General features: G+C 73.9%; 57 protein-coding genes (2 of these 57 running past the window's edge). 20 read left to right on the top strand and 37 right to left on the bottom strand.

Annotated elements, in window-relative coordinates; genetic code table 11:
* Positions 1-400: the 3' portion of a lipoyl(octanoyl) transferase LipB gene (gene lipB, locus DCS98_RS16300; RefSeq protein WP_206340303.1), read on the top strand. The gene continues 245 nt to the left of window position 1, outside the view; only the last 400 of its 645 coding nucleotides appear in the window; its start codon lies beyond the left edge, outside the window; its stop codon occupies positions 398-400.
* Entirely contained in the window at positions 397-780 is a 384-nt protein-coding gene (locus DCS98_RS16295; protein WP_116452430.1) for a PPOX class F420-dependent oxidoreductase, read from the top strand. The genes lipB and DCS98_RS16295 overlap by 4 nt, the downstream gene beginning before the upstream one ends.
* Positions 781-783: 3 nt before the next feature.
* Here the strand turns inward: DCS98_RS16295 and leuS are convergent, their stop codons facing one another.
* The gene (gene leuS / locus DCS98_RS16290) at positions 784-3681 is read right to left on the bottom strand and encodes a leucine--tRNA ligase (RefSeq protein WP_116452429.1); all 2898 of its coding nucleotides are present in this window, start codon (positions 3679-3681) and stop codon (positions 784-786) included.
* Between the two features lie 260 nt (positions 3682-3941).
* Here leuS and DCS98_RS16285 point away from each other — a divergent pair, with 260 nt between their 5' ends.
* Positions 3942-6233: a putative bifunctional diguanylate cyclase/phosphodiesterase gene (locus DCS98_RS16285; RefSeq protein WP_116452428.1), complete on the top strand. Its 2292-nt coding sequence runs from the start codon at positions 3942-3944 to the stop codon at positions 6231-6233.
* Positions 6234-6237: 4 nt separating this feature from the next.
* Here DCS98_RS16285 and DCS98_RS16280 read toward each other — a convergent pair whose 3' ends face one another.
* Positions 6238-7206 (bottom strand): helix-turn-helix transcriptional regulator, encoded by a 969-nt coding sequence (locus DCS98_RS16280; protein ID WP_164704610.1) that lies wholly within the window; start codon positions 7204-7206, stop codon positions 6238-6240.
* 62 nt (positions 7207-7268) lie between these two features.
* Between DCS98_RS16280 and DCS98_RS16275 the strand changes: the two genes are divergently transcribed.
* Complete coding sequence (locus DCS98_RS16275; RefSeq protein ID WP_116452523.1) at positions 7269-7895, top strand: TIGR03086 family metal-binding protein; 627 nt, start codon at positions 7269-7271, stop codon at positions 7893-7895.
* 18 nt (positions 7896-7913) lie between these two features.
* Here DCS98_RS16275 and DCS98_RS16270 read toward each other — a convergent pair whose 3' ends face one another.
* Positions 7914-8843 (bottom strand): LLM class F420-dependent oxidoreductase, encoded by a 930-nt coding sequence (locus DCS98_RS16270; protein WP_116452426.1) that lies wholly within the window; start codon positions 8841-8843, stop codon positions 7914-7916.
* Between the two features lie 53 nt (positions 8844-8896).
* On the opposite strand from DCS98_RS16270, the gene DCS98_RS16265 reads away from it, so the two are divergent.
* From DCS98_RS16265 to DCS98_RS16250, 4 genes are all read left to right on the top strand, one after another.
* Entirely contained in the window at positions 8897-10066 is a 1170-nt protein-coding gene (locus tag DCS98_RS16265) for a hypothetical protein (protein ID WP_116452425.1), read from the top strand.
* 75 nt (positions 10067-10141) lie between these two features.
* On the top strand, positions 10142-11116 hold the full coding sequence (gene lipA / locus DCS98_RS16260; protein WP_116452522.1) for a lipoyl synthase: 975 nt from the start codon (positions 10142-10144) through the stop codon (positions 11114-11116).
* Between the two features lie 50 nt (positions 11117-11166).
* A complete protein-coding gene (locus DCS98_RS16255) occupies positions 11167-11970 on the top strand; it encodes a DUF4191 domain-containing protein (protein WP_116452424.1) in 804 nt (267 codons plus the stop codon).
* Between the two features lie 90 nt (positions 11971-12060).
* The gene (locus tag DCS98_RS16250) at positions 12061-12531 is read left to right on the top strand and encodes a nitroreductase/quinone reductase family protein (RefSeq protein WP_116452521.1); all 471 of its coding nucleotides are present in this window, start codon (positions 12061-12063) and stop codon (positions 12529-12531) included.
* 12 nt (positions 12532-12543) lie between these two features.
* Here the strand turns inward: DCS98_RS16250 and DCS98_RS16245 are convergent, their stop codons facing one another.
* Complete coding sequence (locus DCS98_RS16245; protein ID WP_116452423.1) at positions 12544-12963, bottom strand: RDD family protein; 420 nt, start codon at positions 12961-12963, stop codon at positions 12544-12546.
* Positions 12964-13127: 164 nt separating this feature from the next.
* Here DCS98_RS16245 and glnA (DCS98_RS16240) point away from each other — a divergent pair, with 164 nt between their 5' ends.
* On the top strand, positions 13128-14561 hold the full coding sequence (gene glnA, locus DCS98_RS16240; RefSeq protein WP_116452422.1) for a type I glutamate--ammonia ligase: 1434 nt from the start codon (positions 13128-13130) through the stop codon (positions 14559-14561).
* 117 nt (positions 14562-14678) lie between these two features.
* Positions 14679-15545: a DUF4349 domain-containing protein gene (locus tag DCS98_RS16235; RefSeq protein WP_164704609.1), complete on the top strand. Its 867-nt coding sequence runs from the start codon at positions 14679-14681 to the stop codon at positions 15543-15545.
* A gap of 8 nt (positions 15546-15553) precedes the next feature.
* Here the strand turns inward: DCS98_RS16235 and DCS98_RS16230 are convergent, their stop codons facing one another.
* On the bottom strand, positions 15554-16099 hold the full coding sequence (locus DCS98_RS16230) for a hypothetical protein (RefSeq protein WP_116452420.1): 546 nt from the start codon (positions 16097-16099) through the stop codon (positions 15554-15556).
* Positions 16100-16377: 278 nt separating this feature from the next.
* On the opposite strand from DCS98_RS16230, the gene DCS98_RS16225 reads away from it, so the two are divergent.
* Positions 16378-16746 (top strand): hypothetical protein, encoded by a 369-nt coding sequence (locus DCS98_RS16225; protein ID WP_116452419.1) that lies wholly within the window; start codon positions 16378-16380, stop codon positions 16744-16746.
* Between the two features lie 114 nt (positions 16747-16860).
* Here the strand turns inward: DCS98_RS16225 and DCS98_RS16220 are convergent, their stop codons facing one another.
* A complete protein-coding gene (locus DCS98_RS16220) occupies positions 16861-17589 on the bottom strand; it encodes a glutamine amidotransferase (protein ID WP_116452418.1) in 729 nt (242 codons plus the stop codon).
* A 129-nt stretch (positions 17590-17718) separates the two neighbouring features.
* Between DCS98_RS16220 and DCS98_RS16215 the strand changes: the two genes are divergently transcribed.
* Positions 17719-18108 (top strand): VOC family protein, encoded by a 390-nt coding sequence (locus DCS98_RS16215; protein WP_116452417.1) that lies wholly within the window; start codon positions 17719-17721, stop codon positions 18106-18108.
* Between the two features lie 37 nt (positions 18109-18145).
* Here the strand turns inward: DCS98_RS16215 and DCS98_RS16210 are convergent, their stop codons facing one another.
* The 6 genes from DCS98_RS16210 to DCS98_RS16185 all read right to left on the bottom strand — a co-directional run bounded on the left by DCS98_RS16210 (position 18146) and on the right by DCS98_RS16185 (position 24021).
* Positions 18146-18721: a hypothetical protein gene (locus tag DCS98_RS16210; protein ID WP_116452416.1), complete on the bottom strand. Its 576-nt coding sequence runs from the start codon at positions 18719-18721 to the stop codon at positions 18146-18148.
* A 99-nt stretch (positions 18722-18820) separates the two neighbouring features.
* Positions 18821-19357 (bottom strand): DUF1353 domain-containing protein, encoded by a 537-nt coding sequence (locus DCS98_RS16205; RefSeq protein ID WP_116452415.1) that lies wholly within the window; start codon positions 19355-19357, stop codon positions 18821-18823.
* A gap of 64 nt (positions 19358-19421) precedes the next feature.
* On the bottom strand, positions 19422-21716 hold the full coding sequence (pucD, locus tag DCS98_RS16200; RefSeq protein ID WP_116452414.1) for a xanthine dehydrogenase subunit D: 2295 nt from the start codon (positions 21714-21716) through the stop codon (positions 19422-19424).
* A complete protein-coding gene (locus DCS98_RS16195; RefSeq protein ID WP_116452413.1) occupies positions 21713-22183 on the bottom strand; it encodes a (2Fe-2S)-binding protein in 471 nt (156 codons plus the stop codon). Before DCS98_RS16195 ends, pucD begins: the two co-directional genes overlap by 4 nt.
* Before the next feature lie 3 nt (positions 22184-22186).
* The gene (locus tag DCS98_RS16190; protein WP_116452412.1) at positions 22187-23071 is read right to left on the bottom strand and encodes an FAD binding domain-containing protein; all 885 of its coding nucleotides are present in this window, start codon (positions 23069-23071) and stop codon (positions 22187-22189) included.
* Between the two features lie 104 nt (positions 23072-23175).
* Complete coding sequence (locus DCS98_RS16185) at positions 23176-24021, bottom strand: SDR family NAD(P)-dependent oxidoreductase (RefSeq protein WP_116452411.1); 846 nt, start codon at positions 24019-24021, stop codon at positions 23176-23178.
* 74 nt (positions 24022-24095) lie between these two features.
* Between DCS98_RS16185 and DCS98_RS16180 the strand changes: the two genes are divergently transcribed.
* The gene (locus DCS98_RS16180) at positions 24096-25109 is read left to right on the top strand and encodes an iron-containing redox enzyme family protein (protein ID WP_116452520.1); all 1014 of its coding nucleotides are present in this window, start codon (positions 24096-24098) and stop codon (positions 25107-25109) included.
* Positions 25110-25214: 105 nt separating this feature from the next.
* Positions 25215-26768: a GAF domain-containing protein gene (locus tag DCS98_RS16175; RefSeq protein WP_116452410.1), complete on the top strand. Its 1554-nt coding sequence runs from the start codon at positions 25215-25217 to the stop codon at positions 26766-26768.
* Positions 26769-26778: 10 nt separating this feature from the next.
* Here DCS98_RS16175 and DCS98_RS16170 read toward each other — a convergent pair whose 3' ends face one another.
* The 8 genes from DCS98_RS16170 to DCS98_RS16135 all read right to left on the bottom strand — a co-directional run bounded on the left by DCS98_RS16170 (position 26779) and on the right by DCS98_RS16135 (position 36101).
* Positions 26779-27102, bottom strand: a complete 324-nt coding sequence (locus DCS98_RS16170) for a CDGSH iron-sulfur domain-containing protein (protein ID WP_206340302.1) — start codon at positions 27100-27102, stop codon at positions 26779-26781.
* A gap of 73 nt (positions 27103-27175) precedes the next feature.
* Positions 27176-28009 (bottom strand): aquaporin, encoded by an 834-nt coding sequence (locus tag DCS98_RS16165; RefSeq protein ID WP_116452409.1) that lies wholly within the window; start codon positions 28007-28009, stop codon positions 27176-27178.
* A 121-nt stretch (positions 28010-28130) separates the two neighbouring features.
* Positions 28131-31241, bottom strand: a complete 3111-nt coding sequence (locus DCS98_RS16160; protein WP_116452408.1) for a bifunctional [glutamine synthetase] adenylyltransferase/[glutamine synthetase]-adenylyl-L-tyrosine phosphorylase — start codon at positions 31239-31241, stop codon at positions 28131-28133.
* Positions 31238-31969 carry a type 1 glutamine amidotransferase gene (locus tag DCS98_RS16155; protein ID WP_206340301.1) on the bottom strand — a complete coding sequence of 244 codons (732 nt, stop codon included), beginning with the start codon at positions 31967-31969 and terminating at the stop codon, positions 31238-31240. The genes DCS98_RS16160 and DCS98_RS16155 overlap by 4 nt, the downstream gene beginning before the upstream one ends.
* Before the next feature lie 72 nt (positions 31970-32041).
* Positions 32042-33382, bottom strand: coding sequence for a type I glutamate--ammonia ligase (gene glnA, locus DCS98_RS16150; RefSeq protein ID WP_116452518.1), 1341 nt, complete (start codon positions 33380-33382; stop codon positions 32042-32044).
* Between the two features lie 95 nt (positions 33383-33477).
* Complete coding sequence (locus DCS98_RS16145) at positions 33478-34707, bottom strand: NAD(P)/FAD-dependent oxidoreductase (protein ID WP_116452406.1); 1230 nt, start codon at positions 34705-34707, stop codon at positions 33478-33480.
* Positions 34704-35342 (bottom strand): GTP cyclohydrolase I FolE, encoded by a 639-nt coding sequence (gene folE / locus DCS98_RS16140; RefSeq protein ID WP_116452405.1) that lies wholly within the window; start codon positions 35340-35342, stop codon positions 34704-34706. The genes DCS98_RS16145 and folE overlap by 4 nt, the downstream gene beginning before the upstream one ends.
* A 66-nt stretch (positions 35343-35408) precedes the next feature.
* On the bottom strand, positions 35409-36101 hold the full coding sequence (locus DCS98_RS16135) for a helix-turn-helix transcriptional regulator (protein ID WP_116452404.1): 693 nt from the start codon (positions 36099-36101) through the stop codon (positions 35409-35411).
* A gap of 149 nt (positions 36102-36250) precedes the next feature.
* Here DCS98_RS16135 and DCS98_RS16130 point away from each other — a divergent pair, with 149 nt between their 5' ends.
* Together DCS98_RS16130 and panB are read left to right on the top strand one after the other, a co-directional pair.
* Positions 36251-38098: an NAD+ synthase gene (locus tag DCS98_RS16130; RefSeq protein WP_206340300.1), complete on the top strand. Its 1848-nt coding sequence runs from the start codon at positions 36251-36253 to the stop codon at positions 38096-38098.
* Positions 38095-38925, top strand: coding sequence for a 3-methyl-2-oxobutanoate hydroxymethyltransferase (gene panB, locus DCS98_RS16125; protein WP_116452402.1), 831 nt, complete (start codon positions 38095-38097; stop codon positions 38923-38925). Before DCS98_RS16130 ends, panB begins: the two co-directional genes overlap by 4 nt.
* A gap of 6 nt (positions 38926-38931) precedes the next feature.
* Here panB and DCS98_RS16120 read toward each other — a convergent pair whose 3' ends face one another.
* The 4 genes from DCS98_RS16120 to DCS98_RS16105 form a co-directional block, all read right to left on the bottom strand.
* Positions 38932-39906, bottom strand: coding sequence for a septum formation family protein (locus DCS98_RS16120; protein WP_164704608.1), 975 nt, complete (start codon positions 39904-39906; stop codon positions 38932-38934).
* A gap of 146 nt (positions 39907-40052) precedes the next feature.
* The gene (npdG, locus tag DCS98_RS16115) at positions 40053-40748 is read right to left on the bottom strand and encodes an NADPH-dependent F420 reductase (RefSeq protein ID WP_116452517.1); all 696 of its coding nucleotides are present in this window, start codon (positions 40746-40748) and stop codon (positions 40053-40055) included.
* A 104-nt stretch (positions 40749-40852) separates the two neighbouring features.
* Positions 40853-41035, bottom strand: a complete 183-nt coding sequence (locus tag DCS98_RS16110) for a hypothetical protein (RefSeq protein WP_116452400.1) — start codon at positions 41033-41035, stop codon at positions 40853-40855.
* 200 nt (positions 41036-41235) lie between these two features.
* Positions 41236-41709 carry a cupin domain-containing protein gene (locus tag DCS98_RS16105; RefSeq protein ID WP_116452399.1) on the bottom strand — a complete coding sequence of 158 codons (474 nt, stop codon included), beginning with the start codon at positions 41707-41709 and terminating at the stop codon, positions 41236-41238.
* Between the two features lie 123 nt (positions 41710-41832).
* On the opposite strand from DCS98_RS16105, the gene DCS98_RS16100 reads away from it, so the two are divergent.
* Together DCS98_RS16100 and DCS98_RS16095 are read left to right on the top strand one after the other, a co-directional pair.
* Complete coding sequence (locus DCS98_RS16100; protein WP_116452398.1) at positions 41833-42975, top strand: GGDEF domain-containing protein; 1143 nt, start codon at positions 41833-41835, stop codon at positions 42973-42975.
* 48 nt (positions 42976-43023) lie between these two features.
* The gene (locus DCS98_RS16095; RefSeq protein WP_116452397.1) at positions 43024-44331 is read left to right on the top strand and encodes a M24 family metallopeptidase; all 1308 of its coding nucleotides are present in this window, start codon (positions 43024-43026) and stop codon (positions 44329-44331) included.
* A gap of 37 nt (positions 44332-44368) precedes the next feature.
* Here DCS98_RS16095 and DCS98_RS16090 read toward each other — a convergent pair whose 3' ends face one another.
* Together DCS98_RS16090 and DCS98_RS16085 are read right to left on the bottom strand one after the other, a co-directional pair.
* A complete protein-coding gene (locus DCS98_RS16090; protein ID WP_116452396.1) occupies positions 44369-44803 on the bottom strand; it encodes a ChaB family protein in 435 nt (144 codons plus the stop codon).
* Between the two features lie 261 nt (positions 44804-45064).
* Positions 45065-45502, bottom strand: a complete 438-nt coding sequence (locus DCS98_RS16085) for an Lrp/AsnC family transcriptional regulator (RefSeq protein ID WP_116452395.1) — start codon at positions 45500-45502, stop codon at positions 45065-45067.
* Positions 45503-45658: 156 nt separating this feature from the next.
* Here DCS98_RS16085 and ddaH point away from each other — a divergent pair, with 156 nt between their 5' ends.
* A complete protein-coding gene (gene ddaH, locus DCS98_RS16080) occupies positions 45659-46507 on the top strand; it encodes a dimethylargininase (protein ID WP_241038133.1) in 849 nt (282 codons plus the stop codon).
* Position 46508: 1 nt separating this feature from the next.
* Here ddaH and DCS98_RS16075 read toward each other — a convergent pair whose 3' ends face one another.
* The 4 genes from DCS98_RS16075 to DCS98_RS16060 are packed head-to-tail and all read right to left on the bottom strand — an operon-like array spanning position 46509 to position 48551.
* Entirely contained in the window at positions 46509-46889 is a 381-nt protein-coding gene (locus DCS98_RS16075; protein WP_241038131.1) for an acyl-CoA thioesterase, read from the bottom strand.
* A gap of 1 nt (position 46890) precedes the next feature.
* Positions 46891-47142: a hypothetical protein gene (locus DCS98_RS16070; RefSeq protein ID WP_116452393.1), complete on the bottom strand. Its 252-nt coding sequence runs from the start codon at positions 47140-47142 to the stop codon at positions 46891-46893.
* A gap of 1 nt (position 47143) precedes the next feature.
* Positions 47144-47401, bottom strand: a complete 258-nt coding sequence (locus DCS98_RS16065; RefSeq protein WP_116452392.1) for a DUF2795 domain-containing protein — start codon at positions 47399-47401, stop codon at positions 47144-47146.
* Between the two features lie 25 nt (positions 47402-47426).
* Complete coding sequence (locus DCS98_RS16060) at positions 47427-48551, bottom strand: baeRF2 domain-containing protein (protein WP_116452391.1); 1125 nt, start codon at positions 48549-48551, stop codon at positions 47427-47429.
* Between the two features lie 156 nt (positions 48552-48707).
* On the opposite strand from DCS98_RS16060, the gene DCS98_RS16055 reads away from it, so the two are divergent.
* Positions 48708-49043, top strand: a complete 336-nt coding sequence (locus tag DCS98_RS16055) for a DUF8129 domain-containing protein (protein WP_116452390.1) — start codon at positions 48708-48710, stop codon at positions 49041-49043.
* Positions 49044-49115: 72 nt separating this feature from the next.
* On the opposite strand, the gene DCS98_RS16050 is transcribed toward DCS98_RS16055, so the two are convergent.
* The 7 genes in view from DCS98_RS16050 to DCS98_RS16020 are tightly spaced (at most 10 nt apart) and all read right to left on the bottom strand, a layout consistent with a single transcriptional unit that may run on beyond the window.
* On the bottom strand, positions 49116-50003 hold the full coding sequence (locus DCS98_RS16050) for a type II secretion system F family protein (protein WP_116452389.1): 888 nt from the start codon (positions 50001-50003) through the stop codon (positions 49116-49118).
* A complete protein-coding gene (locus tag DCS98_RS16045) occupies positions 50003-50941 on the bottom strand; it encodes a type II secretion system F family protein (protein WP_116452388.1) in 939 nt (312 codons plus the stop codon). Before DCS98_RS16045 ends, DCS98_RS16050 begins: the two co-directional genes overlap by 1 nt.
* Positions 50941-52416: a TadA family conjugal transfer-associated ATPase gene (locus DCS98_RS16040; RefSeq protein ID WP_116452387.1), complete on the bottom strand. Its 1476-nt coding sequence runs from the start codon at positions 52414-52416 to the stop codon at positions 50941-50943. Before DCS98_RS16040 ends, DCS98_RS16045 begins: the two co-directional genes overlap by 1 nt.
* On the bottom strand, positions 52413-53621 hold the full coding sequence (locus DCS98_RS16035; RefSeq protein ID WP_116452386.1) for a CpaE/TadZ family protein: 1209 nt from the start codon (positions 53619-53621) through the stop codon (positions 52413-52415). The genes DCS98_RS16040 and DCS98_RS16035 overlap by 4 nt, the downstream gene beginning before the upstream one ends.
* Entirely contained in the window at positions 53618-54337 is a 720-nt protein-coding gene (cpaB, locus tag DCS98_RS16030) for a Flp pilus assembly protein CpaB (protein ID WP_116452385.1), read from the bottom strand. Before cpaB ends, DCS98_RS16035 begins: the two co-directional genes overlap by 4 nt.
* A 10-nt stretch (positions 54338-54347) precedes the next feature.
* Complete coding sequence (locus DCS98_RS16025) at positions 54348-55283, bottom strand: pilus assembly protein TadG-related protein (RefSeq protein WP_116452384.1); 936 nt, start codon at positions 55281-55283, stop codon at positions 54348-54350.
* Positions 55271-55610, bottom strand: the 3' portion of a protein-coding gene (locus DCS98_RS16020) for a TadE/TadG family type IV pilus assembly protein (protein WP_116452383.1). 77 nt of this gene lie beyond the right edge of the window; only the last 340 of its 417 coding nucleotides appear in the window; its start codon lies beyond the right edge, outside the window; the stop codon is at positions 55271-55273. The genes DCS98_RS16025 and DCS98_RS16020 overlap by 13 nt, the downstream gene beginning before the upstream one ends.

Raw genomic sequence — 55610 nt, 5'->3', positions numbered from 1 at the left:
CGGCTACCCCATCGTCCGGCTGCCCGACCCGGTCGACGTCGTCGCCCACGTCCGCCGGATGGAGGGCGCGCTCATCGACGTCTGCGCCGGTCTCGGTCTGGCCACCGATCGCGTCGAGGGTCGAAGCGGCGTGTGGGTGCGGGCCGACCAGCGCGGGCCCGACCGCAAGATCGCCGCCATCGGGGTGCGCGTCGCCCGGGGCGTGACCATGCACGGGTTCGCGCTCAACTGCGACCCCGACATGTCCGCCTTCGCCAACATGATCCCGTGCGGCATCCCCGACGCCGGCGTCACCTCGCTGACCGCGGAGCTCGGCCGCGACGTCCCCGTCGCCGAGGTCATCGACGCCGTCGAGGCCGCGATGACGCAGGTGCTGACCGGCGCGGCAACACCTGCATGACGCCGCTCCCCCGCAGCGAGTACGTCAGCCTCACCACGTTCCGGCGGACCGGCGCGCCGGTCGCCACACCGGTCTGGGCGGCGCCCGACGGCGACGGCCTCGTGGTCTGGACGCGCGCCGACAGCGGCAAGGTGAAGCGGCTGCGGCACACGAGCCGCGTCACCGTGGCCCCGTGCGACGTCCGAGGCCGGACCAAGGGCCCGGCGGTCGACGGCACAGCCGAGTTGCTGCCGGCCACCGCGCACGCCGAGGCCCGGGCGGCCCTGCGCCGCGCCTACGGGCTGAGGTTCACCCTCGGCGACACCGCCTCGCGGCTGTGGCACCGGCTGCTGCGCCGCCCCGGGGAGCGGCACGAGCTGATCCGGATCAGCCCCGCCTGAGCCTCAGCCGAGGACGAAGTTGACCAGCCGGCCCGGGACGGCGACGACGCGGCGCACGGTCGCCCCGTCCAGGTAGCCGGCGATCTTCTCGTCCGCCCGCGCGGCCGCCTCCAGCGCGGCGGCGTCGGCGTCCGCCGGCACGCTCACCTGCGAGCGCACCTTGCCGTTGACCTGGACCGCCACCTGCACGGTGTCGTCGACCAGCCAGCGCTCGTCGGCCACCGGGAACGGCGTCCACGCCGACGAGCCCTCGTGGCCCAGCCGGGTCCACAACTCGTCGGCCAGGTGCGGCGCCAGCGGGGCCACCATGAGCACCAGACCCTCGGCGACCTCGCGCGGCACCGGGGACGTCGCCCCGTAGGCCTGCGTCAGGTGGTTGGTCAGCTCGGTGATCCGAGCGATCGCGATGTTGAACCGCAGCGTGGCGAAGCCGTCACGCACCCCGGCGATCGTGCGGTGCAGCGCCCGCAGGGTCTCCTCGGCCGGCTCGACGTCGTCGGAAGCCCGCACGGAGCCCGACACCTCGTCGACCACCACGCGCCAGATGCGCTGCAGCAGGCGCTGCGAGCCGACGACGGCCTTGGTCTCCCACGGCCGCGACTGGTCCAGCGGGCCGGTCGACATCTCGTACACGCGGAAGGTGTCCGCGCCGTACGCGCCGATCATCTCGTCCGGCGTGACCATGTTCTTCAGGCTCTTGCCGATCTTCCCGTACTCGCGGTTGACCGGCTTGCCCTCGTAGAAGAACTGCCCGTCCTTCTCCACCACGTCGGCCGCGGGCACGTAGAAGCCGCGTTCGTCGGTGTAGGCGAAGGCGGAGATGTAGCCCTGGTTGACCAGCCGGCGGAACGGCTCCTCGCTGGAGACGTGGCCCAGGTCGTGCAGCACCTTGTGCCAGAACCGGGCGTAGAGCAGGTGCAGGACGGCGTGCTCGACGCCGCCGACGTACAGGTCGACGCCGCCCACGTCCCCGGGCTCGCGCGGGCCCAGCCAGTACTCCTCCAGCGCCGGGTCGACCATCCGCTCGTCGTCGGCGGGGTCCAGGTAGCGCAGGTAGTACCAGCAGGAGCCGGCCCAGTTGGGCATCGTGTTCGTCTCGCGCCGGTACTTCTTGGGCCCGTCGCCCAGGTCCAGCTCGACCGTCGTCCACTCCGTGGCGCGCGACAGCGGCGGCTCCGGGGAGGAGTCGGCGTCGTCGTCGGCGAAGGTCTTGGGCGAGTAGTCGTCGACCTCGGGCAGCAGCACCGGCAGCATCGACTGCGGGACCGCGATCGGCAGGTCGTCCTCGTCGTAGACGATCGGGAACGGCTCGCCCCAGTAGCGCTGCCGGCTGAACAGCCAGTCGCGCAGCTTGTAGGTGGTGGTCGCCTCGCCGGCGCCCTTCCCGACCAGCCACTCGGTGATCGCCGCGATGGCGGCGGCCTTGTCCAGCCCGTCCAGCGAGATCTCGTCGTTCGAGGAGTTGATCATGCGGCCGGGACCGGTCCAGGCGCCGGACTCCTCGTCGAAGCCGTCGGGTCGCTCGACGGTCGGGACGACCTCCAGGCCGAACTCGCGCGCGAACTCCCAGTCGCGGGTGTCCTCACCGGGCACGGCCATGATCGCGCCCGTGCCGTAGCCGGTCAGCACGTAGTCGGCGATGAAGACCGGCAGCTCCCGGCCGTTGACCGGGTTCACCGCGGTGACGCCCAGCCAGACACCGGTCTTCTCCCGGCCGGTGTCCTGGCGGTCGAGCTCCGAGCGCCGGGAGGCCTGGCGCTGGTACTCGCGCACCGCCTCGGCCGGCGTCGCGGCCCCACCGGTCCACCGCGGGTCGGTGCCGTCGGGCCAGGCAGCCGCCGTCAGCGCCTCGACCAGCGGGTGCTCCGGCGCCAGCACCATGTAGGTGGCGCCGAACAGCGTGTCGGGCCGGGTGGTGAAGACCTCGATGGTCTGGTCAGCGCAGCCGAAACGGACCTTCGCGCCGCTCGACCGGCCGATCCAGTTCCGCTGCATCAGCTTCAGCGAGTCCGACCAGTCCAGCCGGTCCAGGTCGTCGATCAGCCGGTCGGCGTAGGCGGTGATCCGCATCATCCACTGCTTCAGCGGACGCCGGAACACCGGGAAGTTGCCGCGCTCGGAGCGGCCGTCGGCGGTGACCTCCTCGTTCGAGAGCACCGTCCCCAGACCCGGGCACCAGTTCACCGGCGCCTCGTGCAGGTAGGCCAGCCGGTGGGCGTCGACGACCTTGCGGCGCGACACCTCGTCCAGCTCCGCCCAGGGCAGGCCCGAGGGATTGGTGCCGGCGGCCGGCTCACGGGTGCCCGCGTCCAGCTCGGCGACCAGGTCGTCGATCGGGCGGGCCTTGCCGGCGGTCTCGTCGAACCACGAGCCGAACAGCTGCAGGAAGATCCACTGGGTCCACTTGTAGTAGCCCGGGTCGATCGTGGCGAAGCTGCGGCGGTCGTCGTGGTCGACGCCCAGCCGGCGCAGCTGCGCCCTGATGGCCCTGATGTTGGCCTCGGTGGTGATCCGCGGGTGCTGCCCGGTCTGCACGGCGTACTGCTCGGCGGGCAGGCCGAACGCGTCGTAGCCCATCGGGTGCAGCACGTTGTCGCCGTCCATGCGGCGGAACCGGCTGGTGACGTCGGTGCCCAGGTAGCCCAGCGGGTGGCCGACGTGCAGCCCGGCACCCGAGGGGTACGGGAACATGTCCATCAGGAAGTACTTGGGCCGATCGGCGACCCGCTCGAAGCCCGCGCTCAGCCGGCCGGTCGGGTTGGGCGTGTGGAAGGTGCCCTCGGCCTCCCAGCGGTCCTGCCAGGCGAGCTCGATCTGCTGCGCCAGCGCCGGCGTGTAGCGGTGCGGCGGCACGTCAGCGGCCGCCTGCTCGGCGTTGGGCTGATCGGCGGTCTGGCTCATCGCTGGTGCTCCCGGGTCATCGCAGTACACGTACCGGCGGCAGACATGAAGAAACCCCTCACGCAGGAGGGGTCGCCGTGCTGGTCTGAACGTCTCAGGTCAGCACGGCCGGTGGAGCAGGAGCCGCCTGGTCACGCCGCCAGCCTACCGCGAGCCGGTGCGGCCGGTCCGCCGCGGTGACGGAGCGCGTCTCACCCGTCCGGGCCGGAATCGGCCGGTTTCGACTGTGGTCGCGGTCGATCGCCGCCGATGACGTTCCCGTGGACCAGGACCAGCACCGGACGACGACGCGCAGCACGCCGTCGATCGTGCTGCTGGGACTCGCCCTGCTGGGCCTCCTGACCTTCGCCTGCGGGGTCGCCTGGCGCCCGGCGGGCGCGGGCTGGGACGCGGCGTACGACGTCGTCCTCTACAACGCCACCTACCTGCCGGCCGCGGCGCTCTGCTGGCTGGCCGGCCGGCGGGTGCCGCGCGAGCGGATCGCCTGGCGGGCCCTGTCCGTCGCGCTGCTCATGAGCGCCACGGCCAACACGATCCGCACCGCGGGTGCCGGGGTCGACGGCGCCGCGAACGGTTCGGTCGCCGTCGACGGGCTCGCGCTCCTGGCCTACCTGACCCTCTACCTCACCCTCGTCGGCTTCATCCGCGCCCGCGTGCCGCGCTTCCACCCGAGCATGTGGCTCGACGGCGTCATCGGCGCCCTCGGTGCCACCGCGGTGGGCGTCGCCTTCCTGCTCGGCCCGTACCTCGACCCGGCGCCCGGACGGGATCCCATCCCCCTGCTCCAGCTGGGCATGCCGGCGACCGACGTCCTGCTGCTGGCGCTGCTCGTGGCGGTCGGCTCCATCCTGGGGGTGCGCCTCGACCGCACGCTCGTGCTGGTCGCCTCGGCGCTCGGCCTGATGATGGTCGGCGACCTGGTCCTCTTCGCCCGGACCGTCCTCGGCACCTACGTCGACGGCGGCCTGCTGGAGCTGACCTGGCTGTCGGCGATCGTCGTCGTCGCGCTGTCGGCGCACCTCGCGCGCCCGCGGCCGCAGCCACCGGCAGCGGCGGAGAGCCGCACGCGCCTGGGCTGGCGCCTGCTCGCCCTCCCCCTGGCGTGCAACGTGGCCAGCCTCGTCGTCCTCGCCATCGGCTGGGGCGACGAACTGCCGGCCGCGGCCGCCTGGCTGGCCATCGGCTGCGTCGTCGCGGCGATCGCCCGCACCGGCATCACCTTCCGCGAGGTCCGGGCGTTCAACGAGGTGCGGGAGCAGGCGCGCACCGACGAGCTGACCGGCCTGCCCAACCGACGGGCCCTGCTGGAGCGGGCCGAGCGCGTCCTGGCCTCGGCGACCGCCCGCACGCCCGCCGCGCTCCTCCTCCTCGACCTGGACGGGTTCAAGGAGGTCAACGACAGCCTCGGCCACACCGCCGGCGACCAGCTCCTGGCCCAGATCGGCCCGCGGTTGCAGCCCGCGCTGCGCGAGGGAGAGCTGCTGGCCCGGCTGGGCGGGGACGAGTTCGCCGTCCTGCTGCCGGAGGCGTCGCTCGACGAGGCCCAGGACCGCGCCGAACGGCTGCGCAAGCTCCTGCTGCTCCCCTTCTCCGTCGAGGACATCCGGCTGCACGTCGGGGTCAGCATCGGCATCGCCACCGCACCGGTTCCCGCGGCGACGGTGCAGGAGATGCTGCGCTGCGCCGACGTCGCCATGTACGCCGCGAAGGCCGCTCGCGAGGGCGTGCACGTGTACGTGCCCGACCCGCACGGGGGCAGCGGCGACCGGCTGCGCACGATGGAGGAGCTGCGGACGGCGCTGCAGTCCGACCAGCTCGTCGTCCACCTGCAGCCGCAGGTCGACCTCGGCGACGGCCGCGTCGTCGGCGTGGAGGCCCTCGTGCGCTGGCAGCACCCGGTGCGCGGGCTGCTCTCCCCCGCCGAGCTGCTCCCGGCCGCCGAGCAGGCCGGCCTGCTGCGGCCGCTCACCGACACCGTCCTCGAGCTGGCGATGACGGCGACCGCGCGCTGGTGGCGGACCGACCGCGTGCCGGTGTCGGTGAACCTGGCGGCGGCGAACGTGAACGACATCGACCTGCCCTCGAAGGTCGCGGCCGCCCTGGCACGGCACGGCCTGCCCGCCGACGCCCTGACCCTCGAGCTCGTCGAGGACACCCTCATGGCCGACCCCGAGCGCGGCCGGCAGGTGCTCGGCCAGCTCCGGCGCCTCGGCGTCCGGACCTCGATCGACGACTACGGCACCGGGTACAGCTCGCTGGCCTACCTGCGGCACCTGCCCGCCGACGAGCTCAAGCTCGACCGGAGCCTGACCGCCGACGTCGATCGCGACGACCGTGCCGCCGCGATCGTCGAGCACACCGCGGCGCTGGCGCACGCCCTGGGCCTGCGCCTGGTCGCCGAGGGCGTGGAGGACGACGCGACCGGCGCCGCGCTCGCGCGGCTGGGCTGCGACGTCGCGCAGGGCTACGCCATCGCCCGCCCGATGCCGGTGACCGACTTCCTGCAGTGGCTGGCGGCGCCCCGGCGCGCACTGGTGGACGAGAGCTCCTGAACCTTCAGCCCGCCGGGACCTCAGTGCCCTGGTCGCCGTAGAGCTGGACCAGCTCCGCGGCCACCTCGGCCAGCCGGGCGCGGGCCTCCGCCGGCCCCACCACGACGAACCGCGCGCCGTACCCGGCCAGCTCGCTGACGAGCATGCCGACCGACGGGCCGGCGACCTCGACCGGCACCCACCCGTCGGCGTCCGCACCGCCCACCGTCAGCCTCCGGCCGAGCCGGGCCCGCAGCACGGGCAGCAGCTCCGGATCGGCCGATCCACTCACCCGCACCTGCCCACGCCGGGCCTCGACCGCGGCCGAGCTCTCCTGCCATGCGGCGGCGAGGTCGAAGCCCTCCGGCCGCAGCACGGCGTCGTCCGTGGGCATCACCGCGGTCACCCGTCCGACGCGGAACGTCCGGACGCCGGCAGCCGTGCCGGCGAGCAGGTACCAGACGCCGGACTTCACCACGAGACCCAGCGGCGAGACCGGCCGGGAGGACTGCTCACCCTCTCGCCCGGTGTACCCGAGCACGACCTGCCGCTGGTCGAGGACGGCGCGGCGCAGGTCGGCGAGGAACGGAGGCTCCGGCGGCGACGTGCGTCCCCAGGTGGCCGCGTCGACGACGACCGCCGCGCTCGCCGCCTCGGCCCCCCGCCGCAGCTGCGCCGGGAGGGCGGCCAGCAGCTTCCGGAGGGCCGTCTGGGCGCCCGGAGCACCGGCCGCCGACGGACCGGCGGCGAGGAACAGGTCCTTGGCCTCGTCCACGGTGAGCCCCGACAGATCCGTCCGCGCGCCACCCACCAGCGACCACCCACCACCGCGCCCCGCCGAGCTGTAGACCGGCACACCGGCCATCCCCAGCGCCTCGAGATCACGGCGCGCGGTGCGCGGCGACACCTCGAGCTCACGGGCCACCTCGGCGACGGTGATCCGCTCACGGGTCTGCAGCAGCAGGAGGACGGCGATCAGCCGTTCGGCGCGCACGACAAGGAGAATGCTGGAGAAAGTGGCCAGGAGGTGGCCACTTTCGCTGCGAGGGTGCGTCCATGACGACCACGACATCCCTCACCCAGCGCCCCCTCCTCCCCTCCGACCCCCGCCCGGACTTCGGCGTCGCCACCGGCCTCGCCCTCGCCACGCTCGACGCGGTCCCCACCGGCCGGCTGAGCGCCCCCACACCGTGCGACGAGTTCGACGTGCGGGCCCTGCTCGGGCACGTGCTCGGCGTGCTGCGCCGGATCACCGCGGCCGCCGGCGGTGTCCCCGCGGTGGGGCCGGTCGCGCCCGTGACCGGCGTCCCGGACGACGGCTGGAGCGCGACGCTGGGGGCCGCCGTGCGCGACGTGGAGGCGGCGTGGGCCGATCCGGCCGTGCTCGACCGGGAGATGCAGCTGCCGTTCGGGACCATGCCCGGTGCCGCCGCACTGGCCGGTTGGACCGCCGAGATCAGCACCCACACCTGGGACCTCGCCGCCGCGACCGGCCAGACCCCGGAGTGGGACGAGGCGGTGCTGGGTCGCGCGCTCGACGCCGTCCGCCGCAAGCTGCCGACGCCCCAGCGCCCACCCGGCGTCCCGTTCGGCGACGCCGTCCCCGTCCCCGACGGGGCCCCGGTCGTCGACCAGCTCGTCGCCTGGCAGGGGCGCGATCCCCACTGGCAGCCCTCGACCTGAGTGGAGGGCGGTGGCGTCTCAGCCGAGCTGGGGCGCCACCTCGCCGGCCACCAGGTCGAGGTGGTCGAGGTCGGAGAGATCGAGCACCTGCAGGTACACGCGCTGCGCCCCGGCCTCGGCGTAGCGCCCGATGGTGTCGACCGCCTCGGCCGGGGTGCCGGCGACGCCGTGCTCGCGCAGCTCGTCCACCTCACGTCCGATGGCTGCCGCGCGGCGCGCGAGCTCCGCCTCGTCCCTGCCGACGCACAGCACCAGTGCCGAGCTGCAGACCATCGACCCGGGGTCGCGGCCGGCTTCCTCGCACGCCTCGCGCACCCCGGCGAACAGGCGGGCGTTGTCGGCCGCCGACAGGAACGGCACGTTGAACTCGCCCGCGTACCGGGCCGCCAACCGCGGTGTCCGCTTCTTGCCGGCGCCGCCGACGATCACCGGGATGCCGCCGTCCTGGACCGGCTTGGGCAGCGCCGGCGAGCCCGACACCGGGTAGTACCTCCCGTCGAAGTCGAAGGTCTCCCCCGCCGGGGTGCCCCACAGCCCGGTGACGACGGCGAGCTGCTCCTCGTAGCGGTCGAAGCGCTCGCCGAGCGGCGGGAACGGGATGCCGTACGCGGTGTGCTCTGCCTCGAACCAGCCGGCGCCGATGCCCAGCTCGACCCGCCCGCCACTCATCTGGTCGACCTGGGCCACCGAGATCGCCAGCGGCCCCGGCAGCCGGAAGGTGCCGGCCGTCATGAGCGTGCCGAGGCGGATGCGGCTGGTCTCGCGCGCCAGACCGGCGAGGGTCACCCACGCGTCGGTGGGGCCGGGCAGCCCGTCCCCACCCATCGTCAGGTAGTGGTCGGACCGGAAGAAGGCGTCGAAGCCGGTCTCCTCGGTGCGCCGGGCGACGGCGAGCAGGTCGTCGTACGTGGCGCCCATCTGGGGCTCGGTGAAGATGCGCAGCAGCACACGCCGACGCTAACCAGCGGGGGCCGCCACCGCTGGCCGGGCCCCTCCGGGGTGTGCTCACCGCCCGGACCGGGCAGGATGATCGCGAGACGATCAACTCGGAGGTGCAGCTCGTGTTCCGCAAGAAGACGCGTGGTCAGGTCATCGGTGCCGAGCTCCAGGAGGGTCTCGCCCACATCGGGGTGGCGGCCACCGAGGCCGGCCGCCTCGCGGCCGAGCAGCTGGGGCCGCGGGTGACCGCGGCCCGCGAGGCAGCCGGTCCGGCTCTCGACGCGGCGCAGACGGCCGTCGCGCTCAAGGTGGCGCCGAAGGTCGCCGCGGCCGCCGCTGCCGCCGCCCCGGCCGTCGCGACCGCCCGTGACTCCCTGGCCCCGAAGGTGGAGGCCGCCCGCGACGCGATCGCCCCTCGGGTGGAGGCCGCCCGCGAGGCCGCCGGTCCGCGGGTCGCCGCCGCGCAGGCAGCCGCCGCCAAGGCCGCCGCCGACCTCGCCCCCCGGGTGGAGGCGGCCCAGAAGGCGGCGCAGAAGGCGCTCAAGGACGACGTGGTCCCCCGGCTCGAGGCCGCCCAGGTCGCCGCGCTCGCCTACGCCACGCCCAAGGTGGTCGCCGCCCGGGAGGCCGTGACGCCCGCGCTGGAGAGCGCCCGCGAGACGCTGGCCGCCGGCGTGGACAGCGCGCTGAGCGAGCTGGACGCCCGCCGCGCCGAGCTCGTCGCCACGGCGGAGAAGTCGACCCGCAAGGCGCGCAAGGGCGCGAAGAAGGCCCGCAAGACGGCGGTCAAGAAGCGCCGGGAGTTCGAGAAGGCCGCCGCCTCGACCGCGAAGACGGTCAAGCGCAAGGCTGGGATCGAGAAGGAGCCGCGGCGCTGGCCGTGGGTGTTCCTGGCCTTCGCGCTGGGTACGGCAGCGTTCGTCCTGCTGCGCCGCAAGAAGGACGACACCTGGACCCCCGCCCCGGCGGGCGACGGCCCGGTGCCCAGCTACCGAGAGGACCCCGTGCCCAGCTCCGACAGCACCTCCGGCAAGACCGTGTCGACGGCTTCGACGACCAGCGACTCCGCCCCGGCCGAGTCCGACATGGGGGTCCGGGACGCCCAGCTCGTCGACGGCGACGGCCCCGACGACTCGACCGTGAACGGCTCCGACGCCCCCGAGCCCTTCACCTCCGGCAACGGCGGCTCGGACGCGGGGCCGACCGCGGGACCGGCCGACAAGCAGGTCTGAGCACCTCATCACATCCGACGCCCCCGTTGCCTTCGGCAGCGGGGGCGTCGCACGTCCGGGAGTACCGTGGAGATCATGAGTGAGACGGCCGCTCCGGCGCATTCTTCGGGTTCCCCGCTCGAGCCGGCCGGCCGCAAACTGCTCCGCCTCGAGGTGCGCAACAGCCAGGTCCCGATCGAGCGCAAGCCCGAGTGGATCAAGACGCGGCTGAAGACCGGCCCCGAGTACACCGAGCTGAAGTCGCTGGTCCGCCGCGAGGGCCTGCACACGGTCTGCGAAGAGGCCGGCTGCCCCAACATCTACGAGTGCTGGGAGGACCGGGAGGCCACGTTCCTCATCGGTGGCGACCAGTGCACGCGGCGCTGCGACTTCTGCCAGATCGACACGGGCAAGCCCGCCGCGTTCGACGCCGACGAGCCCCGCCGGGTCGCCGAGAGCGTCGCGACGATGGGCCTCAAGTACGCCACGGTCACCGGCGTCGCCCGGGACGACCTGCCCGACGGCGGCGCCTGGCTCTACGCCGAGACCGTGCGCCAGATCCACGCCCAGCTCCCCGGATGCGGTGTGGAGCTGCTCATCCCCGACTTCAACGCCGACCCCGAGCAGCTGGCCGAGGTGTTCTCCGCCCGGCCGGAGGTGCTGGCGCACAACGTCGAGACGGTGCCGCGCATCTTCAAGCGCATCCGCCCCGGCTTCCGCTTCGAGCGCTCGCTCGCCGTCATCACCGCCGCCCGCGAGGCCGGCCTGGTCACCAAGTCCAACCTCATCCTGGGCATGGGTGAAGAGCCGCACGAGGTCGTCGAGACCATGCAGGCGCTGCACGACGCCGGCTGCGACCTGCTGACGATCACCCAGTACCTCCGCCCCTCGCCGCGGCACCACCCCGTCGTCCGGTGGGTGAAGCCGGACGAGTTCGTGGGCTTCCAGACCGAGGCCGAGCGGATCGGCTTCCCGGGCGTCCTCGCCGGACCCCTCGTGCGCAGCTCCTACCGCGCCGGGCGCCTGTACCAGCAGGCGATCGAGGCGCGCGGGCTCACCCACCAGAGCTGACCCGGCGGGATCGGCGCGGAAAGCCGCGCACGCGCCCCTATCCTGGGGGCATGGCACGCAGCAAGCCCGCAGACTCGACCGCTCCGAGCGGCAAGGGTTCCGGCAAGGGTTCCGGCAAGGGTTCCGGCAAGGCCCCGAAGCTCGACAAGAACGGTCAGCCCAAGGTGGGCCGGCTGAAGAAGCTCGGCGGCCAGGCCCGCATGATCAAGCAGGCCTACTCGCTCACCCGTCGCAACGACCCGAAGCTGCCCTGGGTCATGCTGATCTGGTTCGTCGCGGTCGCCGCGGTGGTCGAGCTCATCGGCATCCTGCTCGACTCCCCCTTCGTCTTCCTGCCCCTGGCGCTGATCACCGGTGGCCTCGCGGCCCTGATCGTCTTCGGCCGCCGTGCGCAGGGCTCGGCCTACCGGCAGGTCGAGGGCCAGCCCGGTGCCGCTGCGTGGGTGCTGGAGGGCATGCGCGGTGACTGGCGCGTCACCTCCGGCGTCGCCGGCACGCAGCAGATGGACGCGGTCCACCGCGTCCTGGGCCGGCCCGGCGTGATCCTGGTGGCCGAGGGCGTGCCCGGGCGGGTACGCGGGCTGCTCGCGCAGGAGAAGAAGAAGATCGCCCGCGTCGTGGGCGACGCCCCGATCTACGACATCGTCGTCGGCGACGACGAGGGCCAGATCCCGCTGCGCAAGCTCAGCACCCATGTCATGAAGCTGCCCCGCAACCTGAGCGCCGCGGAGGTCAACGCGCTGGGCCGCCGGATGAGCGCCCTGGGCGGCGCCCGGATGCCCGTGCCCGGTGGCCCGCTCCCCGGCGGCAAGCAGATGAGCGTCAGCCAGCGCCAGGTACGCCGCCGCGGCTGACCGCCGACTCCCCGCGTCGAACGCCCCGTCCGGTTCGGACGGGGCGTTCTTCCCTTCTCGCGGGTCGTCGCCCGTGCCAGTGTGGCAGCCGTGGCCGGCCCCACCCCCACTCGTCCGCCGCGGGTCCCGCCGTCCTGGTTCGTGCACTCGGCCTGGCGCTTCCACCGGGCGCTGCACCGGTTCAGCGGCGGCCGCTTCCTCTGGACGCCGTCGAACGAGCGGGGCTGGGGTGCGCTGCACCTCACCACCGTCGGACGGCGGACCGGCCGGCCGCGCGGCGTGATCATCGGCTACCTCGAGGACGGTCCGCGCCTGGTCGCGATCGCGATGAACGGCTGGGAGGAGGGCCACCCCGCCTGGTGGCTCAACCTGGAGACCCACCCCGACGCCGTCGTCCGGCTGCCAGGCCAGCCGCCCCGGCACGTGCGGGCACGCCTGGCCGCGGGCGACGAGCGGGAGCGCCTGTGGGCGCGCTGGAGGGCGGTCGACCCGCGCCTCGACGGCTACGCCGGCCGCAGGTCGACGCAGACCCCGGTCGTCGTCCTGGAACCGGCCGGTTGACCCGTCGGCAGGTCAGCCGCGGACGACCGCGGTGTCGGTGACGCGGTCGTGCAGGCCGCGCCCGTCGGCGTCGACGACCAGCGCCGGGATCAGCAGGCAGAGCAGCGCGGTGCGGACGACGGCCCGCCACAGGGCCAGCCGCTCACCGGGCCGCGGGTGCGCCAGCCGCAGGCCGGTGAGCCGCATGCCGGGGGTCTGACCGAAGAGCACCAGGGTGACGACGGTGAGCCCGGCGAAGGCGGCCAGCGCCCAGTTCCCCGGCAGCTCCGGTGCGGTGAACAGACCCGCGACCAGGGCGGAGCCGAGGGCGTCGACGAGGAAGGCCACGACCCGCGTGCTGAACGTCGCCAGCGACCCCGGGCCCTCCGCCGGCAACCCCAGAGAGGCGCCGCGCACGCGGTCCTGAGAGGGTGGCTGCACGTCGTTGACCATGCGACAAGCGTAGGACCAGGTTCGAGCGGTGCCCGAATGCCTCGACGAGGTGACCCGGCGACACGCCGGGAGCGTTGTTACGCCTCCGAAACACTCGGGACACCCCGGGGCAACTCCGCCCTCGTAACTTGCGGTTCGGCAGTCAGCCCAATCCCGGAGGATCGATGTTCACCAGCCCCGACGAGGTCGCCGCCTACATCCGCGACAACGACGTCGAGTACGTCGACGTCCGCTTCTGCGATCTCCCCGGCGTCATGCAGCACTTCACCATCCCCGCGTCGACCTTCGGTGAGGACACGTTCTCCGAGGGCCTGGGCTTCGACGGGTCCTCGATCCGCGGCTTCCAGGCGATCAACGAGTCGGACATGCTCCTGCTGCCCGACGCCAACAGCGCGTTCCTGGACCCGTTCCGCCGGCACAAGACGCTGAACGTCAACTTCTTCATCCACGACCCGATCACGCGCGAGGCCTACAGCCGCGACCCGCGGAACGTGGCGAAGAAGGCCGAGGCGTACCTCGCCAGCAGCGGGATCGCCGACACCGCGTACTTCGGCCCCGAGGCCGAGTTCTACATCTTCGACTCGATCCGGCACTCCACCGGCATCAACGAGGGCTACTACCACATCGACTCCGTCGAGGGCTCCTGGAACTCCGGCGCCCTGACCGGGGAGAACGGCGGCCCGAACCTCGGCTACAAGACGCGGGCCAAGGGCGGCTACTTCCCGGTCGAGCCCTACGACCACTACAGCGACCTGCGCTCGACGATGATGACCAACCTGACCAACGCCGGGCTGGAGCTCGAGCGCGGTCACCACGAGGTCGGCACCGGTGGCCAGGCCGAGATCAACTACAAGTTCGACACGCTGCTGCGGTCGGCCGACAGCCTGATGCTGTTCAAGTACATCATCAAGAACACCGCCTGGGCGCACGGCAAGACGGCCACCTTCATGCCCAAGCCGCTCTACGGCGACAACGGCTCCGGCATGCACTGCCACCAGAGCCTCTGGAAGGACGGCGAGCCGCTCTTCCACGCCGAGACCGGCTACGCGGGCCTGTCCGACACCGCCCGCCACTACATCGGCGGTCTGCTGGCCCACGCCCCGTCGCTGCTGGCCTTCACCAACCCGACGGTCAACAGCTACCACCGCCTGGTGCCCGGCTACGAGGCGCCGATCAACCTCGTCTACTCCGCGCGCAACCGCTCGGCCTGCTGCCGCATCCCGATCTCGGGTGACAGCCCCAAGGCCAAGCGCATCGAGTTCCGCGTGCCCGACCCGTCGGCCAACCCCTACCTGGCCTTCTCGGCGATGCTGATGGCCGGTCTCGACGGCATCAAGAACAAGATCGAGCCGCCGGCCCCCGTGGACAAGGACCTCTACGAGCTGCCGCCCGAGGAGGCCCTGGGCATCGACAAGGTGCCCGCGTCGCTGGACGCCGTCCTCGACCGGCTCGAGGTCGACCACGACTACCTGATCGACGGCGGGGTGTTCACCCCCGACCTGATCGAGACGTGGATCGAGTACAAGCGGGAGAACGAGATCGACCCGATCCGCCTCCGCCCGCACCCGCACGAGTTCGCCATGTACTACGACATCTGAGTCGTCCGCCCACCGCGGCCCCCGTCCTCGCCCGAGGACGGGGGCCGCGGTGCGTCCGCGTCACGATTGGGCATCGAGCCTGGTCAGCCGCGAACCGACGGGCCTACCGTCCGCACCGTGAGGCGCCTCCCGGGCACCGTGATCGCCGCGCTCGCCGTCGCGGTGGTCGTCGGCTGCTCGGGGCCGTCCGGGGACTCCGGCGGCGCGGACTCCGGCTCCGGCACGGGCGCCGTCGCTCCCGACCCCGCCGCCCCGGGCGATCCGGAGGCAGCTCCCGCCGACGCCGACCGGCAGGTGGTCACGACCGCGTCGGCGTCCCTGGCCGTGGACGACCCCGCCGACGGCGCCCAGCGGGTCAGCGAGCTGGTGGAGTCCGCCGGCGGTCGGGTGGAGCAGCGTGCCGAACGGACGGCGTCCGGGGAGGACGGGGACGGCGCAGCCGCCGACCTCGTGGTGCGGGTGCCCTCGGACGCGCTGACCGACCTGCTGGCCGACCTCGAGGACATCGGCGACATCGAGGACGTGTCCGTGTCGCGTTCGGACGTCACCGCCACGGCGGTCGACCTCGACGCCCGGATCGCGGCGCTGCGGACGTCGGTGGCGCGTCTGCAGTCGCTGATGGACCAGGCGGCCGACACCGAGGCGCTGCTGGCCGCGGAGGCGGCGCTGTCCGAGCGCCAGGAGGAGCTGGAGGCGCTGCAGTCGCAGCGGACGCTGCTCGCCGACCAGGTGGAGCTGTCCACCCTGAGCCTGCACCTGGAGCCGTTCGGCGTGGCTCCGGCCGGCGGCCCTGACGGCTTCCTCGACGGGCTCGGCACCGGCTGGCGGGCCCTGATCGCCGCGCTGGGCGGCGTGGTCGTCGTCCTGGGGTTCGCCCTCCCCTGGCTCGTCGCCGCCGGGCTCGTCAGCGCCGCGGTGCTGGTGCCGGTGCGCATGGCGCGCCGCCGGGCCGCCGTCGAGGCGCCCGCCCCACCGCAACCCTGAGCAGGGCCTCACCCCCGGTCGAGGGCGACGTCCCACGCGACGCCGGTGGCACCGCAGTCGAAGCCCTGGATCGTCGACTCGGCGTAGCTGCCGGTCAGCCGGCCGTCGGCGAGGACCAGCTCCAGCCGCCACAGCGCGCTCCGGGTCGGGCTCCCACCGCAGCGGGGCGCGACGTCCGGCGGCACGGGGCCGGCCGCCCGGTAGACCCCGTCCTCGAACCGCAGCGGCGGGCTGCCGTAGCTGCCGTCGAAGGGCGCGACCACGCAGCCCGCGGCCGGGCACGCGATCGCGAGCCGGATCGCCCGCGTCCCGGAGCAGTCGTCGTCGTCGAACCCGGCACAGCGCTGCACGGTGCCCCCGCCGGTCCACTCGCCCTCCAGCGCGGCGTCCTCGACGGGGCCCGCCATGGTCGCCGGTGCGACCGCCCCGGGACCCGTGGGCTCTCCGCGGTCGATCACCAGGAGCGCCGCGACCGCCAGCACGACCAGCGCCACGACCCCGAGCGGCAGCCACAGCGTCTGCCACCGCGGGGCCCGGCCGTACCCATCGGTCACCGGCCCACCTCCGAGTCCACGGGACGAACGTCACCCAGGGTTCCCCGCGTCGTGACGGCTGGGCAACGTCTGCGCCCCTAGACTGGACTCGTGCCTCGAACGGCACGAACCGGCCCGACGACCGCGCACCGCACGACGGCGAGCAGCGCGCGAGGCCCCCGGTTCCCGGCACCGACGCCGGCCTCGCAGCGTTGCGAACCCACGACTCGCGCCCGGCCCTGGCCGCCGGCGCTCCCTGCGGCGACCCGGTCGCCCGATCCGAGACGGATGGACCACGCATGACCACAGCACTGAACGACGACCACGGCGACCGGTTCCCCGGCGCCGTCCCCGCCCCCACCCCGGTCCCCACGGACCAGGACCGGCACGTGCGGATGCACGCGGCGTACGTCCACAAGGTCAACGCCGTCGTGGCCTCCGGCGACGACGACCTCGCCCACGAGCTCGCGCGGACCTTCGAGGAAGAGACCAGCGCCTCCGCCCGCACGCACGCCGACCGGCGGACGGCCGGACGCCGCACGCCAGGCCGGGGGGACGCCGCACGCCGTCCGGGCCGCGTGGGGTCCTTCGCCCGCCGGTCCCTGCAGCGCTTCGACCGCTACACGCTCGAGGTGTTCAACGCCGGGACGCCCTCCCGCGAGCGCTGAGCCCTCGACGGACCGCGGCCCCTCACCTCGGACGAGGTGAGGGGCCGCAGCGCGTCCGGGTCGCTCAGGGCCGCGCGGGCCTGGCTCCGGCGACGAGGCTCGGGACCCGTGCCGTCAGCCGTACCGCGCCACGAAGTTGGCCAGCATCCGCCCCGGCTCGGTGATCACCGCCGGGGTCAGCCGCGCGATCAGGTCGTCGCGCTCGTCGGGCGGGTAGTAGCCGGCGTGCTGGTAGACGTGGACGCGCGTGATGATCCCGTCGACGTCGAGCTCGGGGTGGAACTGCGTGGCGTACAGGTTCCGCTTGATCCGGAACATCTGCACCGGGCAGGCGTCCGAGCTCGCCAGCAGGACGGCGCCGGGCGGCAGGACGCTGCAGGCCTCCCGGTGTCCGACGAAGGCGTCGAACTGCGGCGCCATGCCGGCCAGGACCGGGTCGGCCGCCCCTGCTGCGGTGAGCGTGATGCGGACCGCGGAGATGGGCTCGGCGTACGTGCGGTCGATGACCCCGCCCTGGTGCACCCCGAGCGTGCCGACGCCGTAGCAGGCGCCGAAGAACGGGAAGTCCCGCGCCACGATCTCGTCGAGCAGGGCCGACAGCTCCCGCTCGACCCGGCGCTGGGTCGCGGACTTGTCCAGCGGCGGGTCGCTGGAGTTGAACGGTCCGCCTCCGACGAGGACGCCCGCGTAGTCGTCGAGGTCGATCGCCGGCAACGGGCCGGCTTCCATGCGGATCCGTCGCAGGCGCTCGGGGGTCAGGCCGGAGAAGCGCAGGAAGGCCTCGTACTCCCCGTCGGCGGCCAGGTCCTCGGCGCGGGAGGACAGCAGGAGGAAGGGCCGCACGACCGCCGATCCTAGGTCGGTCCCGAGAAGGGGCGGACGCACCAGGTCCCGTTGTCCCGCTCCCCGGGTGGGACTAGCTTCCGGCGCCATCGTCGCGGGGGAACGGATCCATCGGTGAGGAGCGGGCCCATGCTGAACGACAGCACGGTGACGGCCAACATCCCGGCAGCCGACCTGAGGCGGGCGCGGGACTTCTACGCGGACAAGCTGGGGCTCACCCCGGTGCAGGAACTCGGCGGGGAAGCACTCGTGTACCGGACCGCGGGGGGCACCGACTTCCAGGTCTACCGGACCGAGTACGCCGGCCGGGCCGGGCACACCATCGCCCAGTTCCACGTGGCCGACATCGAGTCGGAGGTGCACGACCTGGAGGCCAAGGGCGTCGCGTTCGAGACCTACGAGATGCCCGGGGTGCACTGGGACGGCGTGATCGCCTCGCTGGAGGGCCTGGGCCGCGCGGCCTGGTTCACCGACAGCGAGGGGAACACCTTGTGCATCGACCAGGTCGCCACGGGCTGACGGCGGACCCCGTCCGCCCCGGACCGCAGCGGCCTGGTCAGACCCGCTCGGCGGCGTCCAGTGTCAGGGAGGACATCATCGCGTCGAGCACCTCGACGTTGCGCTCGTAGTCGAAGCCGGGCAGGCCGACGGTGTCGGCGACGAGCACGGCGCCGTCGGGGCGGCCGGGGTCCAGGTCGACCACGTACGTCGTGATGCGCGTGCCCTCGGGGTAGAAGCCCGGGGCGGCCACCTGCTCCACGCGCACGCCGGGCCGCCCGGCGACCTCGACGGTCGTGCGGGCGGTCGCGTCGGGCCACGCGCGGCCCCCGTGGGCTCCGCTCTCCACCACGAGCGCCACGTCGGCGATCCGCACGTCCGACGCCTCCGGGACGGTGAACGGCTCGGACCCGAACCAGCTGCAGCCCGGCAGGACCTCGCCGGGGTTCACCGACCAGTCCGCCGGGTGGGCGACCGAGAACCCCGCAGGGCTGGTGCAGCGTGCCGTCCCGGCGCCCTCGGCTGCCGCACCGCCCAGGGCACCCACCGACGAGGTCGTGGCGCTGCCGCTGACGGTCCCACCGCACGCGGTCAGGAGCAGGAGCGAGCACGCTCCGGCGACGAAGTGGCGCATACGGGATGGAACCTCTTCCCGGGAGGACGGATCGGTCCCTCGTCCTGTGACCGGCGCAGCCCCGTCCCGAACCCCCGCGACCGGGTCTCAACGGGATCGTCACATGCGGAGGACCAGCTGCTCCCGGCGTGCCGGCACCACCGTCGCCACCAGGCGCTCGGCCAGGGCGTAGACCGCGAGCGCGGGCAGGACGAGCACCGCGGGTGGCAGCACCAGGGGTGCCGCGGCGAGCGAGATCGCCAGCACCCCGGGCGCGCTCCACAGCCAGCCGGGGCGCCGTCGCTCGTTGAACAGGGCACCCCACCGGACGCCGGCCCACATCAACCAGCGGCGCAGGAGGGGCACCCCGCTCTCGCGCATCACCCGGCGGAAGATGCCGTCGGCGTCCCGCGAGGTGACCGCGCCGGTGGCCAGGCCCTCGGTGACCAGCCAGTCGTGCAGGATCGCCGCCAGCGTGTAGGTGCCGAAGCGCGGCACCAGCCAGCGCACCGGGGCCGGCACGGTGGCGAAGTCGGTGCGGAAGCCGGCCGGTACGACGAACCGGTCCCGGCGCCCCTGGTAGACCAGCGCGTCGACGAGCTCCCAGCGGTCGGCGTCGACGCGGCTGACGGTCAGCGATCCGGGCTGGAAGGGCACGGCTCACTCTGCGACGTGGAGCGCCGCACCGCCCGGCGGGAGCCGGTGACCGACGCGGCGGGGGTCAGGTGCCGGTGATGTGCTCCGGGCGGATCGGGACGCGGCGGAGCGCCTTGCCGCACGCGGCGCGCACCGCGGCGGCGACGGCGGGACCGGAGGAGATCGTCGGCGGCTCCCCCACCCCGCGGACGCCGTAGGGCGCGTGCGGGTCGGCGTACTCGAGCACCTGGACCTGCATCGGCGGCATGTCGAGGATCGTCGGGATCAGGTAGTCGGTGAACGACGGGTTCCGCACGTGCCCGTCGGTCACCACGATCTCCTCCATCAGCGCCAGCCCCATGCCCTGCGCCGAGCCGCCGTGGATCTGGCCGACCACCGCGTCGGGGTTGATCGCCTTGCCGACGTCCTGCGCCGTGTCGAGCGCGACCACCTTCACCAGGCCGAGCTCCACGTCGACGTCCACCACCGCCCGGTGCGCGGAGAACGCGAACTGCACGTGCGCGTCGCCCTGCCCCGTCACCGGGTCGATCGCGTGGGTGGGCCGGTGCCGGTACTCCCGGGTCTCCTCGACGGCATCGGCGCCGAGCACCTCCGCCAGCCCGGCGAGCACCTCGCCGGAGGCGCCGACGATCTTCTCGCCGTCGAGCCGCAGCTCGGCGGCGTCCCGGCCGAGCCGCAGCGCCGCCCGGTCGAGGACGACGGCACGCACCGCCTCGCACGCCGCCTTCACCGCTCCCCCGGTGACGTAGGTCTGCCGCGACGCCGACGTCGACCCGCCCGAGCCGACCGCGGTGTTCTTCGGGTGCACGACGACCCGCTCCACCCCGAGCTCGGTGCGGCAGATCTGCTGCTCCACCGTGATGAGCCCCTGGCCGACCTCGGCCGCCGCGGTGTGCACCGTGGCGACGGCCTCCCCGCCGGTCATCTCCAGGCGGACGCGGGCGGTCGAGTAGTCGTCGAACCCCTCGGAGAACCCGATGTTCTTGTAGGTGACGGCATAGCCGACGCCCCGCACGACGCCCTCGCCATGCGTCGTGTTGCCGACCGCCCCGGGCAGCGACCGGAGGTCGGGGTCCGCCGACCGCTCCGGCGGCATCGGCAGGCCGGACACGATCTCCAGGAGCTCGGCGACCGGCGCGGCGGAGTCGATCACCTGGCCGGTGATGTTGAGGTCGCCCTCGCGCATGCCGTTGAGCTGCCGGATCGCGACCCGGTCCACACCGACGGTGTCGGCGAGCTCGTCCATCAGGGCCTCGTGCGCGAACGCGGCCTGGACGCAGCCGAAGCCCCGCATCGCGCCGCAGGGCGGGTTGTTGGTGAACACCCCGTAGGCGTCGACGGTCACGTTCGGGATGCGGTACGGGCCGAGCCCCAGCGTGCCGCCGTTGCCGACGACGGCGGCGGTCGAGGAGGCGTAGGCGCCGCCGTCGAACAGCAGCCGGGCGCGGGCGTAGACCAGCGTGCCGTCGCGCTCGGCCCCGAACTCGTAGGTCAGCCAGGCCGGGTGGCGGTGGACGTGGCCGAAGAACGACTCCTCGCGGCCGTAGCTCATCTTCACCGGCTTGCGGGTGCGCAGGGCCAGCAGGCAGGCGTGCACGTGCACGGAGAGGTCCTCGCGCCCGCCGAACGCGCCGCCCACGCCGGCCAGGTGCAGCCGCACCTTCTCGGGGGGCATGCCCAGCGCCAGGCACATCTGCCGCTGGTCGACGTGCAGCCACTGGGTCGCCACGTAGAGGTCGACCCCGCCGTCCTCGGCCGGGACGGCGAGCCCCGACTCCGGGCCCAGGAACGCCTGGTCCTGCATGCCGACCTCGAGGTCGAGCGAGACGACGACCGGCGCGGTGGCCGCCTGGTCGCCCCGCTGGAGGTGCAGGTGCCGGACGAGGTTGCCGGGCCGGTGGACCGGCGGGGCGTCGTCGTCCATGGCCCGGCGCGGGTCGGTGACCGCCGGCAGCACCTCGTAGTCGACCCGGATCCGCTTCGCCGCCCGGCGGGCGGTATCGGGGTGGTCGGCGGCCACCAGTGCGACCGGCTCCCCCTCGTACCGGACGAACTCCGATGCCAGCACCGGCTGGTCGGCGTGCTCGAGGCCGACCGCGTTCTCGCCCGGGACGTCGTCGGCGGTGAGGACGGCGCTCACGCCGGGCACCGCGAGCGCCTCGGTGACGTCGATGCCCCGGATCCGCGCGTGCGGGTGCGGGCTGCGCAGGGTCACCCCCCACACCATGTCGTCGTGCCAGAGGTCGCTGGCGTAGGCGAACTCGCCGGTGACCTTGAGCGTGCCGTCCGGGCGGAGCGGGCTGTCCCCGATGCGCCCGGACGTCGGGGCCGTGGTCCGCGTGCCGGCGTCGGTGCTCACGACTGCGCCTGCCGGGCCGCGGCCAGCCGGACCGCGTCGAGGATCTTCTCGTACCCCGTGCAGCGGCAGAGGTTTCCCGCCAGCGCCTCGCGGATCTCCAGGTCGGAGGGATCGGGGACCCGTTCGAGCAGGTCGTGGGCCGCGACGAGCAGCCCCGGCGTGCAGAAGCCGCACTGGACCGCGCCGGCCTCGACGAACGCCTCCTGCACGGGGTGCAGGCCCCCGTCGCCGGCCAGTCCCTCGACGGTGGTGACCTCGCGGCCGATCGCCTGACCGGCGGCCACCAGGCAGGAGCAGACCGGCTCGCCGTCGAGGTAGACGGTGCAGGAGCCGCACTCGCCCTGCTCGCAGGCGTTCTTCGAACCGGGCAGGCCCATGCGCTCGCGCAGCACGTAGAGCAGGCTCTCGCCGGGCCAGACGTCGTCGACCTCGTGGACGGTCCCGTTGACGGTCGTGGTGATGCGCATCGGTCAGGCCGCCTTCCGCCGGTCGTGCCGGTACTCGGTCCACGCCCAGGTGGCGGCGCGACGCGCCATCACCGACAGGGAGTGCCGCCGGTAGGCCGCACTGCCCCGGACGTCGTCGATCGGCGAGGCGGCGGCCGCCACCCGTTCCCCGAAGGCGCGGGCGAGCGCGTCGGGCAGCTCGCCGCGGGTGTCCCAGAGGCCCGCCGACTCGAGCTCGCCGGCGAGGAACTCCTCGGCGTCGGTCGCCCGGCGCGGGGTGGGCGCGGCCGAGCCGATGCCGGTGCCGACGGCTCTCCGGTCGGGGTGCAGCGCGCAGGCGAACGCCGACACCGCGATCACCATGGCGTTGCGGGTGCCCACCTTGCAGAACTGCTGCGGCCCGGCCGCGACGGGCGCCAGCACCGCCGCGACCAGCTCGTCGTCGGCCAGCGCGTTGCGCTTCACGCCGGTGTAGAAGTCCGCCGCGGCGAGCTGCCGCACCCCGCGCGCGGCCGACTCGACCTCGACCACCGCTCCGGCCGCCAGCAGCGGCGGGTGCGCGTCGCCGGCCGGGGAGGCCGACCCCAGGTTGCCGCCGACGGTGCCCCGGATCCGGATCTGCGGCGAGCCCACGGTGCGGGCGGCCATCGCCAGCCCCGGCAGCCGGTCGCCGAGCTCGTCGATGATCCGGGAGTAGGGCACACCGGCGCCCAGGCGCACCTGCCCGTCGTCGACGGCCCACTCCCGCAGCTCGGGCACCCGGCCCAGGTCCAGCAGGGCACCGGGCCGGCGGCGGTCGAAGTTCAGGTCCACCATCACGTCCGTGCCGCCGGCGATCGGCACGGCGTCGGGCCGCTCCGCGCGCACGGCGAGGGCATCGGTCCACGACGTCGGTTGCAGGAAATCCATGGCTGCCTCTCGCCGGTCCGCCGGAAGTGCTGCTGAGACAACCGCGCCCGACGAGGCCTGGCAAGGGTGGCGCGGCGTCCGTCACCGGACCGAGAGCAACCGCGTCAGCCGACCCGCCGCTCGACCGCCCGCGCCGCCGCCGACCGGACCCGGTGGGCGTTCGCGGACAGCACCCGGTCCATCGCGCGGCCGATGGGCGGCAGCTCGCCCAGCCGGGCCAGGCCGGCCCACCGGGGCACCGCGACGGTGCGCGAGCCGTGGGCGCCGAGGCAGGCAGCGATCTGGTCGGCGACCCGGTCGGGCGCGATGCCGCGCGACAGCCGCCCCCGGGCGTCGGCGTCCGAGACCGGCGCGGAGCCGTGCCCACGGGCCAGCCACTCGGTCTCGACGAAGAACGGGTTCACCGTGTGGACCCGGACTCCCCGGGCGGTCACCTCGCGCCGCAGGCCCTTCACGAAGCCGTGCACCCCCGCCTTGGTCGCGGAGTAGACGGTCAGCGGCGGCACCTGCGACCACGCCGCCACCGACGACACGGCGACGACGTCGGCGCGTCCGCTCCGGCCGGCCGACGCCAGCAGGTGCGGGAGCGCCAGCCGGGTCAGCTCGATCGTGCCGGTGAGGTTCAGGGCGACGATCCCCTCCACGGCATCCCCGGGCATGTCCCCCAGCAGGCCTGCCCACCCCCGCCCCGCGTCGAGCACGACGGCGTCCAGCCGGCCGTGCTCCTCGAGGACCCGCTCGACCAGCGCCCTCCGGTCGCGGGCGTCGGCGACGTCGGCCACCACCGGTGTCACCCCGGGCAGGTCGCCGACGGCCTCCTCGAGGCGGTCGCCGTGCCGGGCGCAGGTGAGGACGAGGTGACCGTCGCGGACGAGCCTGGTGACGGCGGCACGGCCGATGCCGGCGCTACCGCCGGTGACGAGGACGACGCGGTTCCACGGATGGGGCATGGCCCCGTACTACCCGCGGGGGACATCACACGCCCCGACGCATCGAACACCGGTCCCTGGGCATGATCGGGTGCATGCAGCTGCCCGAGCCCCGGGGCCCTCTCAGCGTTGCCCTCTGCCGCGATCTGGCCACCCGGACGTCCCTGTCCGCCGAGACGATCGAGCGGGCCGACCGGGTGGCCGGCGCCGGAGCGTGCGCCCTCACCGACGAGGACCTGCAGATCAGCCTCGCCGTCCTGTACGAGCTCCACTACCGCGGCTTCGACGGTGTCTCCGAGGACTGGGAGTGGGATCCCGCCCTCCTCCGGGTGCGTGCCGCGCTGGAGCGCCGGCACCTGGCGGCGCTGCGGGAGCTGGTCGGCCCGATCGAGGTCACCGGCGAGCCGGTCGACCGGCAGCTCAGCGCGCTCATCGCGGCCGACGACGGGCCGTCGCTGTCGTCGTTCATGAGCAAGCAGGGCAGCCTCGAGCAGTGGCGCGAGTACCTGGCCCTCCGGTCGGTCTACCACCTCAAGGAGGCCGATCCCCACACCTTCGCCATCCCCCGCCTGTCCGGCCGGGCGAAGGCGGCCATGGTCGAGATCCAGGCCGACGAGTACGGCGGCGGCTCCGCCGCCCGCATGCACAGCGAGCTCTTCGCCGGGCTGATGACCTCGCTCGGCCTCGACGCGACGTACGGCGCGCTCTGGGACGACGCCCCCGCGGCCGCCTTCGCGTCGGTCAACACGATGTCGCTGTTCGGGCTGCACCGGCGGTGGCGCGGAGCGGCGCTCGGGCACCTCACCGCGGTGGAGATGACGTCCTCGGAGCCCAGCCGCCGCTACTCGGCCGGGCTGCGCCGGCTCGGCTTCGACGAGCGGGTGACGGTCTTCTACGACGAGCACGTCGAGGCCGACGCCGTCCACGAGCAGATCGCGTCGGTGGACATGTGCGGTTCCCTGGTCGCCGGGGAGCCCGAGCTGGCCGCCGACGTCCTCTTCGGCGCCGCCTGTTCCCTCGCGATGGACGGGCTGGCCGCGCTGCACCTGCTCGGCGCGTGGGAGAGCGGCCGGTCGGCGCTGCGCCGGGAGCGCAGCCTGGCCGCCTGACCGGACCGCTGCACGACGTCGCGCCGCGTACGACTGGAGTCCGGACCGCCGATGCCGAACCTCCATTCGGCCGAGACCGGCAGTACCGGAACATCAGGAGCGCACATGTGGGGTCGTCAGGGCACATCGGCGCAGCCGGCGGCCGCCGGCGGTTTCCCGAAGGACGTCGAGGCCCTGGAACGGGTGATCGCGGCGCTGGGCAGCGAGGTCAGCGACGAGATCGTCGCGCACGAGCGCATCATGCACAGCCTGGTGGACTCGCTGGACCTGGCCTACGGCGCCGCGTGGCTCCCCGACCACTCCGGTGATTTCGTCCTCCGGGTCACCGAGGGCGAGTTCGCGTCCGCGATGGCGGCGGCCTGGACCGACGGCGAGGCCATGGTGTCCGGGGCGGGCTACGGCGGCGAGGCGCTCCGCGACCACCGCACGGTGCTCATGGACGACAGCTCGAGCACGGCCGGCTGCCTGCGCTGGCGGACCGCCGCCGCGGCCGGGGCGCGGCAGGGCTGCTTCCTGCCCGTCGTCGAGGACGGCCGGGTGACCGCCGTGCTCGAGTACTACTCCCGCCGCGAGCTCCCCTTCTTCGGCGGCCGGACCGAGAAGTGGGAGGCCATCGGCCGGCTCGTCGCCCACGCCCGGCGCAGCGCCGTGGCCACCGCCACGCTGCGGGAGAACCTCGACGACCGGCTGGCGGTCACCACCGTCGTCGCCGAGGTCGGTGAGGCCAGGGACGAGGCGGAGGCGCTGCGGACCGCCCTGGAGACGGTGCGCACCGCGTTCGGCTGGGCCTACGGCTCGTTCTGGGCGCTGGACCGCACCGACAACCTGCTGAAGTTCGACGTCGAGTCCGGCTCCGCCGGCGAGGAGTTCCGCACGGTCACCCTGGCGGCGAGCTTCGCCGAGGGCGTCGGCCTCTCCGGACGCGCGTGGCGGGAGCGCGACCTCGTCTTCGTCCGCGACCTGGCGGAGGTGACCGACTGCGTGCGGGCCCCGGCCGCTCAGCGCGCCGGCGTCCGCTCGGGCGTCTGCTTCCCCATCACCGCGGGCGGCCAGGTCATCGGCACCATGGACTTCTTCGTCACCGAGACCATCGAGCTGTCGGACTCGCGGGCCTCCGCGCTGCGCAACGTCGCCCAGCTGGTCTCCCAGCGGCTGGACATCCTGCGCCGGGCCCAGGCGGACGCGGTCAACTCGCGCGCGCTGCTGGAGACCGTCGACCGGCTCCGTCAGGCCGCCGACGACGCCGGTCGCGTGGCCGAGCGAGCGGTCGCGCAGGCGTCGTCCATGACCGCCGAGGTCGAGGCGCTCGGGACGGCGTCGGCCGCCGTGGACGACGTCATCCGGATCATCGGTGCCATCGCCGACCAGACCAACCTGCTGGCCCTCAACGCCACGATCGAGGCGGCGCGCGCCGGCGAGCTGGGCAGGGGCTTCGCCGTCGTCGCCAGCGAGGTGAAGGACCTCGCCCGCGAGACCGCCGGTGCCACCCAGCGGGTCTCCGAGCAGGTCGCGGGCATCCAGAGCAGCAGCCGCTCGGTGTCCGAGGGCATCCACGCCACCAGCGAGGTCATCGGGGAGCTGGACGCCGTCCAGACCCGCATCGGCGAGGTGCTCGAGGAGCAGGTGGAGATGGCGAAGGCGTTCGACACCCGCCGCTGAGCCCGGCGGCTCAGGCGGGCGCGGTCCCCCCGCGGCCCTCGCGCACGATCCGGGCCGCGGGGCGTGGCCGGCTCGGCGCGCTGGGCGCGGAGAACCCCGACCGCTTGTGCGAGCCGTCGCAGAACGGCTTGATACCGGACTTGCCGCACCGGCAGAGCGCGATGGTCCGGCGGCCGGGGTCGATCTCGTCGCCGTCCTGGTCGAGCAACCGGAAGTCGCCGCGCACGATCAGCGGCCCGTCCCGGTAGGGCGTGATGGTCGCGCCCTCCTCCCCGGGAGGACCCGCCTCGACGTCGTCGGGCAGGTCGGGCTGGGCGGACAGGGGGCGCGACACGCTCCTCCTCTGCCCCGCTCCCCCGGCGCGCACACGTGCGCGGGGGGACCCGACCCGCACGGGTGACGGGGGCTCAGCTGTTCGACCGGTGCCGTCTGCGGGCCGCCTCCGTACCGGCCTCGACCGACGAACGGGCCCGCGGGAGGGCCGTACCGGGCTGCTCCTCCTCGGGCAGCTGCACGCCCGTCTCGTCCAGCTCGCCGGCGGCTCCGGCCCGCTCCACCGTCAGCGCGGGCGCCGAGATCGCCCGGACGACGACGACGGCGATCGCACCGCCGACCAGCGGCGCCAGGAGGAACAGCCAGACGTGGGCCAGCGGGTCGCCGCCGGCGAACAGGGCGGGACCCAGCGAGCGGGCGGGGTTGACCGAGGTGCCGGTCAGCGGGATGCCGACCAGGTGCACCGCGGCGAGCGTCAGCCCGATCGCCAGCCCCGCGAAGCCCGGGGCCGCCGCCTTCCCGGTGACCATCAGGATCACGGCGACGAAGACGAACGTGAGCAGCGCCTCGACGAGGAAGGCCCCGCCCATGCTGATCGTCAGGCCGTAGTCGTTGGCGCCGAGGGTGCCGGTCTGGTCCACGACGTCGCCGAAGCCGCTGGTCAGCAGCTGCAGCACCGCCGCACCGGCGATCCCCCCGGCGAACTGGGCCCCCCAGTAGCCGGCGGCCTCCCGCACCGTCATGCCTCCGGAGAGCAGCACCCCCAGGGTGACCGCCGGGTTGACGTGGCACCCGGACACGGGACCGATCGCATAGGCGAGGGCGAGCAGGGTGAGGCCGAACGCGAGGGCGACGCCGAGCGGCCCGATGGCGTCGATCCCGACGACGGCCGAACCGACCGCGACGACGACCAGCAGGGCGGTGCCGAGGAACTCGGCGGCCAGCGATCGGGCAAGGGTGGGAGACACCGACGACCTCCGGGGCCGACCGCAACTGCGCCCGCGCCACCCGTGTGGCACCGCGGTGCGGGTGCGCACAGCCTGTCGCCGTCCGTAGCGGCCCGACAGGGCCTTTCGCCACTGCCGGCGGTCAGCCCGTCGGGGACTGGCCGTAGAAGACGCGCTCGACCACCGACCGGGCGTGCCGGGTCGTGCGGCGGTAGTCGTCCATGAACTGGCCGGGATCGGTGTCCGGCCCGTATCCGGAGGCCCGGGCCACGCCGGCCAGCTCCAGCCCCGGACGCGGCAGCTGGTCGCTGGGCCGGCCCCGCACCAGGAAGATGGCGTTCCGCGCCCGGGTCGCCATGTCCCAGGCCGACCGCAGGGCCGCCGCCTCGTCGGCGTGCAGCAGGTCGGCGTCCCCGAGCGCGGCCAGCGCCTCGACGGTCGGCTGGACCCGCAGGGCCGGGACCTCGGCGGCGTGCTGCAGCTGGAGGAGCTGGACGGTCCACTCGACGTCGGCCAGTCCGCCACGGCCGAGCTTGGTGTGCGTCGCCGGGTCGGCGCCGCGGGGCAGCCGCTCGCGCTCGACCCGCGCCTTGATCCGCCGGATCTCCGCCACCTGCTCGTCGGTGAGCCCGTCCTCCGGGTAGCGGATCGGGTCGATCATCGCGACGAAGTCCGCACCCAGCTGCTCGTCGCCGGCCACCGGGACGGCGCGCAGCAGCGCCTGCACCTCCCAGACCGACACCCACCGCTCGTAGTACTCGCGGAAGGCCGAGAGGCTCCGCACCAGCGCGCCCTGACGGCCCTCGGGGCGCAGGTCGGCGTCCACCTCGAACGCCGGATCGGGCGCCGGCTCCGACAGCAGGCGGCGCAGCGTGTGGGCGACGGCGTTGGCCGTGGACGTCGCCTTCGCCTCGTCGGCGCCCTCTCGCGGGCGGTGCACGAACAGCACGTCGGCGTCGGACCCGAACCCCATCTCCCCGCCGCCGAGCCGGCCCATGCCGATGACCGCCATCTCCATCGGCATCGCGGCCGGGTCGGCCCCGGTCTCCAGGGCGTGCGCCCGCACCGCCACGTCGAGGCCCACCTGCAGCGTGGCCGCGGCGATGTCGGTCAGCGCCTGTCCCAGGCGGACGACGTCGAGCCGGCCGAGCAGGTCGGCGGCCGCCACCCGCAGCAGCTCCTGCCGGCGCAGGCCCCGCACCACCCGGATGGCCTCCTGGGGGTCGGACGCACGACCGGCCGCCGCCCGCCACGCCTTGGCGAGCCCGGCGGCTCCGCGGGGCTCCAGCTCGGCGTCGTCGGCGAGCAGCCGCAGGGCCTCGGGGGTCCGGGTCAGCAGCGAGGCGATGTACTGGCTCGAGCCCAGGAGCTGGGCGAGCCGCTCGGCCACCTGGCCCTCGTCGCGCAGCAGCCGGAGGAACCACTGGTTGCCGCCGAGCGCCTCGCTGACCTGGCGGTAGGCCAGCAGCCCGGCGTCGGGGTTGGGGCACGAGGCGAAGGTCTGCAGCAGCACCGGCAGGAGGTACTTCTGCATCGACGCCGAGCGGGACACCCCGCCGGTCAGCGCCGCCAGGTGCCGCAGCGCGCCGTCGGGGTCGGCGAAGCCGAGCGCCCGCAACCAGTCACCGGCCGCCTTGGACCCCAGGGCGAGGTGCTCGCCCGGGACGCGGGCCACCGCCGACAGCAGCGGCCGGTAGAAGAGCTTCTCGTGCAGCCGGCGCACCTCGCGGGTGTGCAGCGCCAGCTCGGCGTCGAGGACGTCGACCGCGCTGCCCCGGGAGTCGGGCTTGTAGCCGAGCGCGCGGGCCAGCCACCGCAGCTGCTGCTCGTCGGTGGGCAGGAGGTGCGTGCGGCGCAGGCGGAGCAGCTGCAGCCGGTGCTCGACGGTGCGCAGGAAGCGGTAGGAGGCGATCAGCGTCGCGGCGTCCTCGCGGCCGACGTACCCGCCGGCCGAGAGCGCCTGCAGGGCCGGCAGGGTGCCTCCGACGCGCAGCGTGGGGTCCGCCCGTCCGTGCACCATCTGCAGCAGCTGGACGGCGAACTCGACGTCGCGCAGGCCACCGCGGCCCAGTTTGAGCTCCCGCTCGGCCTGGGCCGGCGGGATGTTGGCCTCCACGCGGCGCCGCATGGCCTGCACCTCGGCGACGAAGCCCGGCCGGTCGCCGGCCTTCCAGACCATCGGCCAGAGCGCCTCGACGTACGCCAGCCCGAGGTCGGGGTCCCCGGCCACCGGGCGCATCTTCAGCAGCGCCTGGAACTCCCAGGTGCTCGCCCACTGCTCGTAGTACGCCTGGTGCCCGGCGAGGGTCCTGACCAGGGCGCCGGCCTTGCCCTCCGGCCGGAGCGCGGCGTCGACCTCCCAGGCGGCCTCCTTGCAGATGCGCATGAGGGCGGCCGCCACGCGCGTGGCGCTGGACAGGGCGGCGCTCTCGGAGTCGCTCGGGTCGACCGGCTCGGCGACGAAGACGACGTCGACGTCGCTGACGTAGTTGAGCTCGCGGCCCCCCGTCTTGCCCATGGCGATGACGCCGAGCCGGCACGGTGACGCCGAGGCCGGCTGCTCGGCGACCGCCAGGGCGAGACCGGCGGTGAGGACGGCGGCGGCGATGTCGGCGAGCTCGGCGGCCACCTGCTCCGTGGGCACGCCGTCGCCGAGGTCTCGGCCGGCGAGGGAGAGGATCGCCCGGCGGTAGGCCAGCCGGAGCCGACGGATCCGCTCGGGCGAGGCGTCCGGCGCCGCCTTGCCCAGGCGCACGCCCCACGGCGGATCGTCGGGGTCCGCGCCGACGGCGGCCAGCATCTGGCCGCGCAGCTCCTCGGGCGCCGGTCGGGCGGAGCCGCGTGGCATGCCGTCGGCGTCGTCGTCGAGGACGGTCCAGTCCCCCGGGTGGGCCGCCAGGTGGTCGGCGAGCCCGGAGCTGGCGCCGAGGACGGCGAGCAGCCGGCTGCGCAGCAGACCCGACCCGCGCAGGCCGGCCAGGAGCGCCGCGGCGGCGCTCCCGTGCGGATCGGAGCTGTCCAGCGCCTCGACCAGCCGGTGCAGCGAGCGGAGCGCGAGGTCAGGGTCGCCGGCCCGGGCCAGCGCCGCCACGACCGGACCTGCCTCCGGATCGGCCGGTTCGTTCCGCTCGAGGTCCCAGAGCCCGAGGGAGGGGTCCGACAGCAGCAGCGCCGCGCGGGCGCCGTCCTCGAAGCCGAACCGCACCAGCCGGACGACGGCGCGACGCGGGATCTCCGCCTCGGCGGTCGTCACGCTGCCTGCTGCGCTCGGGTGCGGGCCAGCTCGGTGAAACGCTCCGCGAACGGCCGCCACGCCTCCTCGACGTGCGGGTGGGCGGCGTCGGACATGCGGCAGATCGTCTCGCGGTCCCAGGGGCTGGCCGCGACTCCGACGGTGTCCCGCTCGGCCCACTCGTGGATGATCTCGGGCGCCGTCTCGATGTGGAACTGCAGCCCGTAGACGTGCCGGCCCACGCGGAACGCCTGGTGGGCGTACACGGGGCTGCTCGCCAGCAGCGTCGCCCCGGTGGGCAGCTGGGAGATCTCGTCGTGGTGGAACTGCAGGACGTCGGGCGAGAGCGGCAGCGGGGCGAACAGCGGGTCGCTGTCCGCGGCGTCCCGCTTGGCCACCAGCAGGGCCCCCACCTCCGGGCCCTCCACGCCCTCGCGGACCGTGCCGCCGCCCACCTGGGCCAGCAGCTGGGCGCCCAGGCAGATGGCCAGCGTCGGGAGATCGGCCTGCAGCGCCTGCGCGAGCAGGGCCCGTGCGCCGGTCAGCTCGGGGCTGGTCTCCTCGTCGTCCATCGCCGACTGCGGGCCGCCGAGGACCACGAGGCCGTCGTAGCCCTCGAGAGTTGCCGGGAGCTCGTCCCCCCGCCCGACGTGGCGTGCGTCGAGCTCGGCCCCGGCGCCGCGCAGCCACTCCCCCAGCCGCGCGGGCGGATCGGTCTCGTGCAGGACGACGACGAGCAGGCGGGCCACGCCTGCGAGCGTAAAGACCTCGTCGCCCCCCGTGCCCCGCAGGCTCGGCACGGGCCGCTGCGACGAGGCCATCTACAGGCCGGGCAGGTAGCGGCGCAGCTCGAAGGGCGTCACGTTCTGCCGGTAGGAGTTGAACTCCTCCCACTTGTTGCGGAGGAAGAACTCGAAGACGTGCTCGCCCAGGGTCTCGGCGACCAGCTCGCTGCCCTGCATCGCGGTGAGCGCCTCGCCGAGGGAGACCGGCAGGTCCTCGTACCCGGCCGCGCGGCGCTCGGTGTCGGTGAGCGACCAGACGTCGTCCTCGGCCTCGGGCGGCAGCTCGTAGCCCTTCTCGATCCCCCGGAGCCCGGCGGCGAGCAGGACGGCGAAGGTCAGGTACGGGTTGCACGCCGAGTCGGGCGACCGGATCTCCACCCGCGCCGACTGCGCCTTGCTCGGCTTGTACGAGGGCAGCCGCACCAGCGCCGAGCGGTTGGCCCGGCCCCAGGTGGCGGCGGTCGGCGCCTCGGTGCCGGCCAGCAGCCGGCGGTAGGAGTTGACCGTCTGGTTCGTGACGGCGGTGTACTCGCGGGCGTGGGTGAGCAGGCCGGCGATGAACTGCTTGCCGGTGGTCGAGAGCCGCATCGGGTCCGCGGCGTCGTGGAAGGCGTTGCGGTCGCCCTCGAACAGCGAGACGTGGGTGTGCATGGCCGACCCGGCCAGCTCGGTGAACGGCTTGGGCATGAAGGTGGCGTGCACGCCCTGGGCCAGCGCCACCTCGCGGACGACGTGCCGCAGCGTCATGATGTTGTCCGCCATCGACAGCGCGTCGGCGTAGCGCAGGTCGATCTCCTGCTGGCCGGGCGCGACCTCGTGGTGGCTGAACTCTACGGAGATGCCCATCGCCTCGAGTGCGAAGACCGCCTCGCGGCGGAAGTCGTGCGCCACGTTGTGCGTGGACAGGTCGAAGTAGCCGCCGGTGTCGGCGGGCTCGGGCGGCGAGCCGTCCGAGGGCAGGTTCTTCAGCAGGAAGAACTCCACCTCGGGGTGCGTGTAGAAGGTGAAGCCCATGTCGGCGGCCTTGGCCAGCGTCCGGCGCAGCACGTGCCGGGGGTCCGCCCACGCCGGCGAGCCGTCGGGCAGCGTGATGTCGCAGAACATCCGCGCCGTGTCACTGGTGGCCCCCTTGGTCGCGGGCATCACCTGGAAGGTGCCGGGGTCGGGCTTGGCGAGCATGTCGGACTCGTAGACGCGGGCGAAGCCCTCGATCGCCGAGCCGTCGAAACCGATGCCCTCAGCGAACGCGGCCTCGATCTCGGCCGGGGCCACGGCGACGGCCTTGAGGTAGCCCGAGACGTCGGTGAACCACAGCCGCACGAAGCGGATGTCGCGCTCTTCCAGGGTCCGCAGGACGAACTCCTGCTGTCGGTCCATGCTCGCCATGATCGCGTCCGCTCGTTTCCGGGATGTGACGTCCCCGCCAGCCTGCCCCTTCCGGGGCATCCGGCGCATCTGGCCACACCGGACGATCAGGCGGCCAGGCGTTCCAGCGGCTCGGCGGGGTCGCTCAGCGAGGCCACCGGCACCTGCCGCCGGGCGCGGATCAACGCCTGGATGGGGTCCGTGACGTCCCAGACGTTGACGTTCATGCCCGCGACCACGCGGCCGTCGTGCAGCCAGAAGGCGATGAACTCCCCGCCGTCGACGTCGCCACGGGTGACGACGGCGTCGGTGGGCCCGCCCAGCCCGGAGTACTCCATGCCCAGGTCGTACTGGTCGGTGAAGAAGTACGGCACCCGGTCGTAGCTGACCGGCCGCCCCAGCATCGACCGCGCCGCCGCCGGCCCGCCGTTGAGGGCGTTGGCCCAGTGCTCGACGCGCACGTACCGCCCGTAGAGCGGGTGGAAGGACGACGCGACGTCGCCGGCCGCGAAGACGTCGGGGGCCGAGGCCCGCAGCGCGTCGTCGGTGACGATCCCGTTGTCCACCTCGAGCCCGGCGGAGGCGGCGAGCTCGACGTTCGGCGTCGCCCCGATGCCCACGACGACGAGATCGGCGGGCAGCCCGGCGTGCCGGTCGGTGACCACGGAGGTCACCCGGCCACCCGCGCCCCGGAACTCCCGGACGACGGTGTCGGTGAACAGGTCCACGCCGTGGTCGCGGTGCAGCCGGGCGAACACCCGCCCCATCTCCGGCCCGAGCACCGCGTGCAGCGGCGTGGGCTGCGGCTCGACGACGGTCACGTCGTCGCCGTGGTGCCGGGCCGCGGCCGCGACCTCGAGCCCGATCCAGCCCGCTCCCACGACGACCACCCGCCGTCCACCGCCGGAGAGGTGGGCCAGCAGCTGGTCGGAGTCGGCCAGCGTGCGCAGGTAGCGGACGCCCTCGAGGTCCGCGCCGGGGACCGGCAGCCGGCGCGCCGACGACCCGGTGGCCAGCAGGAGCTTCGCGTACGGGAGCTCCTCGCCGGTCTCCAGGCCGAGCCGGTGCGCGGCCGGGTCGAGGGAGGTGGCCCGGATGCCGGTGCGCAGCTCGACGTCCTGCTCGGCGTACCAGTCGGCCGCGTGCACCCGCGCGCTCTCCCGGTCCGCCTTGCCCAGCAGGTGGTCCTTGGAGAGGGGCGGCCGCTCGTAGGGGACCTCCGGCTCCCCCGCCACCAGGACGACGGGGCCGTCGAAGCCCTCGGCGCGCAGCGTCTCCGCCGCCTTGGCCCCGGCCAGTCCCCCACCGACGATCACGTACGGCTCCGCAGCGGTCATCGCCGCCCACCTCCGGAGAGAGCGAAGAACTCCTGACGGGACCGAGCGTCCTCCCGGAGGACCCCGTGCAGGGCCGACGTCGTCGTGCGGGAACCACGGGCCCGGACGCCGCGCAGCGTCATGCACAGGTGCTCGGCCTCGATCACCACGCCCACCCCGCGCGGTGCGAGGTTCTCCTGCAACCAGTCGGCCACCTGCTGGGTCAGCCGCTCCTGCACCTGGAGGTCGCGGGCGAACAGGTCCAGGACCCGGGCCAGCTTCGACAGACCGAGGATGCGCTCGCCGGGCAGGTAGCCGATGTGGGCGACGCCCGTGAAGGGCAGGAGGTGGTGCTCGCACAGGGACTGCACCGGGATGGCCGTCGCCATGACCAGTTCGTCGTAGCCCCCGTCGTTGGGGAAGGTCGTGAGGTCGAACGACGCAGGGGTCAGCAGCTCGGCGAAGGCGTCGGCGACCCGGCGCGGGGTGTCGGCCAGGTGCGGATCGTCCGGATCGCGGCCCAGCGCGCGGAGGAGGTCGGCGACCGCGCGCTCGGCCGTGGCGGGATCCACGGCGGCGCGGTTGCGGACGACGCGCAGACGGGTGGGTGCGGTGACCACGCCGAGCGGATCCGGGGCGCTGACGGTGCTCGTCATCGCGGACTCCTTCTAAAACCAGCGAGAGTTAGAAGTACAGACCTGCGACGGCCCGGCTGTCAACGGCTACCCGTCAGCGGGCTCCAGCCGGACGCAGCAGCGCCCGGGCGACGGCTGCAGCCGGGCGACGCGCCTCGCGTCGCCGGCGCCGTCCAGCACGCCCTCGAGCAGGCGGAGGTTCATGCCGCAGACGAGCTCGGTGTGCTCGCGGGCCAGCCGGTGGAACGGGCAGTTGGCCAGAGTGACGGCCCCGCCCTCGACCCGGGGCTCGAAGCCGTGCCGTTCGAGCGCACCCAGCGCGACGTCCGGGCTCCCTGCGGCCGGGGCGCCCGTCCGAGCGGCCGCCCCCAGCTCCCGGCCGCGCGTGAACGCCAGCCGGCCGAGGACCGCCCGGGGCGGCTCGCCGGTCGACTGGGCCTCTTCCATCGCCGCGGCCAGCAGCCCCCCGGCCAGGTCGTAGTGCCGCTCCGGGAAGGACACCGCGACGTCGCACCCCGCCCGCCGGTAGAGCTTCGCCGGCCGGCCGGCGCCCGGGCCGCTGCGACCGGTGCGCCGCTCGAAGACGACGTCGAGGAGGCCCTCCTCCACCAGCTTGTCGAGGTGGAAGGCGACCGTCGCCCGAGGAACCTCGGTGGCCCGGGCCGCCTCGTCCCGGCTCACCGCGCCGGGCCGGCGGACGACGTGCTCGTACAGCAGGCGGCGGGTCGGCTCGGCCAGCGCGGCGACCGCGGCCACCTGGGCGGTCCGTGCGTCGTCCATGCCGGAAGTCTAGAACCAATCCAGGTTCGCGGAAGAAGAGCGGAGCGTCGCCTGCACCCCGTCCGGGCGACGCCGGGGTGTCCGATCAGACACCCGGTCGTGGGCGCCCCGCCTGGCCGTGCGCCCTGGTGGACGACCAGACTGACCGGGTGAGCGATCAGCAGCCTCGTCAGTTGCGGGTGGGTCTGGCCCAGGTCGACACCCGCGTCGGCGACATCGAGGGCAACGCCGAGCTGGTGACCGCCTGGACGGCGACGGCGGCCGGGGCCGACGTCCACCTGGTGGTGTTCCCCGAGATGACCCTGACCGGCTACCCGCCCGAGGACCTGGTGCTCCGCGAGTCGTTCGCGCGGGCCAGCGAGCAGGGCGTGGTCGACCTGGCCGGCACCCTCGCCGAGCGCGGCCTCGGGGACGTCGCTGTCGTCGTCGGCTACCTGGCGCACAGCCAGGACGGGGCTCCCGGCCCGGCCGACGGACCGCAGGGTTCCGAGCGGGAGGACGCCGAGGAGCTGCCCGGTGACGCCAACCCCCGCAGCAGCCAGCCGCGCAACGCCGCCGCCCTGCTGCACGGCGGCCGCGTCGTCGCCCGCTACTACAAGCGCCACCTGCCCAACTACGGCGTCTTCGACGAAGCGCGCTACTTCGTGCCGGGCACGGACCTGGCCGTCGTCCGCCTGCACGGCGTCGACGTCGCGCTGACGATCTGCGAGGACCTCTGGGTCGAGAACGGCCCCTGCGGTGTCGCCGGGGAGGCCGGCGTCGACCTCGTCGTCTCGCCCAACGCCTCGCCGTACGAGCGGGCCAAGGACGACCTGCGGCTGCCCATGGTGCGCCGCCGGGCCGCCGAGGCGCACGCCCCCGTCGTCTACTGCAACCAGGTGGGCGGCCAGGACGAGCTGGTCTTCGACGGCGACTCGATGGTCGTGGCCGCCGACGGCGAGCTGCTCGCGCGTGCGCCGCAGTTCGTCGAGCACCTCATGACCGTCGACCTCACCTTCGCCGGGTCGACCGAGGGACGCCGCGACGGGCGCGTCGGCGCGATGACGGTGACCCGCTCGGTGGTCTCCGAGGAGCCGGCCCCCTCGTTCGAGGCCCGGCCCGGGACCGTCGCCGATCCGCTGGAGGACTGCGAGGAGGTGTGGCGGGCGCTCGTCCTCGGCCTGCGCGACTTCATCGAGAAGAACGGCATGCCCTCGGTCGTCCTCGGGATGTCCGGCGGCATCGACTCCGCCGTCGTGGCCTCCCTCGCCGTCGACGCCCTGGGCGCCGACCGCGTGCACGGCGTGGGCCTGCCCTCGAAGTGGTCCAGCGACCACTCGCTGTTCGACGCCGAGGACGAGGCGCGCCGGCTCGGCCTGCACTACTCGGTCGTGCCGATCGCCCCGATGGTGGACGCGTACCACGCGTCGGTGGAGCTCACCGGGGTCGCCGCCGAGAACCTGCAGGCCCGCGTGCGGGGCACCCTGCTCATGGGGCTGTCCAACCAGCACGGGCACCTGCTGCTGACCACGGGCAACAAGAGCGAGATCGCCGTCGGCTACTCGACGCTCTACGGCGACTCGGCCGGCGGGTACGCGCCGATCAAGGACGTGCCCAAGACGCTCGTGTGGGAGCTGGCCCGCTGGCGCAACCGGTACGCCGCCGACCGCGGTCAGGTCGAGCCGATCCCCCAGCACTGCATCGACAAGCCCCCGTCGGCGGAGCTGGCACCCGGCCAGGTCGACACCGACTCGCTCCCCTCCTACGAAGAGCTCGACGCCGTCATCGCCGACTACGTCGACCGCGACCTGGGGATGGCCGAGCTGCTCGAGCGCGGGCACGACGCCGAGGTGGTGGCGCGGGTCCTCCGACTGGTGGACGCCGCCGAGTTCAAGCGCCGGCAGTCGGCGCCCGGGACGAAGATCAGCCTCAAGGCGTTCGGCCGGGACCGGCGCCTGCCGATCACCAACCGGTGGCGGGAGACCCTCCCCACGGTCCGCGAAGGAGCACGAGCATGAGCGAGTCGGTGCTGTACGGCGGCCGGTCGACCGCCCGGGTGCGCGTGCACCACCTGCAGCAGGCCAAGGAGCGGGGCGAGAAGTGGGCGATGCTCACCGCCTACGACACCTACAGCGCCGCGGTGTTCGAGGAGGCCGGCATCCCGGTGATGCTGGTCGGCGACTCCGCGGGCAACGTCGTGCTCGGCTACTCCAGCACCGTGCCGGTCACCGTCGAGGACCTGCTGGTGATGGTCAAGGCCGTCACCCGGTCCACCCAGCGCTCGCTGGTCGTGGCCGACATGCCGTTCGGCTCCTACGAGTCCGGCCCCCAGCAGGCGTTCGAGACCGCCGTCCGGTTCATGAAGGAGGGCGGCGCGCAGGCGGTCAAGCTCGAGGGCGGCGTCCGCGTGGCACCGCAGATCAGGCTCCTGCACGACGCCGGCATCCCCGTGATGGCGCACATCGGCTTCACGCCGCAGAGCGAGCACACCCTGGGCGGCTTCCGGGTGCAGGGCCGCGGCACGGGCGCCGAGCAGCTGCTGGCCGACGCGCACGCCGTCCAGGAGGCCGGCGCCTTCGCCGTCGTCCTGGAGATGGTGCCGGCGGAGCTGGCCGGGCAGGTGACCAAGGAGCTGTCCATCCCGACCATCGGCATCGGCGCCGGCGTGGACTGCGACGCCCAGGTGCTGGTCTGGCCCGACATGGCGGGGCTCAACGGCGGCCGCGTGCCGAAGTTCGTGAAGAAGTACGCCGACCTGCGCGGAGAGCTGCTGCGCGCGGCCCAGGAGTACGCGGACGAGGTGCGCACCGGGGTGTTCCCCGGCCCCGAGCACTCCTTCGACTGAGCCGGGTCAGCGCGGTTCGAAGCGGACGTCCTCGTCGAAGACGGACCCCTCGATCAGCCGACCGGGTGGCGAGATCACCCCGCAGGACGCCCGGTGCACCGGCTCCCCACCGGCGGTCCGTGGCGTGCCCCAGTCGAGAGCCGGCGCCCCGACGATCTGGGCCCCCACCAGCCCGTGGCGGACCGCATCGGGCACCAGTTCCGGCGCCAGCTCCTCGCACGCCCCAGCCAGCAGCCGGTACTGCCCGGCCGTCTCCGCTCCCACGGAGATGCGGGGCAGCATGTCGGGGTCGAGCACCGCGGCGGCGTCGAACTCGAAGATCGCCTCCCAGTCGTGGGGGTCGTCGCAGCCCACGATGGACGCCGCCGCCGGGTCCTTGCCGTAGCGCTCGCACCACCGGAGGTCGGCCCGGTACCCGCTCGTGGTGAACGCCGCGAACATCGGCTCGTCCTCCGTCCAGGCGAGCGTCTGCGGAGCCCCGAGCTTGTCGCTGTAGGCGACGCCGCAGACCACGGTGCGCTCACCCCGTGACCAGAACGTCTCCTGCGGAACGGTGAAGAAGTTCCACGCGCTGGCGATCGGGGTGACCGCCAGGGCCTTCCGCCTGGCCGGGTCCTCGGGCAGATCGAGGACGTCGGCCAGACCGCTGCTGGTCAGGAGGACGTCGCCGCACACGTCCATTCCGTAGGGGCCGAACAGCGGCGAGGGGCCGTCCACGGTGCTCATCAGGTCACGCCTGTCGTGCGCCGCGAGGTCCGCCGGGAGGCGTCGGACGCCGAGCACCTCGACGCTGTGCTCGGCGTCGCAGCCGGCGACGTTGCCCGGGCTGAGCAGTTCCGGATTCGCGGTCATGTAGCACAGGCCTGCCGCGACCGAGGCGGCCTCGGCCGTGGCGTGACCGCCGACCACGGTGGTGCACCCGGCGAGCGCGACCGACACCACGCCGCCCAGCACGGCGGCACGCAGCCCTCGTCCTCGCACGTCTGCCTCCGGTTCCGGATCCGGGCGGTTCCCACCGCCGGGGGAACTCTGACGCGCGGCAAGGCACCGGGGCGAGGGGCCTGCGGCGCGGCACCCCGAACGAGTGAGACCGGGCCGGCACCAGGGGGCGGCCGTGACGCGGTGCTTCAGACGTCGGTGATGCGGATACCGGCGTGCACCTTGTACCGGCGGTTGACCGACACGAGGTTGATGGTGAGCGCCTCGACCTGGCGGGCGTTGCGCAGCCGGCCGGCGTAGATGCCGCGCATGCCCGGGAGCCGGCCGGCGAGCGCCTGCACCGTGTCCATCGAGGCACGGTCGTCGCCCACGACCATCACGTCGCCGTCCAGGGTGGGCCGGGAGAGGTCCTCGAGCAGGACGGCGGAGAGGTGGTGGAAGGCCCCGACCACGTGGCTGTCGGGCAGCAGCGCCGCCGCCTGCTGCGCCACGCTGCCCTCCTCCACGTCGAGGACGTAGGCACCCAGCTCGTCGAAGCCCATGGGCACCACGCAGTCGACGACGATCTTCCCGGCCAGCGGCGTGGCCAGCTCGGCGAGTGTGGCGGCGTGCCCGTCGTAGGGGACGGCGACGATCACCAGGTCCGCGGCACCGGCGACGTCGACGTTCGAGCCGCCCTGCACGGACACCTCGGTCCCGCCGGCCGCGGTGGCGGCGCGCTCGGCGACCTCTGCGGCGACCTCGGAGGCGCGGTCGGCGTCCCGGCTGCCCAGCAGGATGCGCTGCCCGGCGGCGGCCAGCCGGACGGCCAGGCCACGGCCCTGCGGCCCCGTCCCGCCCAGGACCCCGACGACCAGCTCCTCGACAGTGCGCCCGTCAGTCACGAAAGCCCCCTCCATCGGCCCGGACCGCCCGGCGCCACACGTCCGATCATCCCTGAGCCGGGCAGCCGCCCCCGCACGCGGGCGGGTTCAGCCGGTGAACGGGGTCAGTCGCCTTCCCACCTGCGGTCCTCGGCGTCGAGCTGCTCGTTGCGCTCGGCCACCGACTGGAGCGCGTGCTCGGCCTGCTCGCGGGTCTCGTACGGGCCGAGGCGGTGCCGCTCGGCGCAGCCGTCGCGCGTCTCGACGGTGTGGTGCTTCAGGCAGAAGAACCATGGTCCCTGGGGCATGGACAGCCTCCTCGTCGCGATCGGCGCCACCGGCGTCCTGCTCCGACCCTACCCACGCCCGGGAGCGCCGGCGGCCCCTCCCGGCGGTGACCGCGCAGGTGGGCGGCCTGCCGACCGGCGTGGAGGGGGCCGGCGTGGGACCTCGCAGGCGGGAGAGCTCAGGCAGCGGGCCGCCGCGCCTGCGGCGCCCCGCGGCCCGCTCAGCCGTCGACCATCACCTGGTCGTGCCGGGCGTAGAAGGCCGTCATCTCCTCGGGCGTGAGGGTGCGGCCGCTGCGCCGCAGCTCGGCCATCTCGAGGAAGAACTTCTCGCGCGCGATGCCGGGTGCGAACAGGATGAGGAACGACGTCCACTCGTCGCCGTCGTTGCGGAAGCCGTGCGCCCCGCCCTCGTGGACCAGCGCGTAGTCGCCCGGGCCGAAGGGGTCCCACGATCCGGCGTGGTAGACGGTCAGCTGCCCGGACAGCACGTAGAAGGATTCCGAGAACGTCTGGTGGAAGTGCGGCGCCGCCCCGGGGCTGTGCGGCGCGACGTGGTACTCGACCAACCCGTACCGGCCGGCGGTCACCGACCCGGGCGCGACCATCCGCAGCTTGCTCGTGGCGCCGTTGAGCACCAGCGGGTGGTCCGCCACCGTGCGGACGTCGACGAGGGCCGGATCGACGTGCGACATGGGGGAACCCTGGCAGCCCGGACGCGGCCGCGACAGCCCCGCCGCGTCCCCAGCCTGCGATTTTCCGCAGATGAGAAGCGCACAACCGGTTACAGAACGCTCTCCGTGAGGCATCCTTCGGTCATGACCGGCCGGTGGCAGCGCGACCTCGATCGCGGTCTCCCCTCTTCCGGCCTGGTCGCCGTCGGCCGCGGCCCCGAGCACCGGGTGGCCGCCCTGACGCTCGCGACCATGCTCGTGCTCGGCGCCCTGATGGGTGGCGTCAACCTGTTCGTCGACGGCGTGCTGCGCGACGGCGCCTGGCGGTGGGTGTACGCCGCCACCATGGGCCTGCTCGTGGTGATGGCGGCGCCGCTGGTCGTCCGGCAGCGGGCCGGCCGGTGGCACATGTTCGGGCTGGTCCTGCTGGGCGATCTCATCTACGTCGTCGTCGTGCTGTGCATCGACGACCCGCAGCTGTACGCCACGCCGCTCATGCTGCTTTTCCCCTCCCTGGTCGCCGCCTGGTTCCTCGGACCCTGGGAGCTCGGCATCAACTTCGTGGCCACGGCGGCCGCCTGCCTGGTCGGGCTGTGGCCCAGCCACAGCGACCCCGTCGGGCTGGTCGTCCAGGTCGGTGTCAGCGCCGGGATGCTGAACTTCATGTCGCTGGCGGTGTTCGTCCTGCGCCGCCGCGTGCAGCGCCTGCTGGTCGCCACCGAGAACCTGACCCGGCTCGACCCGCTCACCGGCCTGTTCAACCGCCGGTTCCTGGTCGAGCAGGCCCCGCGGGTGTGGCGGCAGGCCCGCCGCGACGGCAGCCGGGTCGCCGCCCTGGTGCTCGACCTGGACCACTTCAAGCGGCTCAACGACGCGCACGGTCACGCGGCGGGGGACGCCGTCCTGCAGCAGGTCGCCGGCGCGCTGTCCGCCGCCGTCCGCCCCAGCGACATCCTGGCCCGCACCGGCGGCGAGGAGCTGGTGGTCCTGGGTCTCGTCAGCGACCCCGACGAGGCGGCGCACCTGGCCGAGCGCCTCCGGACTGCGGTCTCGGGCAGCCGGACGGACGACGGGCACGCGGTGACGGCCTCGATCGGGGTCGCGCTCACCCGCCCCTCCGACGCCGAGAGCCCCACCGACGAGCTGTGGCGGCTGGTCGACCGGGCCGACGCCGCGATGTACGAGGCCAAGCAGCAGGGCCGCGACCGCATCGTCGCCCTGTGGGTCCCCCGCGCCCGCTCACCCTTGACCGATGGGGTCCCCCTCCCGGCCGCCCTCGACGCCTGACGCCCCGCTCGACCGGCGAAGCCGCCGGTTCTTTGCAACGCTTCGGGCATGACGCTGGTGGCGCCCGACCCCACCCGCACGGTGCCGCTGCCGCTGCGCGAGCAGGCGGACGTCCGCGACCGCTGGCTCACCCAGCGCCTGCTCGACCTCCTGCCCGGCCTGATGGACCGGGCCGGGATCGACCTGTGGCTCGTCGTCGGCCGCGAGTACAACGAGGACCCGGTGCTGCCCACCCTGCTGCCGGCCACGTGGCTCTCGGCCCGCCGCCGCACGATCCTGGTCCTGCACCGCAGCGACGACGGCGTCACCGCCGCGGCCGTCTCCCCCTACCCGGTGGGCCAGTTCCTGGCCGCCTGGTCCCCCGACGACGCCCCGGGCCTGTCGTTCGAGCAGTCGCAGTGGGCGGCGGTGCGCCGGATCGTCGAGCAGGCCGACCCACCGCGGATCGGCATCGACGTCTCCGAGACCTTCGCGCTCGCCGACGGGCTCAGCCACACCGACCACCGGCTGCTGGTGGAGGCTCTCGGGCCCTACGCCGACCGCCTGGTGCCGGCGGAGGGCCTCGTCGTCGGATGGCTGGAGACCCGGCTGCCCGAGGAGATCCGGGCGCTGCACGCCCTCAACCGCCTGGTCCACGACGTCATCGCCGAGGCCTACTCCCCCGCCGTCCTGGTGCCGGGGACGACGACGGCGCAGGACCTGGCCTGGTGGATCCGCCAGCGCTTCCACGACCTCGGTGTCGAGCCGTGGTTCCAGCCCAGCGTCACGCTCCAGCGGCACGGCGTTCCCCTGGTCGAGGAGCGCGGCGCCCTGTTGCCTGCCGTGCCGTACGGGACGGTGATCGAACCCGGCGACCTCGTCCACTGCGACGTCGGGCTGTCCAGCCTCGGCCTGCGCACCGACACCCAGCGCAACGGCTACGTGCTGCGGCCCGGGGAGACCGACGCCCCGGAGGGGCTCCGTGCGGCGCTGCGCACCGGCAACCGGATGCAGGACCTGACGACCGCCGCGCTCGCCGTCGGCCGCACGGGCAACGAGGTGCTCGCGACCGCCCGGGCGGCCGCCGCCGCCGACGGCATCGACGCGGACGTCTACTCCCACCCCGTCGGTTTCCACGGCCACGGCGCCGGTCCGGCGATCGGCCTGTGGGACGAGCAGGGCGGGGTACCCGGCGCCGGCGACTACCCGGTGCACGCCGACACCGTCTACGCGCTCGAGCTGGCAGTGCGCCGGTCCGTCCCCGAGTGGGGCGGTCAGTGCGTCCGGATGGCGCTCGAGCAGGGCATCGCGCTGACCGACGACGGCGTCGAGTACCTCGACGGCCGGCAGACCGAGCTCATCCTCATCCCGGCCTGAGCGCTCCCCGCAGCCTCCGCGGGGAGCGCCCGGCGGGCTACTTCTTCTTCTTGCGGGCGTCGGCCGTCTTCTTGGTGTTGGCCTTCTCGATGGCCTCGACCAGCTGCTTCTTCTTCATCGTCGAGCGGCCGGAGATGTCGAGCTTCTTCGCCAGCTTGAGCAGGTGGTCCTTGGTGGCGTTGGCGTCGACGCCGCCCGCCGTCTTCTTGTTCGTGTTCCGGCCGCCGGCCGCCTGCGCGTCGGAAGGGCCCTTCTTGCCGCCGGCCTTCTTCTCCCAGTGGTCGCCCACCTTCTCGAAGCTGTGCTTGACGGCGGCCCACGCGACCTGGTTGGCGCGGCGCTCGTCGCCGTACTCGTCGGCCGCCGAGTCGTGAGCCTTGGCGAAGGTGCGCTGGGCCTTCTTCGGGGAGCGCTTCAGCGTGCTGGGGAGCTCCGACTGCTTGGCGCTGCCGGTCTTCGTCGTCTTCGGCATGACCTCTCCTTCTCGGGTCCGGCCCCGGCCCTACCCGGGAGGTGCGCCACGATCACATCGGGTCACCCGTTCAGGACGGGAGCAGCGCGGCGACGAGCTCCTCGGGTGACTCCTCGGCCACGTGGTCACCCGCTGTCGACCGGTCCGCCGTGCAGCTGGACGACCGGCGGTCCGCACCCTCAGCTCCACGTCGTCCTCGAGGTCCACGCGGGCCCCTCGCAGCCGGCGAAGAAGGTCACGGGAGCAGATCCTGGCCGCTCCTCAGGTGCGGGGCCGGTCGATCAGCCGGGACAGCACGATCACGCTGCGGGTGTGGTCGACGTTCGGTTCGTCGCGGATGCGCTCCAGCGCCCGCTCCAGCTGCTTGACGTCCGAGGCGAGCATGTGGACCAGCGCGTCGGCGTTCCCGGAGACGGTGGCCGCGCCGACCACCTCGGGGACCCGCTCGAGGTTGAGCCGCAGCTCCTCCGGGGCCACTGTGCCCTTGCAGTAGATCTCCACGTAGGCCTCGGTCTGCCAGCCGAGCACGTCGGGGTCGATGAGCGCGGTGAATCCGCGGATCGCGCCCGAGGCGACCAGGCGGTCGACGCGCCGCTTCACCGCCGGCGCCGACAGCCCGACCTGCGACCCGATCTCGGCGAAGGTGGCCCGGGCGTTGTGCAGCAGGCAGCCGATCACCTGCTCGTCGATGGTGTCCATGCCGCCTCCGTGCAACAACTCGCCGTTCCTGCTGAACAGAGACAACGTATCGCCTCTGGACGCGCAACGAAGCAACGTTGTGTTGCAACGAGGTTGGTCCCTAGCGTTCGCGGGGTCCGCCGGGAGTGCCGGCGCCGCTGCTGCGAGGAGCCGTCCGTGACCGTTGCCCTTCCCCTTCCTCGTGCCGCCGAGCACGCCGAGCGGGTCGCGACGCCGCGGCGCTACCTCATGTGCGCCCCCACGCACTTCGACGTCAGCTACGCCATCAACCCCTGGATGGACGTCACCCGCGGTGCCGACCCCGACCTCGCCGTGCGGCAGTGGGAGACGCTGCGCCGGACCTACCTGCGCCTCGGCCACGAGGTCGAGCTGATCGAGCCGCAGCCGGGGCTGCCCGACATGGTGTTCGCGGCCAACGGCGGTCTGGTGTTCGAGGGCCACGCCCTGGGCGCCCGGTTCACCCATGCAGAGCGGCGTCCCGAGGGGCCGGCCTACCTCCGGCGGCTGGAGAGCCTGGGCCTCAAGAGCGTCACCGAGCCGGTGCACGTCAACGAAGGCGAGGGCGACTTCCTCGTCGTCGGCGAGCTGGTCCTCGCCGGCACGGGCTTCCGCACCGACCCGGGCGCCCACACCGAGGTGCAGGAGCTGCTCGGCGTCCTGGTGGTCTCGTTGCAGCTGGTCGACCCGCGCTTCTACCACCTCGACACCGCGCTGGCGGTGCTCGACGACCACACCGTCGCCTACTTCCCGGAGGCGTTCAGCGCGGGCAGCCGGGGGGTCCTCCAGCGGCTGTTCCCCGAAGCGGTGCTGGCCTCGGAGGCCGACGCCGTCGTGCTGGGCCTGAACGCAGTGTCCGACGGCCGGCACGTCGTCCTGCCGTCGGCGGCCACCGGGCTGGCCGCGCAGCTGGCCGAGCGCGGCTACGAGCCGGTCGGCGTCGACCTCTCGGAGCTGCTCAAGGCGGGCGGCAGCGTCAAGTGCTGCACGCTGGAGATCCGCGCCTGACCTACTCCTCCAGGTACCGCGCCCAGTGTTCCCGCTCGTCGTCGGTGAGCGGGCGGCTGGTGTCGGTGGCGAAGTCGAACGCGACCAGGACGACGTCGGCGCGGATCGCGACCTCGCCGTCCTGGACCAGTTCCTGCCGGACGGTGAGCGACCTCGTGCCGATGCGGGTCACCCAGCTGCTGACGCACGGGCGCTCGCCGACCCGGTAGTACAGCTGCCGGAGGTAGTCCACCTCGAGCCGGGCCAGGATCATCGACCCGCCCGGGCCGTCCACCATCGCCAGGCGCGCGTCCTCGATGAGGCTCAGCGCCCGCGCGTGGTTGACGTGCCCGAGCGAGTCGGGGTCTGACCAGCGCAGCTGGACCGGGTGCTCGTGCCGCACGTCAGGGTAGGTCGGCGGTGTCCGAGGACTGCCGGTGGCCGCCCTGCGCGTCATCGGGGTCGGCGTGGATGGTGCGCTCCTCGGACTCGGCGAGGATCACCGCGGCCTGGACCTTCGGGTCGAGGTCGCCCTGTTCCGGGTCTGGGTGCCCCTCCACCGACTGCTCCTCCGGGAGCAGCTGGGCGCGCGTCTCCACGTTGCCGTCGGTGACGTTCTCCCACGCCTCCGGGCTCGGGTCCTTCATCGAGGGCATGTCAGAACCGCTCCTGCTCGGTGCCCAGGCCCAGCGCCTCGGCGACGTCCTGCAGGTTCTCGAACTGCCGGCCCTCGGGCAGGCGGCGCAGCTGGGCGAGGACGGCGTCGGGTGCCGGCCCCTCCTGCGCCCTGGCCACGAGGGTGTCGCGGTCGGCGGGCCACACTTCCTTGCCCAGCGCCTCGGCGAGCGCCGCGCGGCGCTCGATGTCGCCCTGGTCGGTGCCGGCGGGGGTGGCGGCCCGGTGGGGGTCGGTCACGGGGTCTCCTTCGATCCGGAGGGGCTCAGGACGCCGTCGAGGCGTCGGCGTAGCGGAGGACGGCGGCGACGGGGGCCTCACCCGGCATCGCGCTGCGGGGCACGACGACGACGCCGGCGGCGCTCGCGACGGCGGCGGCGAGCAGGGCGCGGTCGGCGGGCACCGCCTCGCCGTGGATGCCGAGGGCGTCCATGTCGTGCTGGTCGACGCCGAGCTCGGCCGGGGTGTCGCCGACGAGCAGGGTGGCCTCGCCAGGGTCGTCGGCGAGCACGAGCGTCTCGACCTGACCCTTGCGCAGCGCCTCGACGACCGCCGCCGTGCCGGTCACCGCCAGCCCGTGCGCGGCCGCGCCGTCGAGCTGCTCGAGCACCCCGGCGACCTCGCGCGCCTCGTGCTCGCCCACGAGCTCGGCCTCCCTGCGGGCCACCGGCTCGCGATCGGCCCCGGCGGCCCGGCCGCCCTCCTCCATGCTCACGACCAGGTCCGACCAGGCGTCGCTCGCCCGGTCGGTGAGGATCTGCCGGGCCCGCACGTCGCCCGCCACGAGGACGAAGCGGAGGCGGAGCCGGCGGGCCAGCGAGGCGATCTCCTCGGCCACCTGGTCGGCGTTGTCGATCCACTGGTTCTCGGCTGTGTGCATGTAGGTGTTGTGGGCCCACCCACCGACCTTGACCTTGCGCATGTGGAAGCTGTCGCCTTCCACCTGCTGCTCCTCCTCCGCCCGGCCGCCGGGGCCGACCACGGAGATGTCGGCGCCGAGGCGGTCGGTGATCACGACCGCGTGCGGGACCCGGGCCGCCATCTGGCGCACCACGGGCAGCAGCGCCGGCTGGGGCGACCACTCGCAGGTCGCCTCGCGCGGCACGTCGGCCAGCGCCTCGTCCAGGACGACGGAGCCGTCGGCGGCGACGACGACGGCGCGGCCTCTCAGCGTGCCCGCCCGGCCACCGTCGTTGCCCTCGAGCAAGCGGCCGCGGACCGCCTCCACCACCGCCTCCGGCGCCCCCTGCCCGGCGAGCCGCTCGGTCACCGCGCGCACCTTGAGCTCCAGCTCGGTGTCGGCGTTCTCGGTGGTGTGGGTGACGTCCGCGCACACGGTCGCGAACGGCCCTGTCGCAGCGAAGACGGGCTCCAGGAAGGACACGTCCATGTCGGTGGGCCAACTCCTCGGTCGCTCGGGCGGTGCCCTCGGCCGGACACCCTCGCCGTCGCCGCCTACCCACCGACCCCGTCCTCACACCCGGTGTCGCATCGGCCGGAGCGGGTAGGCCGACCCCGACCCGAGAAGTTCACGAGAGGACGAGCGATGACCGAGCGCGACGACCTGCCGCTGCCCGACTACGACCACCTGCCCGTGGGTTCGCTGACCTCCCGGATCCGGACGCTGGGCTCCGACGACCTGGAGACCCTGCTGCAGTACGAGCGTTCGCACGCCAACCGCATCCAGGTGGTCAGCGCCATGCAGCACCGGCTGTCCGGGCTGGCCGACGGCGCCCAGCCCTCGGGCGGCGACCCGGCCGCGGTGGGCGCCGACGCCCCGCCGGCCGCCACGGGTGGCTCGCAGGTGACGGAGGCGACGTCTGGCCCGCCGGTCAACCCGCCGTCGCACGGCGACCCGACCAACCCGGCGCAGCCGCGCTGAGTCCCGGCACGGACGCGACGGACCCGAGGTCACCGCTCGTGCGGTGGCCACGGGTCCGTCGTCCGTGCGTGCTCAGCCGAGGCTGTCGACCAGCCCCATGACCGCGGGCCCCACCACGGTGATCAGCAGCGCCGGGAGGAAGCAGAGCATCAGCGGGAAGGTGACCTTGACCGGCACCTTCATCGCCTGCTCCTCGGCCCGCTGCCGGCGCTTCACGCGCATCTCGGCGGCCTGCACCTTCAGCACGTCGGCGATGGCGATGCCGTAGGCGTCGGCCTGGTTGACCGCGGCCACGAAGCGCTTGAGGTCCGGGACGTCGGTCCGCGCGACCAGCGCGTTGTACGCCTCGCGTCGCGACCGGCCGACCGCGACGTCGTGCAGCGTCCGCGACAGCTCGTCGGCCAGCGGTCCCCTGCCGTTCGCCGCCGCACGTGCCAGCGCCGCCTCGAAGCCGAGCCCGGCAGCGACCGCGATGGTCATCTGGTCGAGGAGATCGGGCAGCTCGTGGGTGATGGTCTTCCGCCGCTCCTGCCCGCGACCCCAGAGGATCGCCTCGGGGAGGCGGTAGGCCCCGACGACGGCGAGGGGCACGAGGACCCACGTGAGCAGCCCGCCGCCGCTCGCGAGGAGGGCCAGGCCGACAAGGGCGACGACACCGGCGAGGACGAGCTTGGCCCAGAGGACGCGGGTGAGCGTGAGGCCGTGCGGATAGCCCGCGACCTGCAGCAGGCGTCGGGCACGCCGAGCCTCGGCGTCCGGCGTGATGACCCGCAGGAGCGCGCTGGACCCGGACCCGCGGGACTCGAGGGAGCCGACCTCCACGGTGGTCGTGGCCAGGCCGCGGGTGAGGTTGCGCCGGGCGATGGCCAGCGCGCGCCCCGAGTGGCCGACGAGGGTGTAGGTGAGGCACCCGATGGCGGCGGCGACGGAGAACACGCCGAGCATGACGACGGGGGTCATCAGAACCTCACCTTCACGATCGTGCGCAGCCACAGCGCGCCGACGGCCATGAGCGTGGCGGACACCGTGAGCATGACGATCCCGGCCGAGGACTCGACGAGCCTGCCGACGTAGTCGGGCGCCACGATGACGAGCAGGCCGGTGACGATCGGCGGCAGCAGGAACAGGACGACGCCGGAGGTCCGCCCCTCGGCGGAGAGGACCCGGGCCTGGCGCCGCAGCTTGTTCCGCTCGCGGATGGTGACGCCCACGCTGTCGAGCACCTCGGCCAGGTTGCCCCCCACCTCTCGGTGGATGGCGATGGCCTGCACGACCCAGCTGAAGTCCTCGCTGCTGGTGCGGCGGGCGACCTCCTCCAGCGCCTCGTTGAGGTCGCGGCCGACCCGCGCCTCGTTGACCACCCGGGAGAACTCCTCCGAGGTCGGCGACTCCGAGTCGCGCGAGACCGCGTCGAGCGCCCGCAGCACGCTGTGCCCGGCTCGCAGGCTGCTCGCCATGAGCTGCAGCGACTCGTCGAGCTGCGCCATGAACGCCGCGCGGCGGCGGGTGCGGCGCACGCTGATCACGCCGGCGACGGCCAGCGGGGCGACCAGCGCGAAGACCACCCCGGTCGCCACGTTGCCGAGCACCAGGCCCAGCGCGCCTGCGCCGAGCGTGGCGCCGCCCGCGATGACCAGCACCTCCGCCGGTCGGGACCGGACACCGGCCTCCTCGAGGAAGGTCTGGAGCTGACCCGTGCGACCGGTCCTGCGGAGCAGTCGGTCGGCGAAGGCGGTGGCGTCCTCCGCGGCCCCGGCCATGCGCCCGCGGGTGGGCTCCGCGTCGGGCTTCAGCCGGGTCAGCGGGACCGTGGTCCGCCCCGGCGAGGCGAAGGCCACGACCGCCAGGGCGAGCGAGGCGGCCACCGCGAGGACGGCGACCCACGCCGCGGCGGACATCACGGCCGCTTCCCGGACGGAACCCGCTCCGCCGAGTGCCCGAAGACACGCGGGGAAAGAGCGATGCCCAGCTCGGCGAAGCGTTCGGTGAAGCGGGGCCGCACGCCGGTCGGCACGGCCTTGCCCAGGAGCCGGCCGTTGAGGTCGGTCCCCGCCGAGTAGTCGAAGGTGAAGGCGTCCTGCATCGTCACCGTCTCGCCCTCGACGCCCTGGACCTCGGTCACGTGGGTGATCCGCCGGGTGCCGTCACGCAGTCGGCTGATCTGCACGATGACGTCGACGGCCGAGGCGACCTGCTCCCGGACCGCCCGCAGCGGGAGGTCCATGCCGGCCATGAGGACCAGCGTCTCCAGGCGCGCGATGGCGTCGCGGGGGTTGTTGGCGTGCACCGTCGACAGCGAGCCGTCGTGACCGGTGTTCATCGCCTGGAGCATGTCGAGGCTCTCGCCACCGCGGACCTCGCCGACCACGATGCGGTCCGGCCGCATGCGCAGCGAGTTGCGCACCAGGTCGCGGATGCTGACCGCGCCCTTGCCCTCGATGTTGGCGGGCCGGGACTCGAGACGGACGACGTGCTCCTGCTGCAGCTGCAGCTCGACGGCGTCCTCGATGGTGATGATCCGCTCGTAGTCCGGGATGAACGACGAGAGCACGTTGAGCAGCGTCGTCTTGCCGGTGCCGGTACCGCCGGAGACGATGATGTTCAGCCGCGCCTCGACGCAGGCCCGGAGCAGCTCGGCCATCTCCGGGGACATCGTCCCGAAGGCGATGAGGTCACCGACCTCGAACGGCGTGCTGCTGAACTTGCGGATGGTCAGGGACGACCCGCCGAAGGCGAGTGGCGGGATGATCGCGTTCACGCGCGACCCGTCGGCGAGCCGTGCGTCGACCAGCGGCGAGCTCTCGTCGATGCGCCGGCCCACGCGGGAGACGATCCGCTCGATCACCCGGCGCAGGTGCGCCTCCGACGTGAAGGCGGCCTCCGTGCGCACCAGGCGCCCGTTCCGCTCCACGTACACGAGGTCGGGCCCGTTCACCATGATCTCGGTGACCGTCGGGTCGTCGAGGAACGGCTGCAGCGGGCCGTGCCCGAGCACCTCGTCGGTGATCTCGGCCATGAGGCGCCGGCGGTCCTCGGTGGAAAGGGCGCTGTCCTGCTCGTTCGCCAGCACCCGCTGCAGCTCCGTGCGCACCAGGCCGTGCAGCTGCTCCTCGGGCAGGTCGGGGTCGGACAGCTTGGTCCCGAGCCGGTCGAACAGCGCCTGGCTCGCCTTGGCCTTGAGCCGGGCCAGCCCGTCGACAGGTGCCGTGGCCGGGTCCGCAGCGGACGCACGACCCGGCGCCGCCTCCTCGGTCACCGCCACCGTGGCGACACGCGTCGCCAGGCGACCGGCGTCGGCCGCGGCCGGACGGATCGGGTCGGTGCTCAGGGCTTCCTCACCGCGCGCCTGGGACAGGCGCTCGCTGAGGTTCACCGGCCACCGGCCTTGAGCCGGCCGAGCAGACCGGAGAGCCCGGACCCGCTCGGCTGCGCCGCGCCCGCCTGCTCCGGGAGGAGGCGGCCCAGGAGGGTCTGCAGGCCACGGGTCACGACGTCCCGCGCCTCGCTCTCGAGCAGCGGGATGCCCGTGTTGGTCGAGAGCGGCACGGCGGTGCTGCGCGGCAGGACCACGTCGAGCGGCGAACCGATCGTGGTGGTGACGTCGTCCATGGACAGCGCACCCGCCGGGTCGGCCATGTTGAGCACGAGGTGCCGGCCGGCCGGGACCAGGGACAGCTCCTCGAGGACGTTGAGCTCCTTGCGCATCCCGCGCACGCCCGGGACGTCCATGCTGCTGACGAGGACCAGGTCCGTCGCACGCTCCAGCGCGACGAGCGTGTGGTCGGCCAGGCCCGGAGCGGTGTCGATGACGACGTACCGGAACTCCCGCGACAGGGTGTCGATCAGCCGCGCGACCTGCTCGGCGGTGACGGCGTCCCCCGCCGCCGGCGAGTCGCTGCCGGCGACGACGTACAGGCCGCTGGGGTGCCGGCCGAGGAACGTCTTGAGCACCAGCGGGTCGTTGCTGGCCGCGCCGTGCACGGTGTCGGGCAGGGTGTACTCGGGGGCCATCGCGAGGGCGCTGGCGACGTCCCCGAACTGCACGTCGAGATCCACGATCACCGTCGAGCCCTCGCCGGACCGCGCGAGGCCGACAGCCAGGTTGGTCGACACGGTGGTCTTGCCGACCCCGCCCTTGGGCGAGGCCACGACGATCACCCGGTGGTCGGGGCGCTCCTCGGCCTGACCGGCGGCGGCCGCTTCCTGCCGGGCGCGGGCCAGGCCGGCGGCGCGCTCGAGGACCGCGGACACGTCCGCCGCGGAGGCGTCGGGGCTGAGGACGTCGCGGACGCCCGCCCGCATGGCTGCCATCCAGAGCTCGGGATCGGCGTCCGCCACGACGATGATCACGCTGGTCGTGGTGGCGACGTCGACCCGTCCGGCCAGGTTGAAGGCACGGTCGAGCGGGACGTCGGGACCGAGGACGACGGCCAGGGGCTCGCTGCCGCCGCCGAGCAGGCTCATCAGCCCGCCGCTCGTGGGCGCGTCCACGGCGAGCGTCACGACGTCCCCGTCGTGCTGCTCGCGGAGCTGCTGCAGGAGGTCGGCGCCGACGCCGACGGTCAGGACGGTGCTCACTGGTCGTCTCCCAGGGTGACGGTGGTGGTGGTGACGGGGCTCTGGCCGGCATCGCCCGGCGACGCCTTCTCGAGGGAGAGCCAGACGGACTCGGACTCGGTGCCCAGGACCACGACGGAGGCGTCCTGCGGCGAGAGCGCGACGGTGACCACGTAGGGGGCGGCGGGGTCAGCGCTGCCCTCCGGCCGGACGACGCGGGTCACCAGGACGTCACGGAAGACCTGGAAGACGCTGTAGGCGGTGACACCACCCTCGGCCGACTCCTGGTTCGTGAGCTGGATCCCGACCTTGTCCCCGGGCTTCACCGCTCCGCCCACGGCACGCTGCGCGTCCAGCGTCACGCTGATCTCGACCAGCCCTTCGGGAGCCAGGACCGTGCCCGCGGGGGCGAGCGAGGTGCGGTCGGCGAAGCGGCCGGCCAGGACCTGGTCGCCGGGCAGCAGCGCTGCCGTGGCCACCTGGTCCCCGAGCTCCGACAGGTCCGAGACGGCGTCCTCCGCGACCAGGCGCGTGGGCACCCGCTCGACCGAGACGCTGCTGCCCAGGTCGCCGGCGGAGGTCCCCGCGGCGACCTCGCTGTCGACGACCAGGACGTCGACCAGCTGCTCCCCGGCCTGGGCACGGTCGTCCGCGCCGCGCACGTAGCCGATGAGGACGACGGCGCCGACGACGGCGAGCACGAGGGCCGCGACCGCGGCGATGATTCGGCGAGGCATCTCTTTGTCCTTAGCTCTCGGTGAGGAACACGGCTCGGGCACCCAGGTCGGGTGCGTTTCTGGGGGGCGGGGTGGTGTCGTCGACCTGGCGGGCCGAGTACGTGAAGTAGCCGGTGAGCTTGCGGGCGCCGGAGCCGTCCCAGCCGGTGATGTGGAAGGCGGCGTAGCCGTACACGCGGTAGGTCTGGGCGTGCAGGTCGTCCCAGATCGGGACGACCACGTCGCGACCCACCATCGAGGAGAGGTAGGCGTCGGTGCAGCCGGCGGGGAGGGGGCCCTGGAGCACCGGGCTCTCCCGCTCGTAGCTCCCCTTCCAGACCGTGGAGGCGGTGCAGTCGCCGTCGGTCTGCATCCAGGCGATGCCGGCGTTGACCGAGGTGCCCGACGGCGTGCTGCAGCTGCCGCCCGACGTCTCGCCCACGCCCAGCGTCACGCTCTTCTGCGCCGCGAGCGGCAGCGCCAGGTCCTTGTAGGTGCAGTAGGAGATGGCGACCGGGAACTCCGAGCGGGCATCCACCATCGGCGCCCACTCCGCGTAGGACTGGACCGCCAGCGAGCCGGTGTCGTAGCCGACGGCGGCCGCGAAGAAGTGGTTGACCAGCCAGTCCTTCTTCTGGGTCGCGCTGATCTTGCGGCCGTCGACGCGGATCCAGCCCTCGCCCGGGCCGAGGTTGGCGAGCTTGGCCGCCTCGTCGTTGGCCCAGAAGGCGTCCTCGGCGGTCTTCTTGATGTTGCCGCAGTCGTTGCGCGCGCAGTCCATGGCCACCGCGATGACGGCCGCGTCGGCCCCGGTCTGCACCTGCTGGCGGGCCGACCAGATGGCGGCGATGTCGACCCCGATGGCGGCCGCGCCGAACAACAGCGGCATCAGCAGGGCGAGCATGACCGCGACCCCGCCCCGCTCCTCCCGCAGCCGGCGCAGGGGGCGGCCGTTCAGCCGCCGCACCGGAGCACCGCCTTGCTGGTGATCGGGAAGGCCACCCCTCCGGCGAAGTTGCCGGCGGGCTGGAACTGGTAGGTGATGGTGACGGTGATGTTCGTCGTCGGCGCCGCGTTCGTGCACGTCGACGGCGAGACGGCCACCTGCCCGGCGGTCAGCGGGATGTCCGAGGTCGAGGCGGCGAAGACGGCGGCGGAGCGCGCCGCGCCGACGTCGTTCTGGATCGCCATGGCACGGGCCGCCTCCCGGGCGGCGCCGGAGAGGGTGGCCTGCACCTGGAAGGCGCGGCTGACCGAGATGATGCTGAACAGCATGAGCAGCACCAGCGGCACG

Source organism: Blastococcus litoris, assembly GCF_003075095.1.
GTDB lineage: Bacteria > Actinomycetota > Actinomycetes > Mycobacteriales > Geodermatophilaceae > Blastococcus_B > Blastococcus_B litoris.
Note: the sequence above shows the minus strand (reverse complement) of the source record. Positions and strands in the feature narration are given on the sequence as shown.

Excerpts from the sequence above, each read along its gene's own strand:
- DCS98_RS16295 (WP_116452430.1), top strand. The coding sequence starts at position 397 with ATGACGCCGCTCCCCCGCAGCGAGTACGTCAGCCTCACCACGTTCCGG.
- leuS (WP_116452429.1), bottom strand. The coding sequence starts at position 3,681 with ATGAGCCAGACCGCCGATCAGCCCAACGCCGAGCAGGCGGCCGCTGAC.
- DCS98_RS16275 (WP_116452523.1), top strand. The coding sequence starts at position 7,269 with ATGACGACCACGACATCCCTCACCCAGCGCCCCCTCCTCCCCTCCGAC.
- lipA (WP_116452522.1), top strand. The coding sequence starts at position 10,142 with ATGAGTGAGACGGCCGCTCCGGCGCATTCTTCGGGTTCCCCGCTCGAG.
- DCS98_RS16255 (WP_116452424.1), top strand. The coding sequence starts at position 11,167 with ATGGCACGCAGCAAGCCCGCAGACTCGACCGCTCCGAGCGGCAAGGGT.
- DCS98_RS16245 (WP_116452423.1), bottom strand. The coding sequence starts at position 12,963 with ATGGTCAACGACGTGCAGCCACCCTCTCAGGACCGCGTGCGCGGCGCC.
- glnA (WP_116452422.1), top strand. The coding sequence starts at position 13,128 with ATGTTCACCAGCCCCGACGAGGTCGCCGCCTACATCCGCGACAACGAC.
- DCS98_RS16225 (WP_116452419.1), top strand. The coding sequence starts at position 16,378 with ATGACCACAGCACTGAACGACGACCACGGCGACCGGTTCCCCGGCGCC.
- DCS98_RS16215 (WP_116452417.1), top strand. The coding sequence starts at position 17,719 with ATGCTGAACGACAGCACGGTGACGGCCAACATCCCGGCAGCCGACCTG.
- DCS98_RS16210 (WP_116452416.1), bottom strand. The coding sequence starts at position 18,721 with ATGCGCCACTTCGTCGCCGGAGCGTGCTCGCTCCTGCTCCTGACCGCG.
- DCS98_RS16195 (WP_116452413.1), bottom strand. The coding sequence starts at position 22,183 with ATGCGCATCACCACGACCGTCAACGGGACCGTCCACGAGGTCGACGAC.
- DCS98_RS16190 (WP_116452412.1), bottom strand. The coding sequence starts at position 23,071 with ATGGATTTCCTGCAACCGACGTCGTGGACCGATGCCCTCGCCGTGCGC.
- DCS98_RS16185 (WP_116452411.1), bottom strand. The coding sequence starts at position 24,021 with ATGCCCCATCCGTGGAACCGCGTCGTCCTCGTCACCGGCGGTAGCGCC.
- DCS98_RS16180 (WP_116452520.1), top strand. The coding sequence starts at position 24,096 with ATGCAGCTGCCCGAGCCCCGGGGCCCTCTCAGCGTTGCCCTCTGCCGC.
- DCS98_RS16175 (WP_116452410.1), top strand. The coding sequence starts at position 25,215 with ATGTGGGGTCGTCAGGGCACATCGGCGCAGCCGGCGGCCGCCGGCGGT.
- glnA (WP_116452518.1), bottom strand. The coding sequence starts at position 33,382 with ATGGACCGACAGCAGGAGTTCGTCCTGCGGACCCTGGAAGAGCGCGAC.
- DCS98_RS16145 (WP_116452406.1), bottom strand. The coding sequence starts at position 34,707 with ATGACCGCTGCGGAGCCGTACGTGATCGTCGGTGGGGGACTGGCCGGG.
- folE (WP_116452405.1), bottom strand. The coding sequence starts at position 35,342 with ATGACGAGCACCGTCAGCGCCCCGGATCCGCTCGGCGTGGTCACCGCA.
- DCS98_RS16135 (WP_116452404.1), bottom strand. The coding sequence starts at position 36,101 with ATGGACGACGCACGGACCGCCCAGGTGGCCGCGGTCGCCGCGCTGGCC.
- panB (WP_116452402.1), top strand. The coding sequence starts at position 38,095 with ATGAGCGAGTCGGTGCTGTACGGCGGCCGGTCGACCGCCCGGGTGCGC.
- DCS98_RS16110 (WP_116452400.1), bottom strand. The coding sequence starts at position 41,035 with ATGCCCCAGGGACCATGGTTCTTCTGCCTGAAGCACCACACCGTCGAG.
- DCS98_RS16105 (WP_116452399.1), bottom strand. The coding sequence starts at position 41,709 with ATGTCGCACGTCGATCCGGCCCTCGTCGACGTCCGCACGGTGGCGGAC.
- DCS98_RS16100 (WP_116452398.1), top strand. The coding sequence starts at position 41,833 with ATGACCGGCCGGTGGCAGCGCGACCTCGATCGCGGTCTCCCCTCTTCC.
- DCS98_RS16095 (WP_116452397.1), top strand. The coding sequence starts at position 43,024 with ATGACGCTGGTGGCGCCCGACCCCACCCGCACGGTGCCGCTGCCGCTG.
- DCS98_RS16090 (WP_116452396.1), bottom strand. The coding sequence starts at position 44,803 with ATGCCGAAGACGACGAAGACCGGCAGCGCCAAGCAGTCGGAGCTCCCC.
- DCS98_RS16085 (WP_116452395.1), bottom strand. The coding sequence starts at position 45,502 with ATGGACACCATCGACGAGCAGGTGATCGGCTGCCTGCTGCACAACGCC.
- DCS98_RS16070 (WP_116452393.1), bottom strand. The coding sequence starts at position 47,142 with ATGCCCTCGATGAAGGACCCGAGCCCGGAGGCGTGGGAGAACGTCACC.
- DCS98_RS16060 (WP_116452391.1), bottom strand. The coding sequence starts at position 48,551 with ATGGACGTGTCCTTCCTGGAGCCCGTCTTCGCTGCGACAGGGCCGTTC.
- DCS98_RS16055 (WP_116452390.1), top strand. The coding sequence starts at position 48,708 with ATGACCGAGCGCGACGACCTGCCGCTGCCCGACTACGACCACCTGCCC.
- DCS98_RS16050 (WP_116452389.1), bottom strand. The coding sequence starts at position 50,003 with ATGACCCCCGTCGTCATGCTCGGCGTGTTCTCCGTCGCCGCCGCCATC.
- DCS98_RS16045 (WP_116452388.1), bottom strand. The coding sequence starts at position 50,941 with ATGTCCGCCGCGGCGTGGGTCGCCGTCCTCGCGGTGGCCGCCTCGCTC.
- cpaB (WP_116452385.1), bottom strand. The coding sequence starts at position 54,337 with ATGCCTCGCCGAATCATCGCCGCGGTCGCGGCCCTCGTGCTCGCCGTC.